Annotated in this window: 41 protein-coding genes, 1 tRNA gene and 2 pseudogenes; 24 read left to right on the top strand and 20 right to left on the bottom strand. The window is 61.7% G+C overall.

The window, feature by feature from the left end; all coding sequences use genetic code 11:
* The first annotated feature begins 253 nt into the window (after positions 1 to 253).
* The 13 genes and pseudogenes from C0R07_RS18670 to C0R07_RS18610 all read left to right on the top strand — a co-directional run bounded on the left by C0R07_RS18670 (position 254) and on the right by C0R07_RS18610 (position 16,704).
* Entirely contained in the window at positions 254 to 967 is a 714-nt protein-coding gene (locus C0R07_RS18670) for a DsbA family protein (RefSeq protein WP_167390412.1), read from the top strand.
* Between the two features lie 100 nt (positions 968 to 1,067).
* The gene (locus C0R07_RS19800; RefSeq protein WP_146027639.1) at positions 1,068 to 1,514 is read left to right on the top strand and encodes a quinone oxidoreductase family protein; all 447 of its coding nucleotides are present in this window, start codon (positions 1,068 to 1,070) and stop codon (positions 1,512 to 1,514) included.
* Positions 1,515 to 1,526: 12 nt separating this feature from the next.
* Positions 1,527 to 1,778 carry a zinc-binding dehydrogenase gene (locus tag C0R07_RS20325; RefSeq protein WP_350469485.1) on the top strand — a complete coding sequence of 84 codons (252 nt, stop codon included), beginning with the start codon at positions 1,527 to 1,529 and terminating at the stop codon, positions 1,776 to 1,778.
* A 614-nt stretch (positions 1,779 to 2,392) separates the two neighbouring features.
* A complete protein-coding gene (locus tag C0R07_RS18655; RefSeq protein ID WP_167390411.1) occupies positions 2,393 to 4,027 on the top strand; it encodes an ArnT family glycosyltransferase in 1,635 nt (544 codons plus the stop codon).
* 163 nt (positions 4,028 to 4,190) lie between these two features.
* A complete protein-coding gene (locus tag C0R07_RS18650) occupies positions 4,191 to 5,906 on the top strand; it encodes a phosphoethanolamine transferase (protein ID WP_102789639.1) in 1,716 nt (571 codons plus the stop codon).
* Positions 5,907 to 6,015: 109 nt separating this feature from the next.
* Entirely contained in the window at positions 6,016 to 6,882 is an 867-nt protein-coding gene (locus C0R07_RS18645) for a TolC family protein (RefSeq protein ID WP_254427896.1), read from the top strand.
* The gene (locus tag C0R07_RS18640) at positions 6,879 to 8,132 is read left to right on the top strand and encodes an efflux RND transporter periplasmic adaptor subunit (RefSeq protein ID WP_102789638.1); all 1,254 of its coding nucleotides are present in this window, start codon (positions 6,879 to 6,881) and stop codon (positions 8,130 to 8,132) included. Before C0R07_RS18645 ends, C0R07_RS18640 begins: the two co-directional genes overlap by 4 nt.
* Before the next feature lie 15 nt (positions 8,133 to 8,147).
* Positions 8,148 to 11,384: an efflux RND transporter permease subunit gene (locus tag C0R07_RS18635; RefSeq protein ID WP_102789637.1), complete on the top strand. Its 3,237-nt coding sequence runs from the start codon at positions 8,148 to 8,150 to the stop codon at positions 11,382 to 11,384.
* 78 nt (positions 11,385 to 11,462) lie between these two features.
* Positions 11,463 to 13,922, top strand: coding sequence for a heavy metal translocating P-type ATPase (locus tag C0R07_RS18630; RefSeq protein ID WP_102789636.1), 2,460 nt, complete (start codon positions 11,463 to 11,465; stop codon positions 13,920 to 13,922).
* A gap of 1 nt (position 13,923) precedes the next feature.
* The gene (locus C0R07_RS18625; RefSeq protein ID WP_080341495.1) at positions 13,924 to 14,661 is read left to right on the top strand and encodes a response regulator transcription factor; all 738 of its coding nucleotides are present in this window, start codon (positions 13,924 to 13,926) and stop codon (positions 14,659 to 14,661) included.
* Positions 14,662 to 14,696: 35 nt separating this feature from the next.
* Positions 14,697 to 15,377: a hypothetical protein gene (locus C0R07_RS18620; protein WP_101098470.1), complete on the top strand. Its 681-nt coding sequence runs from the start codon at positions 14,697 to 14,699 to the stop codon at positions 15,375 to 15,377.
* A 184-nt stretch (positions 15,378 to 15,561) separates the two neighbouring features.
* Positions 15,562 to 15,813: pseudogene (locus tag C0R07_RS18615) on the top strand (transposase); the annotation flags it as partial.
* Positions 15,814 to 15,834: 21 nt separating this feature from the next.
* Entirely contained in the window at positions 15,835 to 16,704 is an 870-nt protein-coding gene (locus tag C0R07_RS18610) for an MBL fold metallo-hydrolase (RefSeq protein WP_232767548.1), read from the top strand.
* 248 nt (positions 16,705 to 16,952) lie between these two features.
* Here C0R07_RS18610 and C0R07_RS20240 read toward each other — a convergent pair whose 3' ends face one another.
* Together C0R07_RS20240 and C0R07_RS20070 are read right to left on the bottom strand one after the other, a co-directional pair.
* Positions 16,953 to 17,084 carry a hypothetical protein gene (locus tag C0R07_RS20240; protein WP_269801247.1) on the bottom strand — a complete coding sequence of 44 codons (132 nt, stop codon included), beginning with the start codon at positions 17,082 to 17,084 and terminating at the stop codon, positions 16,953 to 16,955.
* Positions 17,085 to 17,198: 114 nt separating this feature from the next.
* Positions 17,199 to 18,068, bottom strand: coding sequence for a DNA-binding protein (locus C0R07_RS20070; RefSeq protein ID WP_428991917.1), 870 nt, complete (start codon positions 18,066 to 18,068; stop codon positions 17,199 to 17,201).
* Between C0R07_RS20070 and C0R07_RS20200 the strand changes: the two genes are divergently transcribed.
* The 7 genes from C0R07_RS20200 to C0R07_RS18580 all read left to right on the top strand — a co-directional run bounded on the left by C0R07_RS20200 (position 18,024) and on the right by C0R07_RS18580 (position 25,780).
* Complete coding sequence (locus tag C0R07_RS20200; protein ID WP_254427894.1) at positions 18,024 to 18,560, top strand: hypothetical protein; 537 nt, start codon at positions 18,024 to 18,026, stop codon at positions 18,558 to 18,560. The genes C0R07_RS20070 and C0R07_RS20200 overlap by 45 nt on opposite strands.
* Positions 18,561 to 18,652: 92 nt before the next feature.
* Positions 18,653 to 18,755: transfer RNA gene (locus C0R07_RS18600), tRNA-Ile, on the top strand.
* A 605-nt stretch (positions 18,756 to 19,360) separates the two neighbouring features.
* Positions 19,361 to 19,750: a hypothetical protein gene (locus C0R07_RS18595; protein ID WP_224096875.1), complete on the top strand. Its 390-nt coding sequence runs from the start codon at positions 19,361 to 19,363 to the stop codon at positions 19,748 to 19,750.
* Positions 19,751 to 19,774: 24 nt separating this feature from the next.
* Positions 19,775 to 21,133, top strand: a complete 1,359-nt coding sequence (locus tag C0R07_RS18590) for a TolC family protein (protein WP_224096874.1) — start codon at positions 19,775 to 19,777, stop codon at positions 21,131 to 21,133.
* The gene (locus tag C0R07_RS18585; RefSeq protein ID WP_224096873.1) at positions 21,130 to 22,131 is read left to right on the top strand and encodes an efflux RND transporter periplasmic adaptor subunit; all 1,002 of its coding nucleotides are present in this window, start codon (positions 21,130 to 21,132) and stop codon (positions 22,129 to 22,131) included. Before C0R07_RS18590 ends, C0R07_RS18585 begins: the two co-directional genes overlap by 4 nt.
* On the top strand, positions 22,104 to 22,643 hold the full coding sequence (locus C0R07_RS20320) for a heavy metal-binding domain-containing protein (protein WP_421115963.1): 540 nt from the start codon (positions 22,104 to 22,106) through the stop codon (positions 22,641 to 22,643). Before C0R07_RS18585 ends, C0R07_RS20320 begins: the two co-directional genes overlap by 28 nt.
* The gene (locus C0R07_RS18580; protein ID WP_074058991.1) at positions 22,640 to 25,780 is read left to right on the top strand and encodes an efflux RND transporter permease subunit; all 3,141 of its coding nucleotides are present in this window, start codon (positions 22,640 to 22,642) and stop codon (positions 25,778 to 25,780) included. The genes C0R07_RS20320 and C0R07_RS18580 overlap by 4 nt, the downstream gene beginning before the upstream one ends.
* Before the next feature lie 104 nt (positions 25,781 to 25,884).
* On the opposite strand, the gene C0R07_RS18575 is transcribed toward C0R07_RS18580, so the two are convergent.
* Both C0R07_RS18575 and C0R07_RS18570 read right to left on the bottom strand, forming a co-directional pair.
* Positions 25,885 to 26,715: a DUF4198 domain-containing protein gene (locus C0R07_RS18575; RefSeq protein ID WP_005995738.1), complete on the bottom strand. Its 831-nt coding sequence runs from the start codon at positions 26,713 to 26,715 to the stop codon at positions 25,885 to 25,887.
* Between the two features lie 26 nt (positions 26,716 to 26,741).
* Positions 26,742 to 27,029 (bottom strand): TonB-dependent receptor, encoded by a 288-nt coding sequence (locus C0R07_RS18570; protein ID WP_005413409.1) that lies wholly within the window; start codon positions 27,027 to 27,029, stop codon positions 26,742 to 26,744.
* An 88-nt stretch (positions 27,030 to 27,117) separates the two neighbouring features.
* Here C0R07_RS18570 and C0R07_RS18565 point away from each other — a divergent pair, with 88 nt between their 5' ends.
* Positions 27,118 to 27,306 (top strand): arginase family protein, encoded by a 189-nt coding sequence (locus tag C0R07_RS18565; RefSeq protein ID WP_187756563.1) that lies wholly within the window; start codon positions 27,118 to 27,120, stop codon positions 27,304 to 27,306.
* 29 nt (positions 27,307 to 27,335) lie between these two features.
* On the opposite strand, the gene C0R07_RS18560 is transcribed toward C0R07_RS18565, so the two are convergent.
* The 13 genes from C0R07_RS18560 to C0R07_RS18500 all read right to left on the bottom strand — a co-directional run bounded on the left by C0R07_RS18560 (position 27,336) and on the right by C0R07_RS18500 (position 38,719).
* Positions 27,336 to 27,887: a DUF305 domain-containing protein gene (locus C0R07_RS18560; RefSeq protein ID WP_005995733.1), complete on the bottom strand. Its 552-nt coding sequence runs from the start codon at positions 27,885 to 27,887 to the stop codon at positions 27,336 to 27,338.
* A 74-nt stretch (positions 27,888 to 27,961) separates the two neighbouring features.
* On the bottom strand, positions 27,962 to 28,237 hold the full coding sequence (locus C0R07_RS18555; protein ID WP_102789634.1) for a hypothetical protein: 276 nt from the start codon (positions 28,235 to 28,237) through the stop codon (positions 27,962 to 27,964).
* A 28-nt stretch (positions 28,238 to 28,265) separates the two neighbouring features.
* Positions 28,266 to 30,692: a heavy metal translocating P-type ATPase gene (locus tag C0R07_RS18550; protein ID WP_074058989.1), complete on the bottom strand. Its 2,427-nt coding sequence runs from the start codon at positions 30,690 to 30,692 to the stop codon at positions 28,266 to 28,268.
* A gap of 61 nt (positions 30,693 to 30,753) precedes the next feature.
* Positions 30,754 to 31,683, bottom strand: coding sequence for a copper homeostasis membrane protein CopD (gene copD / locus C0R07_RS18545; protein ID WP_005995728.1), 930 nt, complete (start codon positions 31,681 to 31,683; stop codon positions 30,754 to 30,756).
* Between the two features lie 10 nt (positions 31,684 to 31,693).
* Entirely contained in the window at positions 31,694 to 32,077 is a 384-nt protein-coding gene (gene copC / locus C0R07_RS18540; RefSeq protein ID WP_005413416.1) for a copper homeostasis periplasmic binding protein CopC, read from the bottom strand.
* A gap of 178 nt (positions 32,078 to 32,255) precedes the next feature.
* Positions 32,256 to 32,606, bottom strand: a complete 351-nt coding sequence (locus tag C0R07_RS18535; protein WP_012480213.1) for a four-helix bundle copper-binding protein — start codon at positions 32,604 to 32,606, stop codon at positions 32,256 to 32,258.
* Positions 32,607 to 32,676: 70 nt separating this feature from the next.
* Positions 32,677 to 33,201 carry a DUF411 domain-containing protein gene (locus tag C0R07_RS18530; protein WP_223293215.1) on the bottom strand — a complete coding sequence of 175 codons (525 nt, stop codon included), beginning with the start codon at positions 33,199 to 33,201 and terminating at the stop codon, positions 32,677 to 32,679.
* Positions 33,202 to 33,215: 14 nt separating this feature from the next.
* A complete protein-coding gene (locus tag C0R07_RS18525) occupies positions 33,216 to 33,725 on the bottom strand; it encodes a nuclear transport factor 2 family protein (protein WP_012480215.1) in 510 nt (169 codons plus the stop codon).
* Between the two features lie 19 nt (positions 33,726 to 33,744).
* Positions 33,745 to 34,515, bottom strand: a complete 771-nt coding sequence (locus C0R07_RS18520) for a c-type cytochrome (RefSeq protein ID WP_012480216.1) — start codon at positions 34,513 to 34,515, stop codon at positions 33,745 to 33,747.
* A gap of 12 nt (positions 34,516 to 34,527) precedes the next feature.
* Entirely contained in the window at positions 34,528 to 35,796 is a 1,269-nt protein-coding gene (locus tag C0R07_RS18515; protein WP_005413421.1) for a copper-binding protein CopB, read from the bottom strand.
* Positions 35,793 to 37,661, bottom strand: coding sequence for a copper resistance system multicopper oxidase (locus tag C0R07_RS18510; RefSeq protein WP_012480217.1), 1,869 nt, complete (start codon positions 37,659 to 37,661; stop codon positions 35,793 to 35,795). The genes C0R07_RS18515 and C0R07_RS18510 overlap by 4 nt, the downstream gene beginning before the upstream one ends.
* A 113-nt stretch (positions 37,662 to 37,774) precedes the next feature.
* On the bottom strand, positions 37,775 to 38,194 hold the full coding sequence (gene copL, locus C0R07_RS18505) for a transcriptional regulator CopL (protein WP_074058987.1): 420 nt from the start codon (positions 38,192 to 38,194) through the stop codon (positions 37,775 to 37,777).
* A 174-nt stretch (positions 38,195 to 38,368) separates the two neighbouring features.
* A complete protein-coding gene (locus C0R07_RS18500; RefSeq protein WP_043033515.1) occupies positions 38,369 to 38,719 on the bottom strand; it encodes a helix-turn-helix domain-containing protein in 351 nt (116 codons plus the stop codon).
* 126 nt (positions 38,720 to 38,845) lie between these two features.
* Between C0R07_RS18500 and C0R07_RS18495 the strand changes: the two genes are divergently transcribed.
* Positions 38,846 to 39,604 carry a hypothetical protein gene (locus C0R07_RS18495; RefSeq protein ID WP_223293216.1) on the top strand — a complete coding sequence of 253 codons (759 nt, stop codon included), beginning with the start codon at positions 38,846 to 38,848 and terminating at the stop codon, positions 39,602 to 39,604.
* 20 nt (positions 39,605 to 39,624) lie between these two features.
* On the opposite strand, the gene C0R07_RS18490 is transcribed toward C0R07_RS18495, so the two are convergent.
* A complete protein-coding gene (locus C0R07_RS18490) occupies positions 39,625 to 40,677 on the bottom strand; it encodes a DNA-binding protein (RefSeq protein WP_032961134.1) in 1,053 nt (350 codons plus the stop codon).
* A gap of 362 nt (positions 40,678 to 41,039) precedes the next feature.
* Between C0R07_RS18490 and C0R07_RS18485 the strand changes: the two genes are divergently transcribed.
* Positions 41,040 to 42,647: a peptide chain release factor 3 gene (locus tag C0R07_RS18485; protein ID WP_005413425.1), complete on the top strand. Its 1,608-nt coding sequence runs from the start codon at positions 41,040 to 41,042 to the stop codon at positions 42,645 to 42,647.
* 100 nt (positions 42,648 to 42,747) lie between these two features.
* Positions 42,748 to 42,888, top strand: a pseudogene (locus C0R07_RS20190) (ISL3 family transposase); the annotation flags it as partial.
* A gap of 134 nt (positions 42,889 to 43,022) precedes the next feature.
* Here C0R07_RS20190 and nudE read toward each other — a convergent pair.
* Positions 43,023 to 43,589, bottom strand: a complete 567-nt coding sequence (nudE, locus tag C0R07_RS18475) for an ADP compounds hydrolase NudE (protein ID WP_032966771.1) — start codon at positions 43,587 to 43,589, stop codon at positions 43,023 to 43,025.
* A partial coding sequence (locus C0R07_RS18470; RefSeq protein WP_302476401.1) for a TCP-1/cpn60 chaperonin family protein occupies positions 43,589 to 44,206 on the bottom strand: 618 nt, incomplete at its 5' end. The genes nudE and C0R07_RS18470, both read right to left, overlap by 1 nt.

Below are 44,206 nucleotides of genomic sequence, written 5' to 3'. Positions count from 1 at the left end.
CCCTGGGCGATTCACCTGCGTGCGAAGAATCAGGCCGCCGTATACCGGTGTGCGATGCCTGCACGGTGCACCATGCCCTGACTTCTTCCAATTACATCGGGTCGGTCCTGTCTAGGCGCTTCGCCGGCCTGAAGCAAAAACAAAGGGGGGGCGAGACTGGGAGTACCTTGGACGTCGTAAAACACGCAAACATGTTCGTTCTGGTTGACAGTCTGTCGTTAATGCGGGGTATATGTTCCGATTTAGATCCAATATGGTAGGGCTTGATCCCTCCCCTCCCCTTTCTCTCATGCTGCAAAAAACGCTGCTTTATCTATTCGACCCGTGGTGCGGGTTGTGCTACGCCGCCGCTCCGGCGCTCGACGCGCTGACTAACGACTCCTCTATCGAACTGATGTTATTGCCAAGCGGTCTATTCACAGGCCGTGGTGCTCGCCCGCAGAATCGGGAATGGGCAGAGTACGCGTGGTCTAACGATCAGAGGATTGAAGCACTGACCGGGCAGGTATTCAGCGAGGCGTACCGTCAGCAGGTGTTGCTCGGTCCGCATGGCAGCTTCGATTCGGGTCCGATGACCCGTGCACTGACCTTGGCGCGCGGCCTCGACAGACGCCTGGAGCTACCGCTGCTCCACCACTTCCAGCGGCAGCGGTACATCGACGGCCGGGAGACCAGCAGCGCGAGGGTCGCTGCGGCCATCACGTCCGGCTTCCTTGAGCGGCATGGATACGCTTCTGACCCAGTGGTGTTTGCCGAGCAGCTCAACGCTGACGATGCGCTGGCCCTTTTGGCTTGCGAACGCATCGATGAAACTCAGCGCATGATGGAGAGTGAACAGGTCCGGGGCGTTCTAAAGCTGTATCTCCAGACTGCTGGCCAGCTGCAGCCGGTGAGCTCTGAAGTCCTCTATCAGGGAGCGGATGCCGTTCTCGAAGCCATCGCCGTGATGCGGCAAATGCCTGCATAGATCGATAGCTGATATCGAGCACTTCGGTGCCCCTGTCTCCACTGCCCAGCCCTCTCTCACAGCGGCGCCGTCTACACGGCATTCGCCAACAGGAGTACTTATGAAATCAGTCGTAGCCAGTTCATTCGGCCCTGCGCCCACCATGCACATTGAACAACGGCCAGTACCGTCGCCACGTGAGGGCTACACGTTGGTTCGCATGCACGCTGCTACCGTTAACCCACTTTCAAGCCAGGTCCTCGCGGGTATTGTCGAGCACGCACGCGCACCATTGGTGCTGACTAATGACGGTGCCGGTATTGCTGAACACAGCGGCGCTTTTGAGCCAGGAACACGCGTGGCCATCTACGGCGGTGCCGCACTCGGCGTTACTGAGGATGGCCTGCAGCAGCAGTGGGCATTGGTGCAGGACAAGCGCATCATCCGCCTTCCTGATTCCATCACCCTGGATCAGGGGGCCGCCTTTCCCATCAACTACGTCACCGCCTACCAGGCTTTGACCCGCATTGGACAGGTGAAGGACGGGCAGACAGTGCTGATCTCTTGAGCGTCCGGGTCCGTGGGACACGCACTGATCCAGATGAGCAGAGCGCTGGGAGCCATGCCGAGTGCCGTCGTTTCCTCGGCCGCCGAGGTTGAACGAGCGAAGTGGTCTGGTGCTGAGGTTGTTGTGGATCTGGCCGAAGATGATCTGCGTGCAAGCGTGCTGAGAGGCACCGGCGGGAAAGGTGCAGACCTGGCCTTGGATCCAGTTGGTGGCAAGGTGCTCGGCCGCTCCCGCTCCACCCGCCCGGGCCCGGGCAGAACATGAACAAGCCTCAGCTTGCTGAGAACTATGATGCAAGGTATCTTCCCGGCCACGTCCGTATGGGTCGAAGCAGCACGTGACTTCCCTTGCCATCCACGCCAAGCGCTACGCCTTGGCACTGCTACTTGCAGTGCTGGTAATAGTGCCTGTCGTCGATGCTTCGGTCTGTTTCTCTGAAGAGCAGTCCCATCAGGAAGTAGCAGGGCCAGGCGAGAGGCACTCCGACAAGGCACACCCAGCCTGTGGTCATGGTCATTGCCATCACAGCAGTGCATTCGTGGCGTCTAACGGATTTGCGCCGGGCGAGGCGCCACTGGATGAGGGTGGGCACGTGTTCTACGAGCGGCCCGTGGCGCCCCACACCCCCGACAGGCTGATTAGACCTCCCAGGGCTTGATCGCGACCCAGGCGCTAGGCGCCTGTTCGTCCTTCTGCGATCACCCTTAGCGGATCTTTCCATGATCACATCTTGTTTCTGGGCGCTTTGTGCGTCCGGCCGACGCGTGCCTGCTCGCGCAGTCGCCGAACGGCACCGTGCCGCCTCTAAGAAGGCGGCTTGAATGCCCCTCTCAATATCTACCTACCTCCGAACTCCGCGCGGTCAAGCGGCACTGCTGATGGCAACCGCTACGGTGGTCCTCGGTGCGGGCCTGGGCCTGCGCGACCCTTGGCCTGCCGATGAGCCGAGATTCGCCTTGGTTGCCTCCCAAATGGTGGACAGCGGAAACTGGCTGTTCCCACGCCGCGGTGGAGAGCTGTACGCAGACAAGCCTCCGCTCTTCATGTGGATCCAGGCTGCCCTGCTGCAGCTGACCGGAAATCTCAGGATTGCCTTCCTGCTTCCCTCGGTGCTGTCAGGTATCGCATGTGTGTGGATGACCTACGACCTAGGACGGCGCTTGTGGTCCAAGCAGGCCGGGATCTACGCAGGTTGGGCGCTACTCCTCGCCGTGCAGTTCACTCTGCAGATGAAGCGCGCGCAGATCGATCCCCTGCTGCTTGCATGGGTCACCTTGGCCCACTACGGCCTCATTCGGCACATTGTTCGCGGTCCGGATTGGCGGATGTGGACCGTGGCGTGGTTTGCGGCCGGGTTGGGAGTGATCACCAAGGGCGTGGGAGTGATTGCACTCTTCATGCTGGTTCCAGCCCTGGCGCTGACGTTTTCCAGGAAGATGAGTGCTTCTTGGATAGGTGATCGACGCGCGTGGCTGGGACCCCTGGCCTTGTTGGTCGCGATTGGCATCTGGCTCATTCCGATGCTGATCGCTGTATGGATCCACCCCACCCAAGAGAACCTTGAGTACGCGCGTAACATCCTGTTCCGCCAGACGATCCAGCGTTACGGAAACTCATGGCATCACTTCCAGGCACCGTGGTACTTCCTCGTAGTTATAGCTACGTCGTGGTTGCCAACGATCGCCCTTCTTCCCTGGGCGGGGCCAAGCCTCTACAAAGGGCTTTGTCGCTTTGACGAACGTCTATGGCTTCCGGTCGGCAGCCTCGCCCTGATCGTACTGTTCTTTTCAGTTCCTGCAGGAAAGCGAGACATGTACATCCTCCCCGGCCTGCCGATGCTGTGCTTGGCGCTCGCTGCGTCTCTTCCAGACATTGTCGGAAGAGTCGGAGTACGAAGATTGGCGACCGCGTTTGTCTCGCTCCTGGGTACGGCAACGGCGACCTTGGGGATATGGATGCTCGCTTCCAACCCTCGGTTCGAAGTGAAGCTTCTCACTGAGCGTGGCTCTAGTGAGGACTCGCACTCGATCGCCATCCTGGTCCTCCTCGCCTCGTTGCCCTTGCTGGTTGGTGCGGCTCTCTCACTTTCAGGCAGCGCCTGGAAGGGGCTGCTCACGGGGATGAGTGGTTTTTGGGTCGTCTACGGGTTTGCGGGTCCCAGCGTCCTGAACGAGGCAAGCTCATCCCGGGGGCTCATGGAACAGGTGAGCACACGCATCGGACCTTCGGCGCAACTGGGACTGGTCGGTTGGCGCGAGCAGCAATTGCTCATGTCGCAATCAGCCACGGCGGAGTTCGGCTTCAATCGGCCTGCTAGGCAGCAGCTTGCCACGGCATTGAGTTGGCAGCAGGAGCGCCAGGACGTGCGTTGGCTGCTCATTGAGGGGTCGGTGCTAGAGAACTGCGGTGATCGAAGGCCGGATCCATCCTTGCAGTTTGGAGTAGCCAATCGAAGAACCTGGTGGCTCATTCCGGCTGGAGCTCTATCGACATGCGAAACCTCAATTCGCTAGACCTCGCCGCCGCTTCCGAGTGTCGAGGGCGTCAGGTCCTTTGCACCTGTACTGCCCCTCTGAGCGCCCCTTAAGTAGACCCGCGAGCACAGCGACTTCGGTTTGCACAGCGCCGGCGTACTCGCCATGAGCGCGTCTGCGGGTCCATCAAACGGAAAAACAAATGGACTACTTGAAAAAATGCTTCAGCCGGAGTGATCGGCAAGGCCGAGCTGTCTCAGATCCACTCGGTCGGCTTGGGAGGCATGTCAGGGGACCTCAGCTGGGGATCAGTACTCTGATCATCGTTGTGGCGTTGTACTTCACGTTGTTCCTCAACAACGCCTTCTTTGCAGAGGTCATCGCCAAGAGTGGTGTTGATGGAGCGGCCCGTGCGCTGCTTCTCTTGTCAACGGCAGCGATTCTTACCTCCTTGAACGTACTCTTTCTTGGGTTGTTGTGCACTCGATGGACGGTAAAGCCCGTCGTTTCCTTGCTTCTTGTCGTGTCCGCTGCTGCCGCCTACAACTCAGACAATTACAGCGTCTACTTCGATGCAAGCATGGTGCGAAACGTGCTGAAGACTGACAGCGCAGAGGCTGGCGAGCTGCTGACCTGGGGATTCTTCCTTGCGGTGTTGATGAAAGGCGTGTTTCCAGCCGTCGTGGCATGTACGGTTCGGATCCGGCGTCCCTCCAGTCTGGCGAGCGCCGTACTTGCTAGAGTCCTTCTGCTCGGCGTTTCTGTCGTGGTCATAACTGGCGCGGCCTTCGCCTCGTTCGACAACCTGTCCTCGCTCATGCGTAACCACAAGCCAGTCAGGTACTTGGCAACACCCGGAAACTATCTTGCTTCCATTGCCAAGGTTGTCCGAGAACAGACGCGAGCCGAACGGGGTCCGATTCAGGTGGTCGGTCCGGACGCCAGAATGAAGCCCCATCCACCAGGTGCGAAGCCACACTTTCTGGTCATAGTCGTAGGCGAGACGGTTCGCGCGCAGAACTGGGGACTGAATGGATATAGCCGGCAGACAACGCCACAGCTGGCGGCATCGGACGTTGTCAACTTCTCGGACGTGACTGCCTGCGGGTCAAATACTGAAGTTTCCGTGCCTTGTATGTTCTCGGTGTATGGAAGGCGAGACTACGATCGAGACAAGATCAGGGGCTCAGAGTCGCTGCTTCATGTGCTTGAGCGAGCTGGCATCAAGACGTTATGGCGGGACAACCAGACAGGTTGTAAGGGGGTTTGCGCGGACCTGGCGTTTGAGTCCTTCCGCGTGCCTATCAAGGATGGGTTGTGCGATGGCCAAGCGTGCCGCGATGAGATCATGTTGCGGGGATTGCATGACGCGATCGATGACAATCCGGGTGATGTTGTGGTCGTTCTGCATCAGCTGGGGAACCACGGGCCGAGCTACTACAAGCGATATCCCGAGGTTCTGAGGAGGTTCACGCCTGACTGCCGCAATGCAGATCTGGGCAAGTGCACACGCCAGCAGATCGTCAATGCGTATGACAACGCAGTTCTTGCAACAGATGACTTCTTAGGAAAGGCCATCCGCATGCTTGAGCAGGATCAAAGCCATGACACTGGATTGATCTACGTATCCGACCACGGTGAGTCACTGGGCGAGGCGAACGTCTATCTCCACGGTCTCCCCTATGCCATTGCTCCCGACACTCAGATCAAAGTGCCCATGGTCATGTGGATGTCCGAGGGCATGAAGAGCAGCAACAACCTGGACCTTCAATGTGTCCGGGACCGATCAAAGCGGCCGGCCAGCCACGACAACCTCTTCCATTCTGTACTCGGCCTCATGCAGGTCCGGACGAAGTCGTTGGACGAAAGCCTGAATCTTTTCTCCGGTTGTTCCATCAACTCCGGGTCCACCCCATAACGGGCGACAACGAGCACGCTGCTGGAAGCGCCCAGCAGCGGCTCTTGGGGTCCTAAATTAAGGAAGCAACGCTGCGGAGGCAGGCGCGGCAGGCTTACGGGGTGATCTGATGCGCAGTGACGCAGCCGGGCGCTTGGCGGCAACATATGCCGAAGCAGAGGCTGCGTTGCGCCGTTATGAACTGGCCAGCGAAGCATTGGCGTTGATTGAACAGGACGCTAAGGCCGTGGCTGCGATGGTCAGCGAGGGCCGTGAGCCCAACCTGCGCGGTGTGCAGGCACGGAGCGAGGTCGCCAATGCGAAGGCAAGCCTGGATGAGGCCGAGGCCTACCGGGATGCGGCGCTTGCGCGCCTGGCCGGGGTGTCCTTGGTGGACAGTCCCCTGACCGACATCGGTGAAAGCCTGCTTGACCGCGTGCCCTCTCACCCAGTCGCTATTGAGGCACCCCCGCTTGCCGTTCGCATTGCACAGGCTGAAGCGGAGGCCTCCGGTCGCCTTATAGATGTCGAGCGCAAGCGTGCCTTGCCACAATTGAGTGCGTCCGTGGCTCAGACGCGCTTCCGCCAAGCAGGCGACCAGGCCTACAACGTGGGCATCAGCCTTTCGATCCCCCTATTTGACCGTAACCGCGGTGCGATCCAGGCCGCCTACGCGGAACAACGTGCTGCCGAAGCGGTTCTGGTTGCTCAGAAGAGTGACAGTGAAGCAGCCCGCTTGGGGGCAGTTGCGAGTCTCAAAGCATCCAACAGCCGCGCACGGGCCGCAGATGAGAGCGTACAAGCTGCAGACGAAGCCTATCGGCTGGCCCGCATCGGATTCGAGGCAGGTCGTATATCGCAATTGGAGCTGCGTAGCACGCGATCAACCCTGATCGCTGCTCGTGGCAGTGCTGTGGATGCCCGTCTTAGCCGGGTGGCAGCAGAAATCGACCTCGCCCGCCTTGAAGGGCGCGCACCGTTTGTGGAGGCAAAATGAACAAGTACGGAAACAAAACGCTCATCGGAGCGACGCTGTTGGCTACCTTGCTGATGACCGGCGGGCTGACCGCATGCAGTGGCGGTGCCCAGGAGGATGCTAAATCCAGTGGTGCCCAGGCAGAGAAGCCGGCTGGCAAGGATGACGGTCACGACGATCACACAGCTGACGCTAAGCCGGGCTCCGCCGAGGCGCACAGTGAGGGTGATGGCGATGGCGATCACGGCGAAGAGGAGGCCGAGGAAGGTGTAGTCAAGCTGACCCCTGACCAGATCAAGGCTTCTGGCATCGGCGTGGTGGCTGTCGGGCGCGGCGGTGGCGCATCGACCCGCCTAGCTGGGCGCGTCGAGCCGGCCATCGGGGGGCGTGCTGCGATCGCATCAACGGTCACCGGCCGCGTTGAACGCGTGCTTGTTGCACCTGGTACGGCCGTCAAGAGCAACCAGCCCCTGGTGATCGTTGTCAGTGGAGAAGCCGCGACGTTCAAGGCCGCCGCTACTGCCGCAGCGGCGGAGGCCGAAGCCATCCGCCTGGCCTACGGCCGCGATAAATCCCTTGTCGAGCAAGGCGTAGTGGCACGCCAGGAGCTGGAGGCGTCGCGTGCGCGATCTTTGGCCGCGGATGCTGCCGCTAGTGCTGCACGTGCGCAGGTTGCGGCCAGCGGGTCTCCGGACAGTTCCGGCCGGGTGACCATCTCGAGTCCTGTCGCTGGCTTGGTTGGCAACGTCCAAGTGACGCCCGGTGGCGTCGTCTCAGCTGGGACGCTTGTTGCGGAGGTTTCCAATCCCGACATGAATGAACTCGTATTCACTGCACCGCCAGCACTGGCCACTCTCGCGGTGCCCGGAATGAAGCTGGAAGTGACTGGCCCGGGCGGAAGCTTCGAAGCTGAGGTCATTGCCGCCGCTGCGAATGTGATGCAGCAGGGCGGCACTGCGACCATTCGCGCCAAACCAATTTCGGAGAAGTTGCCACCGGCCGGCTCCCCCGTTTCGGCCGTCATCATCGCCGATGGCGCCGCCGGAGGCATGAGCGTGCCGGCAGATGCGGTCCAAAGCGTTGATGGCAGAAGTGTTGTCTTCGTTGCCGTCGAGGGTGGTTTCAAGGCAACGCCGGTACTCGCTGGCCGTCGTGCAGGTAATCGAATCGAAATCCTTAGCGGCCTGACGGGTAGTGAGCGCCTCGTAGGCGCCAATGCCTTCCTGCTCAAGGCCGAACTGGCCAAGGGTGAAGCCGAGCACGGCCACTAAGGGAACTCATACACCATGTTCAAGATCATCATTGAAGCAGCGGTCAAGTTCCGCTGGCTCGTGGTGTTTCTGGCTGCATTGATTGCCTGCTTTGGCTTGTTCCAACTGAGCAAGCTGCCAGTCGATGCTGTACCAGATATCACCAACCGCCAAGTTCAGATCAATACCATCGCACCTGCCCTTACTCCGGAGCAGATTGAGCGCCAGGTTACCTATCCTCTGGAAACGGCCTTGGCCGGAATCCCGGGTCTGAACACCACTCGTTCCCTGTCACGCAATGGCTTCTCTCAGGTCACGGCGATCTTTACTGATCAGACCGACATCTATTTCGCCCGCCAGCAGGTGGCAGAGCGGATGCGGGAGGCTGCCGGAGATCTGCCCGAGGGCGTGTCCCCCATGCTCTCCCCGGTTACAACCGGGCTGGGCGAGGTTCTCATGTGGACGGTGGACTTCAAGCCATTTGACCCCAAGAAGCTAGCCAAGCCCGGCCAGGCTGGCTGGCAAGAAGGTGAGGTTTACCTGACACCAGAGGGCGATCGACTTGGAACCGCCCAGGAGCGCGCAACGTACCTGCGTACTGTCCAGGACTGGATCATCGCACCACAGATGCGCTCCAGCCCCGGCCTGGCCGGTGTTGATACCGTAGGTGGCTACGTCAAGGAATACGGCATCTACCCCGACAGCGCTCGACTGGCGGCATACAACCTGGGTCTGGCCGATTTGGTCCAAGCTCTGGAACGCTCCAACGTCCAGGCTGGTGCCGGTTTCGTCCAGCGTGCGGGCGAAGGACTGGTCGTTCGGGCCGACGGCCTTGCCCTGACGACCGACGACCTGGCTCAGTCGCCGGTTGCCACCAAGGACGGCGTGGTGATCCGGGTGGCCGATGTTGCCGAGGTCGGGATGGGGCGCGCCCCACGGCTTGGTGCAGCTAGCCGAAACGGTCATGAGGCAGTACTGGGCACGGCACTCATGATCGCTGGCGGCAACAGCCGCACCGTCGCTCAAGCTGCTGCTGAGCGTCTGGCACAGGTCAATGAATCCCTACCCGCCGAGATCTTCGCAGAGCCAGTGCTGGACCGTAGTGTGCTGGTTAACTCCACTGTCAAGACTGTCGCCAAGAACCTAACCGAAGGTGCCCTGCTGGTCGTCGTTGTGCTGTTCCTGCTGCTAGGCAACCTGCGTGCGGCAGCCATCACCGCCTTGGTTATTCCGCTGTCGTTCCTGTTCGCTGTTATCGGCATGAACAAGTTCGGTATCAGCGGCAACCTGATGAGCTTGGGAGCGCTGGACTTCGGCATCCTTGTAGATGGCGCGGTAATTGTGATCGAGTCCACCCTGCTGATGCTTGGGAAGAGGCGTGCCGAACTTGGCCGACCCCTCAATGCAATGGAGCGACTGCGTGTGGCCGCCGACTCGGCGAGGAAGATGGCGCGTCCTGCAGCGTTCGGCCAGGTGATCATCCTGTTGGTCTTCGCACCGATCCTTACGTTGGAAGGTGTGGAAGGCAAGACCTTCCACCCGATGGCCGCCACCTTCCTGCTCGCCCTCGTTGGCGCGTTCATCTTCTCCTTTACCTTCGTACCGGCGATGGCTGCCCTGCTGGTCAGGGAACCCAAGCTCCATGCGAATAAGGAGGGACACGAGGGCGACCAGGACGAAGAACATGAGACAGCAATCATCCGCGTCCTGCGCGGCCGTATTGAACCGGCGATCCAAGCGGCGATTCGTAGGCCCAAGGCAGTGTTCGCTAGCGCCCTTTTGATGCTCGGGATGGGCGTGGTCGGCTTTACGATGCTGGGTCGAGAGTTCATGCCAACCCTTGATGAGGGAAACCTCGCCATGCAGGCATTGCGTGTGCCATCGACGTCGCTTGAGCAATCGTTGGCTATGCAGTTGGCGCTGGAGAAGGCTATTGCTGCTGAACCAGAGGTCGTGACGGTCTTCTCGCGGACCGGTACCGCAGAAGCAGCTATCGACCCCATGCCGACCAACATCTCCGACAGTGTGATCGTACTTAAGCCAAGAAAGGAGTGGCCAGACTCTTCCCTGAGCAAGGAGGATCTGATTGCGAGGTTTGAAAAGATCGCCGCCTCGCAGATAGGCAACAGCTTTGAATTCAGCCAGCCCATCGAGCTGCGCTTCAATGAGCTGATCTCAGGTGTACGTACGGACTTGGCCGTCATGATCTACGGCGACAACTTCGAGCAACTGCAAGCTGTTGCCGACCAGATCGCGCTGAAGCTAAGAAACGTTCAGGGCTCGGCAGATGTCCGTGTTGAGCAGATTTCCGGCCTACCCACCCTCAATGTGGCGATCGATCATCTTGCAGCTGCGCAGTATGGCCTCACGGCGGCGGACGTAAGCGACGCGCTTTCAACCGGTATTGGCGGCGCCGCGGCAGGCAAGATCTTCGAGGGTGACCGCCGGTTCGATGTTGTTGTTCGCCTCAGCGACGACGCACGCAATGACCCCGATCAGCTCGCATCGCTGCCGATTGCAACGCCTACTGGGGGCATCGTCCCGCTCTCCTCTGTCGCACGCATCGAGATCAGCGAGGGGCCGAACCAGATCAGTCGAAACAACGGAAGCCGCCGTGTCGTGGTGCAGGCAAATGTTCGCGGTCGTGACTTGGGCGGGTTTGTGGGAGAGGCCCAGGCGGCGGTGAAGGACGTACAGCTTCCACCGGGCGCGCACATGACGTGGGGCGGTCAGTTCGAGAACTTGCAGCGGGCTGAAAAGCGACTCATGACAGTTGTTCCGATTGTCTTCCTGCTGATCGGCAGCCTCCTGTTCATGGCATTGGGCAGTGCAAAGGAGGCGGGTTTGGTGTTCACCTGCGTCCCGCTTGCCCTAGTTGGCGGAATTCTCGCATTGCTGGTGCGTGGTATGCCGTTCTCGGTATCGGCCGCTGTCGGATTCATCGCTGTATCGGGTGTTGCGACGCTGAACGGATTGGTGCTCATGCAAGCCATCAGAGAGAGGCTTGATGCTGGTGACAGTCCACTGATCGCGGCAATGAACGGCGCCGGCAGCCGAATTCGCGCTGTCGTGACCACCGCGCTGGTGGCGATCGTCGGCTTCATTCCTATGGCCATTGCCAGTGGGTCTGGCGCTGAGGTGCAGAAGCCTCTCGCGACGGTGGTCATTGGCGGCCTGTTGACCGCCACAGTGCTCACACTGCTTGTGCTGCCGACATTTGCGGGCCGTTTGTCCAAGCCAGATCCCAAAGGGCAACCGGAAACTGCCCACTGATTGATGGAATGTTTGGGTCCGGCAGCGCATCTGCCTGCCGGACTTCCCGATCCATTTTTATGACGTTGGAGGGAACACATGAACCTGACCACAGAAATCGAACTGCCGCTACTACTCCCAGGCGTCGCTCGCGACGACAGCTGCGTGCAGAGGCTGGTCGATGGCCTTGAGGAAATGAACGGAGTATCGCGCGTGCACGCGTGCGAGGGTGGCGAGGGAGCTCTCGGAATGCTCTGCATTCATTACAACCCCGAGATCGTCTCGCTTCAGCGAGTGCGAGAGGTGGCGGCATCCATGGGCGTTGAGTTGGGTGATCGGTATGGCCACCTTTTCTTGGAGCTTGGTTCGGCCGTTCACGCACGAAAGGCAAGGACAATTGCGGCGCAAGTGCAGGCCGTACCAGGCGTCATTGAAGCCACCACCAGCCCAGCTGGCGGCATAAGTATCGAGTACGAGAGAGCCAAGACAGGCGAGGCGGAGCTGAGAGCGAAGCTTGACGCGCTGGGTGTAGCGCAAGAGCCACCGAGTCCGAGGGGAGATTTGAAGGATCAGCGCGAAGGACACGATCACAAGGACGGACAGGACCCCGGTCATTCCCACGGGGGCCTCCTGGGTGGCAATAGTGAGCTGATCTTCTCACTTGCTTGCGGCCTGCTCCTGATCGTGGGATTTGCGATTGAAAAGCTTGGGTTGACCCAAACGCCCTGGATTCCCACAGCGTTTTACGTAGCAGCCTACGTCTTTGGCGGCTGGTTCACGCTTGGCGAGGCGATCGGGAATATCAAGCTAAAGCGCTTTGAGATCGATACGCTGATGCTGGTTGCAGCGGCAGGCGCAGCCGCGCTCGGCGCATGGGCCGAAGGCGCTTTGCTTCTGTTCCTCTTCAGTCTCGGTCACGCCCTTGAACATTACGCGATGGGCCGGGCGAAGCGTGCGATCGAAGCTCTCGCCAAGCTTGCCCCTGAGACCGCCAAGGTACTGAGGGATGGACGGGTGGTTGAAGTCCGGGTTGAAGCCTTGATACCTGGAGACGTCGTGGTCGTACGTCCCAATGACCGGATGCCGGCGGACGGATTCGTTATCAAAGGGGCTAGCAGCGTTGACCAAGCCCCTGTCACCGGGGAAAGCATCCCGGTCGATAAGCTGGCAGTCAGTGACCCTGCCCTGGCACGGGTTCGGTCTGATTCGGTGGCAATGGAGTCACGTGTTTTCGCCGGCACTATCAATGGCTCTGGCGCCTTGGAGGTTGAAGTCACGCGTAGATCAGGGGAATCCGCCCTCGCTCGCGTCGTCAAGATGGTAAGTGAGGCTGAGACGAGGAAGTCGCCCACGCAGCGCTTTACGGACAAGTTCGAGAGAGTGTTCGTTCCTGCGGTATTGATTCTGGCTGCACTCCTTCTCTTCTCCTGGGTTGTGGTTGATGAGCCATTCCGTGACAGCTTCTATCGTGCTATGGCAGTTTTGGTAGCAGCGAGCCCCTGCGCACTGGCCATAGCCACGCCAAGTGCTGTTCTGGCGGGGATCGCAAGAGCCGCACGTGGTGGTGTACTCATCAAAGGTGGAGCGCCGCTCGAAGAGTTAGGAATGATCCGCGCCATCGCGTTTGACAAGACCGGAACGCTCACCCAAGGCAAGCCGCGCATCACCGATATCAAGGTCATGCAGGGGGCAACGGAGAAAGAGTTGCTCCAAATTGCGGTGGCCGTAGAGGCCCTCAGTGACCACCCGTTAGCTGCAGCCATCGTTCGCGACGGGAGCGCTCGACTGGGCGACATCCAGGTGACGGGCGCGACGGATCTTACGAACTTTGCGGGGAGCGGCGTTCAGGCAAAAGTGAACGGCATCAGCGCCTGGATCGGAAAAGCAGAGATGTTCGGTAACGGTAGCATTGGAGCTCTCACCACTGACGCGCAGTCTGCTATCGATGTACTGCGCGAAGCTGGGAGAACGACCATGGCGGTTCGCCTGGGCGACCGGGACCTGGGCATCATCGGGCTGATGGACACGCCGCGCCCAGAGGCACGTGAGGCATTGGAAAAGTTACGGAGCTTGGGCATCCAGCGGATGATCATGATCTCCGGTGACCATCAGACTGTTGCCCAAGCTGTAGCAAGGGACGTCGGTTTGGACGAGGCATGGGGCAATCTCATGCCCGACGATAAGGTAAAGGCGATCCGTCAATTAAAAGAGACGGAGCGGGTGGCGATGGTGGGCGACGGCGTAAATGACGCACCTGCAATGGCCAGTGCAAGTGTGGGTATTGCGATGGGAGCGGCCTCTTCCGATGTCGCGCTGGAGACTGCTGATGTTGCCCTCATGTCCGAGGACCTGAAACAGGTTGCCTTCGCTGTGGAGCTCAGTCGTCGCACCCGAGGGGTGATCCGTCAGAACGTCTATGTCAGCCTTGGCGTTGTCGCACTGCTCGTTCCAGCCACAATCATGGGTCTTGGCATTGGTCCCGCCGTAGCCGTGCACGAGGGCTCGACGTTGCTGGTGGTGTTCAATGCCCTTCGGCTTCTCGGCTACCGTCAGTCCTGACATGCGCCTTCTTGTCATTGACCGTGATCTCCGGGTTGCCAAGGCGATTTTCGAGTATTTCGAGTGCAGGGGGCATCAGCTCGATGCTGCGGGAGACGGCGTCACAGGGCTGCACCTTGCAGTGTCTAATACCTATGACGCAGTCGTCTTGGATTGGACGTTGCCGCGTATCGAAGGCCCTGATCTGATCAGCAAGCTGCGGTCTGAGCATGGTGTATCGGTACCAGTTCTGATGCTTACTGAGAGGCGGGAGCTGTCCGATAAAATTCGTGCCTTCCGTTCTGGGGCGGATGACTATGTAACCAAGCCATTTGACATCCCGGAATTGGAAGTCCGGCTTCAGGCGATAGTGAACCGCGCCCAAGGGCGTCCGGCCACCAGACGGCTGACAGTCGGTGGCCTTACTCTCGATCTGGCAACGTTGATAGCGACCAGGGAAGGAAGGCAGCTGCGGCTCTACCCTGGATCCCGAAAGTTGCTACAAGTTCTGATGCGGGCGAGCCCTTCGGCTGTGAGTCGCCAAGAGCTGGAGCACGCTTTATGGGGGGACGATCCGCCAGATCGGGACCTGCTCCGATCTCATATGTCCGCCCTCAGACGAAGCGTTGATGGGGGGTTCGACGAGAGGTTGATACATACGCTGCCACGCTTTGGCTATCGATTGGGGGCCGAGATGATCGTTTCGGGCTCGCCAAGAAGAGCCTGCACGTCGGATGTAGCAGCTCTATGCGAAAAGTAAGCCAAGCTGTATGGCCTATCGTGTCGTTCCTTGCGATGGCCACCTGGGGCGTGGTGGCTATGGAGCCTTTCGCGCCGGGACCGGAGGAGAGGATGCTCTGGATCCCAGCCTGTATCACGCTATCCAGCATGGCCGCAATGACGGTGGCTAGCCTTATTCAGGACATGTTTGCATTAGCCCGAAGAAGTTGGGGGCAGTTCCTGAGGAGATATCCCAGCGTGTGCCTTGAGGCACTGGTCTTGTTGGCGGCTCCATTCCTTCTTTACACGCAGCAGTCTGGTTGCCAGCTTCTGTGCCCCGCATTAACGGCAAGCCTTTTACTGATTCTTCTGTCGGCTGTAGAAACGCTTTCCACCTCGGTTGTCTTCAGGGTTCGCACTTCGCCGACGTCGTTGATAATGCTGGCGCATTCCGGTGCAGGCATGTTTGCGACGTATATGTTTACCAAGGGGCTGAAGGTTACCTCGCCCATTAGTCATTTCTGGTTCTTTGGCTCCGTCCTTATGAGTGGCGTGCTGTCTTTTCTCATTGCTCGGTTCTGGACCAACCTGCTCAGAGGTGCGACGGTGGGGTATTCAACTGTAGTTGAAAGGATCATTAGGACCTTCAGCGCGGAACCGTCTGCTGCCCAGTGGATTACAAGGCATGTGGTGACAGGGGGTAGGAAGCAGAAGGCAGCGAAAGGCCGATGCAGAACCATAAAACGCAAAAAGTAGCCAGACGTACGTCTCATCTGACGGCGTAACGGATGGCTCTCGTGAGGGCCGTTTAGCCGCCTGAGCCTTTTTTCTGCTTTCATCAACTGCGACCAATTATCATGGGCACAAAGGTTCTCATTGGACCGGCCAAGATTTCGTAGACATCTCAGAGCCATAAGCAATGGAAGCCAGAGAGGTGTCTATGGCGAGCAAGCAGTACACGGATGAGTTCAATGCCGAAGCGGTCAAGCAGGTTACCCAAAGGGGCTTTGCTGTAGCCGAGGTTGCCAAGCGGCTGGGGGTCTCATCCCACAGCCTTTACCAATGGCTCCGCAAGGCCAAGAGCGAGGCCTTGGCGGGCACACCAGAGGGGTCGATGTTGCCCACGCCCAAGGACTCAGCCGAGGTGCGTCGGTTGAAGGCCGAGGTGAAACGTCTGACTGAGGAGCGCGATCACTCCAATTAGAGAAGACATATGAAAATGCTGTCCCTTACACTTGGCACGCTTTCGGCGCTAGGCCTCCAGAGCAACGCAGATGCTGCAGGCGTCTCGGGCGCGACGACGTCGTTCCAGCAGATACGCAATGCCACGGCTAAGATTACGTATGGCGAAACCGTATTGCTGGTGGACCCTATGCTGGCCTCTAAAGGCGCCTATCCAGGCTTCCCGGAAACGTATCGCAATGAATTGCGCAACCCGACCGTCGAACTTCCCTTCGACACCGGTCAGGTGCTCAAGGGAGTGGATGCGGTGCTTGTGACACATACCCACTTGGATCATTGGGATCCCGCCGCTGAGTCGCTGATTCCGAAGCAGATGCCCGTATTCGTCCAAAACGAAGTTGACGCTAAGCTGCTGAGGGATAAGGGTTTCAAAGACGTCCGGATCCTGCGTCCGCGCGAAATTTTTGGCGGAGTGGCTATCTCCCGCACTGTGACTCAGCACGGCTCGGATTCAATGTACGCGATTGAGTCGCTGGCGAAGAGACTTGGCAGTGTTATGGGTTTGGTCTTTGAAAAGGCTGGTTCACCAACGATCTACCTTGCTGCTGATACCGTCTGGACGAATGAAGTACAGGATACGATCAATCGCTATAAACCGGATGTTATCGTCCTCAACACTGGCGATGCTCGCATCACGGGTTTTGATACGGGGATCATCATGAGTTCTGGGGATACACTTAGGGCGCACACGCTCGCCCCTAATGCGAAGATTGTGTCCGTGCATATGGATGCCGTGAACCACGCGACTGTCTCCCGCGCCGACCTGCGGCAGTACGTTATCGAAAATTCGCTCCAAGGCAGCGTCTTGATTCCTGAAGATGGTGAAACGCTCAAGTTTTGACCCCGCCACCTCTGGCGATGATGCGTTAGCGTTGGCCGCTGCAGCTGGATGGATCCTCTGCGTATGGGGCAGGGCGATAGCTTTGATTTTGCGCCGGCTCGAAGAAATAAGGCCGGCCACGGGATCAAGCTACTGCACATCTCGATAAATTCGGTAGACCAGCGGCGACCTCTAACGCAGGGGATGAGCTGAATGCTCAACGTGAGTATTGGCACATCATCGCCAAAGCCGGCCAGCGAATGGCATGCCTACTTGATCCAGATCCGGGCGCCGCCCTCCAGCTCAACGCAGTCGGGAGTCTCGACGGCATCGACCAGCGTGATCCATTTGAAGAGCTGCAATTCGACGCTGGGGATCCTGTTCACCTGGGCGTTGCTCATCATGGATCAGGTACCTCACGGGTCTATTGCGGCGAGTGGGATCCGGGGCAGGACTGCACCCTGCCCCGCTTGCGGATGATCGGGCTGGCCTAGCTAATCGCACCGGTCATCGGCCTACCCCGAGCGCGCCTTTCGGACCGGTTTTGCCTTGGTTCGCGCGGGCGCTGCCGGCGGTGTGAGTGCAGCGCGCACTTGCTCGGGCAGATCGCCCAAGCGCTCAAGCTGGCTGGCATAGGCGCTTGCCAGCGCGCTCTGGATGTCCCGGTCGCGCAGTGCCTGGGCGGTGGTCTGTTCAGCCTGCTGGCGGGCCGCGCTTAGGTTGCTGAGCTCACGCTGGTGCTGAAGGGATTGCGCGGTGACGCTGTGCTGGAGCTGCTGCAGCGCCTGGCGTGCCCGGTCCACCTCGGTCAGTGCGCGGTCTTCGGTGGCGCGGAGATGCGCCAGCAGCTCATCGCGCTCGGCGGTGTGCTGGTCGGCCTTCTGCGCCAGCTCGGCGCGCAGCGCGGCCACCTGTTCCTCCAGGAGTTCGTTGCGCGTGGAAGTGCCGTCGCGTTGGCGGCGCAGGTCGTCGCGCTCGTCGTGCAGCTGGCGCAACTGTTCGCGCAGGGCGGCGGCGCTGGTCTCAGCCGTACGGGCCTCGTGCTGGGCTTGAGTCAGCCGCTCCAGCGCTTGGGTGCGCTCATGCGCCAGCACGTCCTGCTGGCTGGCCACGGCGGCCTGCGCCGCGTGCAAATCGGCGCGTTCGCCAACCACCAAGGCCTGCGCGTGGTCGGCGGCGGCCTCTAGGGCGGCGGCCCAGCAGCGCTGCGCCAACGCGTCCACCTCCGTCGGCACGTCCGGGCGGCCCTGCTCGCGGGCGCGCTGCCGCAGGCGTGCGCCGACGCTGGCCCACCAGCTGTCCAAGTGACGGGTCACGGTATTGGGTGAACCGGTGCCCAGGTGGGCGCGGATGCGTTCCACCGTGGGGCGATCGCCTCCGGCGATGAGGTCGTCGGCGGCCTGATGGACGGTGGAGACCGCCTTTTCTACGCTGAGCGAGCCAGCCTGCCCGAGGCTCCCACCGACTTCGTTCGTCAGAGCGTCTACCCGCTGCTCGACCGCGGCGACGCAGCCCTGCCGGATGCCGTCCTGACTACCGAGCTGCGCGCCTTCCTCAGCGAGACCGACGCGCTGGCGGTGATGGCGGATTTCCCGAACGATCTCCAGCTGCTGCGGTATGCACTGGATGGTTTTGAGCTACCCGATGACCAGGTTGCCGCATGCGGACCCCGGCCGGCCCCGGTCATGACATGCATGTCGAAGGAAGGCCTTCCTGGGCTGCTGGTCGAGGACTGGTTCGCAGCCCATCCGGAACATAGGGCCAGGCGCCACCATGCGTTGGTGGACGCGCAGGCCTTGCGGATGGCCTGGCTGGTGGCGACCGGCCGGATCTCTGCTCCGGCGTGGGCCCACTCCTACCGCCGCGCCCGGGGATAGCGGCATAGCGTCCATCCCCGGTATGCTTGCCCCATGAACCGCCTGAGCCAGCTCGACCCTCGAATACCGGCGTGATCGCATCGATCGATCACGCCCCTGTTGCTCATGTTGGTCAGAGGGCCGGCCTTATACCCCGGTGAGAGCACGCGCCAGATAAGCGCGTACACGTCGGTTCGATTCCGACCAGGGGCACCACCGTCAACGACGGAAAAATGCTTCTACTTGAGGGTCGGCAGGGATTCGTGAGAAAAACAGCCGAATCGGCTCTATCGCCATGATTCAACGAGGAAACACCCCTCGACGTCAACAGTTCGTGGATTACAGAGCTAGGCTTGATCGAACCAGAAGTCGCGTGACAGAGGCATTGCGGAAGTACTGCTCAGGCACGCGTGCCCTTCTTGAATATTGGATTCAAGAGTTTCCACGCTCCTGACCCAACGGAAACCCTCAACAAGAAGGCTCCGACAGTCGCCTGACCCATTGCAGTAGTTCCTAGTGCGGGATCGTCCGTCCAGCGTCGACGTCGGCCAAACCCTCGCGGGTCTGCCGATCCTTCTCCTCCTCGGTCAATTCCGGTATGTGATCGCCGCCGTGCTCCCTTCTGAGGCCGACACGCCAGCCGCCCCGGCCGCATCCCCCTGCTGCGGCGGATGCCACCGCTGAGTCCGCGCGATGGCTTGATCGTGATCAATGCCAGTCGGCCCCAAGAGGGCTAGACTGGCAATTATGAGAGCTCGCACGTCCCCTGCCCTGATCTGCCCAGCGTCCGCAGGCGCTGCTTCGGGCGTGCGGGAGCTGTCATGGTGAAGCTGCTGAGGCGATGGCGGCGACCCCGTCCTCGTGCCCGACTGGCATGGCTGGGACTGTGGGCGCTGCTGCTGCAACAACTGGCGCTGGTGGCCTACGCCTGTCCGCTGGAATCGGTGGATGCTGGACAAGCGACCCTGATGGTCGGTTGCGAAGAGATGTCCGCGCCGGATCCCGATGCTCCGGCGTTGTGCGACCAGCATTGCCAGCGCGATCACATCGCCACGGCCGATGCGAAGGCCCCTCAAGTGCCTTACCAGCCCGCGCTGGCCGCCTCCGCGCTCGTGCAGGCTCTGTTGCCACCGGTACACGCACGTTCTATCGGGATGTTCCGGTGTGCGTGTCCGATCCGCCCCCCCTGCAGCGCTTCTGTAGCCTGCTGATTTAAGCCCCTCCTGGATTGACCCGTGCTCGTGCTGCTTGTGTTGCAGCACGCTCGTTGTCGTTTGTCCGGAGGTCTTATGGAGATGTCCTTCTTTCTGCGTGCAAGACGCAGGATGGCGTGCGGGGTGTTGTTTGCCCTGGCGCTCAGTGGTCCTGTGGTGGCGGCACCGCCCGCTATCCCGATCAGCTATCCCGAAGCACTACAACAAGCGCTTGCTAACGCCCCTACCCTGCAGGTGCGCCGATCCCAGATCGATGCAAGTACCGAAGAAGCCGCGCGTGCCGGCGCGTTGCCCGATCCACGTCTGATCGTGGGGCTGGCGAACTGGCCCGTCAGCGGACCCGATGCCTTCAGTCTGCGGGCAGACGAGATGACCACCCAGCAAGTCGGGCTGATGCAGGAGTTTCCTGCCCGTGCGAAACGACGTGCCGAGCAAGCGCTGGCTCAAGCGACGCTGGCACAAGCGCGCTCACTGTCGATGGTCGAACAGCAGATGGTGGTCCAAGCGGCCGCGCAGGCCTGGATCGAGCTGCGGAGTACGCAGCAAGCCGTAGATGCGTTGGAAGGTTTGCGCGAGCCGGCGCGCATAGCCGAGCGTGCGGCGCGTGCTCGCTTGGCAGGTGGCACGGCCGGGGCCAGTGACGTGCTTGCCGCCCAGGCCGTCCTACTGCAGTTGGACAATCGCCTGGAGCAGGTACATGCGGAGCACGCCGCGGCGCAGGCCGGCCTGGCGCGGTGGTTGGGTATTGCACCAGAGGCGATCTTGGCCAGTGGTACGGCGCCGGATTTTTCGCAGTTGCCATTGGAGCCCACCCAACTGCTGGCCAACCTGGACCAGCACACACCACTACTGGGCTGGGAGGCACGCCAGAGCTTAGCCCAGGCCCAGGTGGATGCGGCCGTGGCCGAAACCCGCCCGGATTGGAGTGTGGAGCTCACCTACGGACGTCGCGAGCGCGCACTCGACGGCATGGCGCGCAGCGACATGCTCATGGTGGAAGTGGGCGTGGGCCTGCCGCTGTTCCAGAAGAACCGCCAAGCACGAGGCATCGTGGCACGACGGGCTGAGCTGGAGGCGGTGTCCGCAGAGCGCGATGAGGCCCGGCGCATCCAAGCCGAGTCGGTGCAACGCGCGATGGCGCGATGGCGCGGGTTAACCGGCCAGTTGGAGCGTCAGAACACGCAGAGCCTGCCTTTGGCGCGCGATCGCGCACGCACGGCGTTGGCCGCCTACGGCGCCGGTGCCGACCTGCAGCCGTGGCTGGAAGCGCGGCGCGATGAGATCGAATTGCAACTGGAGAACGCCCGTCTGCTGGGCGAACAGGGCCGTGCCTGGGCGGCACTGGCCTATCTGCTGCCCCATGAGGAGAACACGCCATGACCCCGACCAAGACGCGTCTCACACAGCTCGCCGTGGCCCTCGGGTTGCTGGCGCTCGGCTTTGCCAGCGGCTACGCCTGGATGACTCGAACCTCTGATTCCACCCCGCCCACCGGCACGAGCGGCGCAGGTCAAGCGCGCAAGGTGTTGTACTGGTACGACCCCATGGCGCCGGAGCAGCGATTCGACAAGCCGGGCAAATCTCCGTTCATGGATATGAAGTTGCTGCCCAAATACGCAGATGAGGCCATGGGCGGCGGAACGCAGATCAATCCGCGCCTGCAGCAGAACGTGGGCATACGCACTCAGGAAGTGACGGTAGAGTCACTAGGGACTGCTGTACGCGTGCCGGGCACACTGACGAGGGATCTGACCCAGGAAACCGTGGTCAGTGCGCGCACGGAAGGCTTGATCACCCACGTGCAGGTAAAGGCGCCGTTTACCGAGGTTCGTCGTGGTCAAGCGCTGGCCACCGTGCAGGCCCCGGCATGGAACGCGGCCATCGCCGAAGCACATACCCTGAGCCAAGCTCAGTCCGCGAGCGCGCGTGAGCTACAGGGTGCCGCGCAACAACGGTTGCGTTCGTTGGGTGTTCCTTCTGGCGCCTCGGCCAGAAGTGGCGTCGTGCTTGGCGCAGACCACAGTGGTGTCGTGACCGAGATCCTGGCACGCGAGGGGCAGACGGTGATACCCGGTACGCCACTGTTCAAGATCAATGGGCTGGACACGCTGTGGCTGGAGGCCTCGGTGCCCCAGGCAGCGCTGGGCACCTTGCGGCTGGGGACCTCAGTGCAGGCCACGGTCAATGCATGGCCGGCAGAGCGCTTTGGCGGACAGATCCAGGCGTTGCTTCCCCAGGTCGACATGGCTAGTCGCACGCAGCGGGCGCGAATTGTGCTGCGCAACCCGCAGCGTCGGCTGGTGCCGGGCATGTTCGCCGAGGTTCTGGTGCAGCCCGATGCGAGCAGGCCTTGCCAGTCGTTCCCACGGAGGCGCTGATTGCCACCGGGCGGGACAGCCGGGTCATCGTGCAGGATCCGGACGGGAGCTTCCGGCCAGTGCGGGTGAGTGCCGGACGTAGCGTGCAAGGGCGCACGCAGATCGTGGCAGGCTTGGCCGGTGGTGAACGCGTGGTGGTCTCGGGTCAGTTCCTGCTCGACTCTGAAGCCAATCTCTCCGGTGCGTTGGAGCGCCTGGGCGCTGCACAACCTACAAGCCCTGCCAGCGCATCAGGTGTACACGAGCGCCATGACGCCGGGCACGACGCACGCACTGTCGTGCCGTCACCGTCCAGACAGCCTGCGCCTGTCGCGCCAGAGACCTCCACCTCCACGCCGCCACGCTGCCCGGTGCAGTACTGGTATGACCCGATGGTGCCGGAGAAGCATTTCGACAAGCCGGGCAAGTCACCGTTCATGGATATGCAGTTGGTACCCAAGTTCGGCTCCGCCGCAGCCGCTGATTGCCAGGCAAGCGCCGTCATGTCCGAAGCGATGGAGGGCACGCCATGATCGCGCGCCTGATCCATGCTTGCATCGCCAATCGCGTGCTGGTGCTGGTTGCCGCCGCGCTGCTGGCGGTGGTCGGCATCTGGTCGATAAAGAACACGCCGCTGGATGCGCTGCCGGACCTGTCGGATACCCAAGTCATCATCCGCACGCAATGGGCTGGGCAAACCCCGCGTATCATCGAAGACCAAGTCACCTACCCGTTGGCCACCACGATGTTGTCCGTGCCGGGCGTGAAAGCGGTACGCGGCTTCTCCTTCTTCGGTGATTCGTTCGTCTACATCCTGTTTGACGATGCCACTGATCTGTACTGGGCTCGCTCTCGAGTGCTCGAGTACTTGAGCCAGGTGCGCGATCGACTTCCGCCGAATGTGAATCCGGCGCTGGGTCCTGATGCGACAGGGCTGGGCTGGATCTACCAGTACGCCTTGGTGGATCGGACCGGTCAACGTGATGTGGGGCAGCTGCGTGCGTTGCAGGACTGGTTTCTTCGTTATGAGCTAAAAACCGTGCCGGACGTGGCTGAAGTAGCCAGTGTGGGCGGTGCGGTGCGCGCCTGGCAGATCCAGCCGGATCCGCAGGCGTTGGCGGCCCGTGGACTGACGGTGGCCGAGCTCATCGAGGCGGTGGATGCGGCCAACGGCGCTACCGGGGGCTCCGTGATCGAACAAGGCGAAGCCGAACTGATGGTGCGTAGCGAAGGCTACCTGCGCACACAGGAGGCGTTCGAACAGGTGCCGGTAACCGGCAACGACGGCATCCCCGTCTTGCTCGGCGAGGTGGCCACGATCAGTCGCGGGCCGGTCTTCCGTCGTGGTATCGCAGAGTCGGATGGTCAAGGTGAGGTGGCCGGCGGCGTGATCGTCCTGCGGACCGGCAAGGATGCCTTGGGGGCCATTCGGAACGTCAAAGCGCGACTGCAGGCGTTGCAATCCAGCTTGCCCGAAGGCGTGGAAGTGGTGGCGGTGTACGACCGCTCCGAGCTAATCCAGGATGCGGTACGCAACCTCACCCATAAGCTTGGTGAAGAGTTCCTGGTCGTAGCGCTGGTATGCCTGCTGTTCCTGTGGCACCTACGCTCGGCGTTGGTGGCCGTCATCACCCTACCCTTGGGTATCCTAGCGGCCTTCATCGTGATGCACGCCCAGGGGATCTCCGCCAACTTGCTGTCGTTAGGAGGCATCGCCATCGCCATTGGTGCGATGGTCGATGCAGCGGTGGTGATGATCGAAAATGCACACAAGCATCTGGAGCACTGGCGGGAGGAGCACGGTCGGGAACCCCAGGGTGAGGAGCGCTGGCAGTTGATGGCCCGCTCGGCGGCCGAGGTCGGACCGGCCCTGTTCGCGAGCTTGCTGGTCATCACCCTATCCTTCGTGCCGGTTTTTGCCCTGCAGGCGCAGGAAGGGCGTTTATTCTCGCCCTTGGCCTACACCAAGACCTACGCGATGGCCGCCGCAGCAGGGTTGTCGGTGACCTTGATCCCCGTGCTGATGGGCTACCTGATCCGCGGCCACATCCGGCCGGAACAACAGAACCCCATAAATCGCATCCTGATCGCCGGATACCGGCCCATTCTGTTGTGGGTCCTCAAACATCCCGGTGTCACCTTGCTGCTCAGTGGCCTGCTGCTGGTGCTCACCTTGATCCCCTTTAGCCGGTTGGGCAGTGAATTCATGCCACCCTTGGAAGAAGGCAGCCTGCTGTACATGCCCACTGCGTTGCCAGGCCTGTCAGCCGACAAGGCGCGCCAGTTGCTTCAGCTCTCAGGACGGATGATCAAAACCGTACCGGAGGTCGAGCACGTGTTCGGCAAGGCCGGCCGTGCCGAAAGTGCGACCGATCCGGCACCTATGGAAATGTTTGAGACCACCGTGACCTTCAAGCCGCGGGATCAATGGCGCCCGGGCATGACCCTTCAGAAGCTACGCCAAGAGTTGGACGCCGCGGTCAAGATTCCCGGTCTAACCAATCTATGGGTACCGCCCATTCGCAATCGCATCGATATGTTGGCCACCGGCATCAAAAGCCCGATTGGGATCAAGGTCTCCGGACCAGATGTGGAGCAGATCGAGCGCCTGAGCCAGCAGATCGAGCAGGTGGCCAAGACTGTGCCCGGCGTGAGTTCGGCACTGGCCGAACGCGTCACCGGCGGGCGCTATGTCGATGTACAGGTGCGCCCGGAAATCGCTGCGCGTTATGGATTCACTCAAGGCCAACTCCAGCAACTGATTGCCACGGTCGTTGGCGGCGATCCAATCGGGGAAACGATCGAGGGGCGCGAGCGCTATCCCATCGTCTTGCGCTACCCCCGTGGCCAGCGCGACTCATTGCAGGCCTTGCAGGATCTGCCGCTGATCGCGCCAGGCGGTGTGCAACTGACCTTGAGCCAGGTGGCGGAGCTGTCAATCAGCCCAGGCCCGCCGATGCTCAAGAGCGATAACGGCCGGTTGGTGGGCTACATCTACGTCGATGTGGCCGATCGCGACTTAGGATCGGTGGTCCAGGACCTGCAAGCCGCGATGCAGACCCAGGTGAGTTTGCCTGCCGGCTATGGTCTGGCCTGGTCGGGGCAGTACGAGTATCTGCAACGGGCATTGGCACGCCTGCAATGGGTGGTGCCCGCGGCGTTGGCGATCATCTTCCTGGTCATCTGGATGGTGTTTCGCCGGCTCAGCGATGTATCCATCATCCTGCTCAGCTTGCCCTTGGCGTTGGTGGGCGGTTTCTGGTTGATCTGGGGGCTGGGCCATGCGATTTCGGTAGCCAGCATGATCGGATTCATCGCCCTGGGTGGCGTTGCGGCTGAGTTCGGCGTCATCATGTTGCTGTACCTGCGTCATGCTTGGGAGCAGCGCTTGGCCAGCGGTGCGCCGGAAGATGTGTCTACCCTGCAAGAGGCTATCTACGAAGGTGCCGTGCAGCGGGTGCGCCCGAAGGCGATGACGGTAGCCGTCATCCTGGCCGGGTTGTTTCCGCTGTTCGTTGGTGCCGGTGCCGGCTCGGAGGTCATGCAACGTATCGCCGCGCCGATGCTGGGTGGCATGCTCACCGCACCGGTGCTCTCTATGGTGGTGATTCCCGCAGCGTTCTATCTGGTGCGGCGACGTGGATTGCGCGCGGCGCGGGGCGACCAATGAGAGACAGACTGAGCACCTGAGGTCCGTCCCCACAAAAAGACGCGAGTCATGGAAGAAGTCATGACTGGCGTCAAAGGGGAGAGTACCGCCTACGTGCCTACTTGTCAGTGCCCGGCGTGCGGGGAAATCTCAAAGCTCAGCGACGCCCGATCCGACACAAAATCCAAAGCCTTTTGTGTAGAGGGCACCATGTGATTGGTGTGGATGTACCAGGTCTTGGCGGTGGTCACCTGGAAACTGGCTTGGCCTTGGGCATCGGTGCGCAGGAGCGTAGCGCTACCGTGCCCGCCCTTGACCGGTGCATCAGCACGATGACCGACGTACACGCGTAGGTTGGGCACTGGCGTGCCCTGCTGCAGCACTTGGAACGACAGCTGTTCGCCGACCTTCACGCTTCCAGGATTGCGGGTCAAGCGGATCTCCAACGGATAGCCCAGCGAGGCAGCGAAGTCGTCGGTCAGTTTCGTGCCCACCTGTCCAATGGCACGGGCATGCTTGGTATAGCTATAGGTGACCCCTTTGGGGAACTTGCTTGCGTCATAGGTGGCCAGCGTATCGGGCAAGTCTTCCAGCTCCAGGTACTTGCCGAACTCGCTGGCCGTACGTGTGCTGGTGGAAGCCATCGTCGAGACACCCAGCAGATAGGTGCCCTCGCCCGCCGGATGGACGGTGAGCTGGCTTTGCTTGCCGATCTCTTTCCAACTGGCCAGGTCCGGGGCGGCCTTGGCACCGTCCTGGCTCAGCGAAACGTCCTGTAGACGCGCTCGGGTGACTGCGCCAGCACTTTCATCGAAGGTGCCGTTGTTCACCAAGGCGGTGTTCGCCTCGCCCGCTGCGGTGCCAGGCTTGGAGAAAGCGACAAACAGGTCGTGCGCACCGGCACTGCCGGCCACAGCGAACAGCAGTAGTGTGGCGGATAGTTGCGTGTTTCTCATGATGTGTAGCTCCTCGTGATCGTGGCTTACCAGTGGTAACCAAAGCGGACATTCCAGCGACGACCCAGCAAGTCGTACGTCATGGTGTCGGTGTCGGTGTTGGGGTTGTTCTTCACGAACGGCGCCTTCTTATCGAGCACTTTTTCAACGCCGGCGGAGATATCCCATTTCTTCTTGATGCCGTAGCTCAGTTGCAGGCTGTGGTACACCACGCTGGACACATGCGAGCCGATCGTGTCGGGCACGGCGATGATGTCGTCCGCGCTGCCGATGTACTGCGCCGAATAGACGCCGGTCCAACGGTTCTTGCCCATACGCAGTGAGCCCAAGCCACGCCACTGGGTGTAGCTACCCAAGCCGCTGGTGATCTTGCCGGCGTACTCAATGGTGGTGGCCCCGGGCGTGAGCGCCCCCAACCCACGCGGGGTGAGTCTGGAGGTCCTGGAAGCCCTGCTGGATCTGGTCATGGCCTCGGGCAAGGTACGTGTGGTCGACGTGGCGGAACTGTGTCCGCCCCTGGATCCGGATCAAGCCACCGCACGTGTGGCCGCGCGTTTGATCCACCGAATGGTCAGTGCGCAGGCTCAGTGAAGTGATATCGGCTGGCAAAAGGCAGTGAGCTAACGGGAACGCTCAGCCAGCAACTGCTTCATTTGCGCGATCTCCTGTGTCTGCGAGGTAATAATGTCCTGGCAGAGCTTCACCAACTCAGGATCCTTCAGACGATTCTCCTCACACATCAGGATGGCGCCAGCGTGGTGGGGAATCATCGAACGGATGAACTGCTTGTCAGTGACCGCTGCTTGAGTGCGAATGCCCCACCAGCAGAACAGCATGAACGCCACCGTCAGACCAGCCAGAATCAGATTGCGTCGGCGATCGGGGTACATGCTGGACATTAGCCACAGCTCGATCAGCAGCATGGGAGCGGCCATCAGGCCCGCCATGTAGAACTGGTTGACGTTGTTATAGACGTTAGCCCACTGATCGACCATTGCGTACATCAATGCGTACATGGCCACGAAAGACAGGCCCATCATCAACAACAGGCGGCCGTAATGGCCTTGATGCCCTTGTTGTGCCTGGTGGGCAGGTTGGTGTGAGGCGTGCGGTTTTGCGTGCTGGGACTGCGGGTCTTGCGCGTTTTCGTGCGTACCGTGCGAAGAGGACATAACAATCTCCGTGGGAATGGCAGAACGGCGGAAGAACCCGGGAACTGTTGGAACAGCTCCCGGGCTGAGAACACTTACATACCCTTGCCGGCAGCGAATTCCTGCGGGCTCAGCTTGCCGTCTTTGTTGCTATCGAGCATGCCAAAGTGCGGCGCCAGCTTGTGCTTGGCCAGTTCTTCCTTGGACAGCGAGCCGTCCTTGTTGGCATCGAGCTTGGTGAAATCGGCATCGGCCGCCGCCGGCTTGTGCTGACCGTAGTCGGTGGTGGGCGTGGTGGTCTGGCCGCCGGCGAAGGCCGCGCCCGCCATCAGGAACAAGGCCATCATCGAGAGGGAGGCATAACGCTTCATTGCAGTACTCCTTGTGGGATATGAGCCATCAGTGACAGGAATGGCCGCGCGCAGGCTCATCGGCGCGGTCAGGGTGGGGGGTGGCAACAACGGTGGAGCCGGACAAACGCAGGGCATTGGCGACCACCGAAACCGAGCTCACGCTCATGGCGAGCGCCGCGACCATCGGACTCAGTAGGATCCCGAACGCGGGGTAGAGCACCCCGGCCGCGAGCGGAACCCCGAGCGCGTTGTAGACGAACGCGAAGGTGAGGTTCTGCTTCATGTTGGCCACGGTGGCCTGAGAGATCTTCCGGGCGCGCAGGATGCCGCGCAGGTCGCCCTTGACCAGGGTGATCTGCGCGCTCGACATCGCGACGTCGGTGCCAGTACCCATGGCAATGCCGACGTCGGCGGCGGCCAGCGCCGGCGCGTCGTTGATGCCGTCGCCCGCCATCGCCACCCGCCGGCCTTCGCGCTTGAGGCGCTGCACCAGTTCGGCCTTGTCCTCGGGGCGGACCTCGCCATGCACTTCGTCCAGGCCCAACTCTGTGGCCACAGCCCGTGCGGTGGTGAGCCCGTCGCCGGTGGCCATGATGATGCGCAGCCCGGCGGCGTGCAGCTCATTGATGGCGGCCGCGGCCGACGCCTTGATCGGGTCTGCGACCGCGATCAGACCCGCCAGGCGACCGTCCACGGCGAGGAACATGGCGCTCGCACCCTCGCGGCGCAGACGCTCGGCGACGTCGACATGCGCACCGGGATCGGCGCCCAGATCATCCATGAGGGCGGTATTGCCCAGCGCAAGCGCGCGACCGGCGACGGTTCCGCGCACACCCATGCCGGTCACCGAGTCGAAGTCCTCCACGCGGTCGAACTCGAAGTTCCGGCGTCGGGCCTCGGCCACGATGGCATCGGCCAGCGGATGCTCGCTGCCCTGGTCCAGGCTGGCCGCCAGGTGCAGCACCTGGTCGGCGTCGAAGCCCTCGAAGGCCACGACTTCCTTGAACGCGGGGCGTCCTTCGGTGAGGGTGCCGGTCTTGTCGACGATGAGGGTATCGATGCGGCGCATGTGCTCGATGGCCTCGGCATCGCGGAACAACACGCCCACCTGTGCCGCCTTGCCGGTGGCGACCATGATCGACATCGGCGTGGCCAGACCCAGCGCGCAGGGGCAGGCGATGATCAACACCGAAACCGCGTTCAGGATGGCAAAGGTCCAGGCCGGCTCCGGGCCGAAGAAGCCCCAGATGAAGAAGGTGGCCACCGCGATCGCCAGGACCGCGAGCACGAACCAGTAGGCGACGGTATCGGCCATCCGCTGCATCGGCGCGCGAGCGCGCTGCGCCTGCGCGACCAGCTGCACGATCTGCGACAGCACAGTGTCGGAACCCACCTTGGCGGCGCGGATCACCAGCGCGCCGGTGCCGTTCTGGGTCGCGCCGATGACCTGATCGCCAGTGGTTTTCTCGACCGGGATCGGCTCGCCGGTGAGCATCGACTCGTCGACCCTGGAGCGGCCTTCCACCACTTCGCCATCCACCGGCAACTTTTCGCCGGGTCGCACGCGCAGGTGGTCGCCGACATGCACGTGGGTTAGCGGGATGTCTTCCTCGGTGCCGTCGGCATTGACCCGCCGGGCTTCCTTGGGCGCCAGACCAAGCAGGCCCTTGATTGCCGCGGACGTTTTCGAACGCGCTCGTAGCTCCAGCATCTGGCCGAGCAGCGTCAGCGACACGATCACCGCCGCCGCCTCGTAATACACGCCGATGCGCCCATGTTCGGTAAACGACGGTGGGAACAAGCCGGGTGCCAGCGTGGCGACCAGGCTGTAGCCAAAGGCGGCCGCAACGCCAATCCCGATGAGGGTGAACATGTTCGGGCTGCGGTTGCGGATCGACTGCACGCAGCGCTCGAAGAACGGCCAGCCGGCCCACAGCACGACTGGTGTGGTCAAGACCAGCTCGACCCAGGTCTGCACGTCGATCGACAACGGCAGGATCTGCACGTCGCCCAGCACGACACGCGGGAGGTACTGGCCGAACATGGCCAGCACGAGCGTCACCACAGTCAGCGGAAGCGTCCACCAGAACCGGCGCGAGAAGTCGCGAAGTTCCGGATTGTCATCGTCCTCCAGGCTCGGCATTTCCGGCTCCAGCGCCATGCCGCAGAAGGGACAGTTGCCTGGACCTTGTTGCCGGACTTCCGGGTGCATCGGGCAGGTGTAGATGGCGCCGGGCTGTGCCACCTCGGGTTCGTCCTGGGGCGTCAGATAGCGCTCCGGATCGGCCACGAACTTCGCGCGGCATCGCTCCGAGCAGAAGTGGAAAGGTGTGTCGGCGTGGGTCGCATGATGCTGCGTCGTGGCGGGATCGACCTGCATGCCACAGACCGGATCGGTGACCCGTCCATCCGCAGCCTCGACAGGGGCTGCGCCTGCAGAATGGTGATGGTCATGGGACGACGGTGAGTTCATGCCGATGCTCGCTTTAGTGGGGATGGACTGCCAAGGCAGTGTGCCATTGCGGGTTACACAGCTATTCGGGGCTGAGCGTCCCGAGCACTGAAACAACAATCAGGATCAAGATGGCCAGCGCGGCCTCAGCCGTAACACTCTGCCGCAAAGCCCGCACCTCCTGCGCGGGATCTCCGCTGGTCAGCGCTCGTTCCAAGCGCGGCACCAGCGTCCATCGGTGCAGCGCTCCCAAACCCAGCATTCCAGCGAACAGGGCCAGTTTGAACAGCAGCAACTTCCCGTAGGTGCTCTGGAACAGGGCCGAAAACGACCACGCGGTGAGATCCCCGTAGTGCGCGATGCCGGACACGATGAGCGCACCAACGAAGATCGTTCCCAGCGTCGAAAAACCATGCAGAAAGTCATGCGTTGATCGCAGACGCCCGCTGCCGTTCGTCTCTTTGCCGCGCAGCAGCATGGCAAGGAACATCAGGACCGCTGCGATCCAGCCGCCTGCCGCGAGAAGATGGACGATGCCTGCAGCAAGCCGGACCGCGCCTGCCAAGCCCTCGCCAGCGGCGGCGTGGCCGTTCCATGCCAGCGAAGCGAGTGCGCCGCCCGCCAGCATCGCCCCCAGCGGGAAGGCGGTCTCCACCTTCCCGCGGCGACGATGCCATCCGAGCACGAACATCAGGGCGACCAGCAGCGCGCCTCTCGCCATGGCTGCCCGGCCCGCGGACGTCTCGAGCAGATACCAGCCAAGCGATCCGCGATCAACCTCGGCAAGCGGCATTCCCATGATGCCCGCGGTCTTGAAGACGACATCGAGCCCGGTGAGCACGAGACCGGCTACGGCACCCGCCAATAGAACGCCCATGAGTGACCACCCGGCCAAGGCGTCGGCGAGTGCCGATCGACGCGACCCGTACCAACCGAAGAGTGGAACCCCGAAAAGAACCATGATGACAAGGTATTCCAAGAATCTCAGTGCATAAGCCGACAGGTCGAACATTCGCGACTCCTCAGCGCACCGTGAAGCTGAAGCTGCCCGGCATGGGGTGGTTGTCACCACCGACGGCGCGGTATTCCACGGTATAGACGCCCGGAGCCAGCGGTCCAGGCAACTTGGCACGCAGGGTCTTGCCGTTGTTGACGATCTCGGTCGTGAAATTCTCGATCGGCATGGTGGAACTGCCGTGCTTCATGAGCAACTTGAGACGCGACGCCCGCGGAATCAATGTCTCGTTGAACACGAGATCGATCTGGCCTGGCGAGGCCACCACCGCATTTGCCGCCGGTGTGGACTGCTGCAGCGCGGCGTGGGCGTGCGCGACCTGCAGCGAAAACTGCCCGGCCGCGATTGCGAGGACGAGCGCGAAGGAGCGAATGACGTTGGACGACTTCATATGGATAAATCCTCATTGGAATGTGATGCAAAGCCCGTTCGGGAGGGGCCGCGCTGTGTTCGATGCGACAAGCGTTAGATGTCGGACTGTCACCGAAACCACGATTTGTCGGATTTTCTTGATACTTCCGCTTTCGCGAGACGAGGATCCCACCGGCTCAGGCGGGATCCTCGACGCATTACGCTGCCATGGCGCTGCAGCTTTCCGCGCAGCGGCGACAAACTTCGGCGCAGCGCGTCATCTCAGGGTCGTTCATGGCGTCGCATGCATCGGCGCACTGGCGGCAGATCTCCGCGCAGGCACCGCAAACCACGTCGTGAACGCTGGCACCGCGCAGCATCGCGTCGGCACTGGTTGCGCAGGTATCGGCACACGTCGCCAACAGGGCGATATGCTCCGGGGCCGCGTGAACACCTCCTTTGGTCAGGCAGTAGTTGATCGTCTCCAGGCAGATCGCATGGCATTGCGTGCAGTTGTCGATGCACTCGTTCATGGCCTGGGGCCGGTGTGCTGCGGAATGGTGAGTCATGTAGTTCTCCTTCTTCCTCGCGGGCGAGAATCGGCGCGCCCGCAACACCGTCCCCTGTTGCTGCGACGGATCAGTGCTGTGCGAACGGTTCAGTGGTTCCGTCGCGATGGATCAGCTCGACCGTGAACGGCTGCTGGCGTCCCTCCGGGACCTCCATGCCCGGAGAACCAAGCGGCATCCCTGGGAGGACCAGGCCGCGTGCGTTCGGCTTTTCTTCGAGGAGACGCTTGATGTCCGCGGCCGGAACGTGGCCTTCGATGACGTATCCGCCGATCTCGGCCGTGTGGCAGGAGCCCTTTGCATAGGGGACACCCAACCGCTCCTTGACCAGACCCAGGTCATCCATGTCGTGCACATCCACGGTGAATCCCGCCTTCTGCACGTGGTCGATCCAGACACCGCAGCACCCGCAGGTCGGGGTCTTGTGGACGGTCATGCGTGGCAGGGCTGCTGGAGTCGCGTCGGCTGATGGGACGACAACCTGTGCGGAGGGCGAGGTTGTGGGTTGCGCGGATGAAGCATCCTGGGTGCAAGCACCCAGACCAGCCACGGCAAGGACCACAAAAGTCAGACGGTGCAATGTGAGCGTAGTCATTTCAATCTCTCGACTCAGCGCTTGGTCCGCGAGGACCAGTGGATGTGGACGATCCGCCAGCCGTCCGCGGTCTCCTTCAGCACCATCGTCTCGGCGCTCTGGACGGTCAGTGGCTGGCCGTCCTTCTGGGCATGCAACTCGCTTTCGGTTCCGACCCACGCGAACTCGCCGGCGGCTCGTGCGCGCTGACGGAGCAGCTGGCGATGGGCGCCCTTGAGGAACGCCGCATCGCTGACTGCGTGATGGCCCATGTATTCCTCGCGGCTGCGTTCGGCGCCCCCGGACTCGAGGATGAGAACGTCGGCAGCGAGCAGGGCTTCGACCGTGGCCAGATCGCCGCTAGACAGGGCCCTGTTGAAACGCTCCGCTACGGCGACCGCGGCCTCTGCAGTGACTGGGACGTCGACGTCCGCAGATGCCGCGGCAGCGGGGTGATGTGCGTGCGGCTGTGTCGCCTGCGCCATTGCGGGGGACACGACGGCCAGTGCCAGTGCGAGGGTGAACGAGATTGCTGTTGCGTTCATTGCGTGGGCTCCAAGGAGATCAATGGGTGTGCGCATGGCCGTCATCGGCCACGGGCGTGTGTGGTGCAGGGTGCGACTCCACCTTGCCGTCGGGATGGCCGTGGCTCACCAACCCGACTTCCGTGTCGCTGGGTGTCGGGCCGTGGTGATCGTCGTCCACGCCCGGCGGGTGCGCATGCGGCATGGAGTTGTTGCCCGGCTCGAATAAGGCAGGGTGATCCTCGGCCTTTTCGTCGTCATGGTGGCCTTGCGTCTCGCCGCCGCCATGCGAATGGCCCTCGCTGCTGTCGACAAGTTCCTTGTACGCAGTCGCGTCCAGCGTGGGCAACTTCTGCAGGAAGGCCGACATGTTCCATATGAACTCATCGTCCATGCTGCCGCCCCAAGCGGGCATGCCGCTGGCCTTGATGCCGTGCTTGATCACCCAGAACGCCTCAGCTGGAGCGACCGGCTGTTTGCTTAGGTTCGGTGGCGCGGGGTACAGGCCCTTGCTCATCTCGGTGGCCGCCGCGTCTGGTGAAAGATGGCAGGTCACGCACATGGCGTTGTAGTTGCCCGCACCCTGGCGGATACGCTCAGGATCATCAAGGTTCGTGGGTAGCTGAAGCTTGGCGGCGCGCACCTCAATGGAACGCTCGCGCGCCGTTTCAAGTAGCGCATACACCGGGCGACTATGCGGATCGTCGGCGGCCACGTTGTACACGCCCAGAGAGACCGTGGCGGTTGCGACCACCGCAACCAATGCCACGCCGGCACCGAGCCATACCCACATCTTTTTGTTGGATTTCATTGTCAGTTCCCCTTAGAACCAGGTACGAAGGCCGATGACCAAGCGCGTGTCTTCAAAGGACTCGCCATGCTCGCGTCGCATGTCTGCGGTATTGCCAAACGCGCGCTCGTACACCACGCCGATGTAGGGAGCGAACTTTCGGGTGAACTCATAGCGAAGTCGTAGCCCCGCCTCAGCGGCACTCAGACCCGAACCTATCCCGCGCAATGGATCGTTCTTGCCATAGGCGGTGACTTCCACCAGCGGCTGCAAGATCAGCCGGTTGGTTAGCAGCAATTCGTACTCGGCCTCGACATTGGCGGCAGTCTGGCCCCCTTCGCCGAGATAGGCTGTGGCGGACACTTCGAACTTCATCGGCGCCAAGCCCTGTACACCGATAGCGGCGAAGTTCTGCGATGCCCCAGGCTTGAAGTCATGACGCACACCGGCCACCACATCCCACCACGTGGAGATACTGCGGCCGTAAAGCACTTCCAGATCAGCCGACTCGGTCTGACCATCCGTGCGTTCGCCTTCACTGCGGAGCCAGACGCGATTGAGGTCCGTACCGATCCAGCCCTGGCCCTCCCAGCCCAGCCCGGTGCCCGGATCGGCATCCCAGGTTTCCAGGCGATTGAGCAGCACGTAGCTCTTGATCGAGTTGTCATGCACCGGATGCGCGTGTTCCGGCGCGATGGCCGCCTTGCGATCCGCGTCCGTCACCGCGGGAATCGGGGTGCGCGGCTGCGTTGGCGCTGCAGGCCCGTGTCCCATCTGACTGTGGTCCATGCCCTCCATCGATTGCATTCCCGCTTCTGGTGTAGCGGGCGCGGGCGAATCATGGCCCATCTGCGAATGGTCCATCCCCTGCATCGCAGGCGTGGCCGTGCCGGAGGTGTCGGCTGCAGCGGGCTGTGCCATCTGACTGTGATCCATGCCCTGCATCGACTGCGCCTGCGCTGTGGGCGCCGCAGGTGTGCTCGCGGGCGAGCCGTGCCCCATCTGCGAATGGTCCATGCCCTGCATGGCAGGCTCGGCTGCGTTAGCCTGCGGCTCGGCGTGGCCCATCGCCGCATGATCGATCGTCGCTTCGCTCGTCTTGGCCGGTGTTGCAGGCTTTTGGGCTGGCGCAGGTTTTGATGTCGGCGCCTGATGTGCAGAGTGATCCTGAGTCTGGGTCTGCGCGCCCTGCTCCATCTGCATGGAGCCGTGCTGCATAGATTGGGCGCTGGCCGCATTGGCCAGGGCCAGCGAGATAGCCGTCAGCGCAGTCAGGGTGGTATCGCGTCTATTGATGTTCATTCGTCGACCCTCACCGTGCGCATCATTCCGGCTTCCATGTGATAAAGCAGGTGGCAATGGAACGCCCAGCTGCCCAACGCATCGGCACGCACGCGATACGTGCGTCGGCTACCTGGCGGCATATCCACCGTGTGCTTGCGCACCATGAAGTTGCCGTTGTCGTCCTCCACGTCACTCCACATGCCGTGCAAATGGATGGGATGGGTCATCATCGTGTCGTTAACCAATACGATGCGCATACGCTCGCCGTAGTTCAGCCGCAGCGGCTCGACATCGGAAAACTTCTGACCGTTGAAGCCCCAGGAGAATTTCTCCATGTGTCCGGTCAGATGCAGCTCGATCTCGCGACCGGGGTCGCGTCCGTCAGGGTCTTCAAAGGTGCTCTTGAGCATGGAATACGTCAGCACATGACGGCCGTTATCGCGCAGGCCATTGCCCGGATCATCCAAGCGCGAACTCACGCTCATGGCTTGGTTGTCCAACAGGGGATTGTTGGTCTCGCTAGCAGGGTGTGATTGCATGCCCCCGTGCTGCATGCCTGCCATGGCACCATCGCCGGCGGCGGGCATCGCATGGCCTGCATGGGCCGAGGTCGCGTTACCGCTGACAGGTGGGGTCATGCCAGGCATGCCCATGGCCGCACCACAGCCGCCTTCCATGCCCTTGCTGCCGCCAGACATATCCATCGACCCATGATCCATGCCCATGTCTGCCATCGTCAGCAGCGGCCGGGGATCCACAGACGGAACGGGCGCGCGTAATCCTTCGCGCACAGCGAGCGTGCCGCTGATGTAGCCGGTGCGACCGGAGTCTTGGGCAAAGATGGTGAATGCGTCCTGCCCGGAGGGCTCCACGATCACATCGAAGGTTTCTGCTACCGCGATGCGGAACTCGTCGACGGAAACCGGATGGACATACAAGCCATCTGCCGCCACCACGGTCATCTTCAGCCCCGGAATACGCACATCGAAGTACGTCATGGCAGAGCCATTGATGAAACGCAGGCGCACCTTCTCGCCACTGCGGAACAAACCGGTCCAGTTGCCCAGTGAGGTCGTGCCGTTCATCAGGTAGGTGTAGGTGTTGGCGTTGACGTCGGACAGGTCCGTGGGCGTCATCCGCATCACGCCCCACATCTTGCGATCTTCCAACGTGGCCGACAGGCCGTTGCGCTTCACATCGCGCGCAAAATCGCCGACCGTGCGCTTGTAGTAATTGTCATGGCCCGGCATCTTCTTCAAACGATCGAACAGGGCCGTCGGGTCCAGGTCTGTCCAATCGCTCAGCATCACGACGTAGTCGCGATCGAAACTGAAGGGCTCCGGCTCCAATGGGTCGATGACGATCGGGCCATAGAGCCCGGCTTGTTCCTGGAACCCTGAGTGGCTGTGGTACCAGTAGGTTCCGCCCTGATGCAGGGTGAACCGGTAGTGGTAGGTCTCACCACGTCCGATACCGTCAAAGCTCAGACCCGGCACGCCGTCCATGTTGGCCGGCAAAATGATGCCGTGCCAATGGATGGAGGTGTCCGCGCCATGGATGGAGTTAGCGGGCAATGCATTAGAGACGCGCAAGTTGACCGTGGTGCCTTCCCGCCACCGCAGCAACGGCGCCGGAACGGACCCGTTGACCGTGATCGCGGTGCGGGTCTTGCCGGTGAAGTTCATCGGCGTCTCGCCAATGGTCAGGTCAAACTCAGTGCCCGATAGTACGTTGGGTTGTCCCGGCCCCTTGAGCGCCCAACTGGCTTTGGGCCAGAAACCTAATCCTGCGACTGCGCCTCCCAAGGCCAAGCCTTGGACAAATCGCCGCCGCGAAGGCAGCAGCGGTCCACCGCGTGGACCACGAAAATCATCATGCGACATGAAAATGCTCCAAGCGTCGTGTTGCCACCGGCGGGCGGTGGTACAGAGCGGGCGGCTGGCCTAAACAGGCATGCAAGCCACACCAACGGCGCCATTGCGGCGCCTAGGGACGCTTAGCCGATCGGTGGTCGGATCAGATGAGGCAAGGCAGGTGCCGCATGCCCTAGGGGCAGCGGCATGACATCCAGGCCCAAGGCCAGTTGCACCGAAACATGCAGGCGCGCAGGAAGTGCGCTCGCGCAAGCGTGTACGCAGGCGCACCGGCACGCAGAAGACTTGCAACAGTCGGGACCGGCATGGTCGCCATGCCCAGTGCCAGCCTTTTCAATCGATGTGGCATCGGGATGATGCTCAGCACTGTGATCGGCGAAGCAGTCTTCGTCGACTTGCACCGCGGCAGCCACTTCGCTGGCCTGCTCTTCCATGACCGGGTTCATACTGACGGACGCAAACGCCGACCACGCGCCGTTAAGCACGAGCATGGCGATCAGGAACAGTCGCAGTAGAAGTGAGGAGGCTGACACGGGCGACATGGTATATCACTTTAGACAAGGCGCGTGTGTATCGGTCGTGAACAAAATCTCAAGTAAGCCTGAGATGTCGCGACTTGTCAGTCGCACTAGCCGCGGACACTGCAGCTCCCTCCAGAAGCGCCCAAAGGGCGGGTTGAGGCGAAGAGTTGCCCATAGGGCGAGCGCTTGTTCGGTTTACTTCTCGGGCGTGGCCTCGATCAGCTTCACCAACTCGCGCTTCTGCTGCTTGCTTAGCGAGCCCCAGCGCAGGAGCAACTTGGCCAGCAGATCATCGTCGGTGTAAAGGAAGGCGGCGGGGATCCCCAACGCTTGGGCCAACCGCTCAGCAATCTCCAGCATGGGCTCGTGCTTGCCACGCTCGTACTGGTTGATTCGGGGGCTGGCCACGTGAGGATCCAGACCGGCCCGGATGCCCAACTCCTTCTGCGACAAACCCGTGTGCAGGCGGGCTTGTTTGAGGCGTCGAGCGAAGGTCGGTGTTGAGTCGACGGACAAAGTCACGCGCGCACCCCATGGAGACCCCATAAGGATGGCGGATGTACCCTGCCTTGCATACTAAGATATTCTTAGCTTTGAGGCAACCGGCGACACCGGTAGCGCCCCCCCTCCCCCCCCCAGGAGCCACGCCGCTCCCTCATCCCCGGAAACCGCATGCCCGGAACCTCGTCAATGACGCCATCTGGGGTCGCCAGCATCGAGGAGTTGGGCCTTCGTGGCACCCTTTTCCTAGCCGCACTGTTAGCCGCGCAGCTACGACGCATACCGGTGGCGCCCACACGCCGCTCCACCTTGCTGGTGCTGGACACGCTGCGAGACTTGGCCTTGATCCAAGTTCCCTGGCCAGCGGATCGATGGCAGATCCGCCCCGATGCCGAGGTCACGCCCATCGAAGATCTGCAATGGGCTTTCGCCTGGTCTACCCACGAGCGCAGGCACCTGCTCCCGGTGCTGGAAGACCAACTCGGCGATATGGCACACGATGTAGACTTGGCGGACGCGAAACTGGAGCTGTGGGATGAACTTGCACTCTGGGAGACCGAGCAGTTTCTGGAGCAGCAATTGCTCAAACATCACTTCGACCCAGGCTGGGCACGTGATGTGGGGTTCGTCTTTCAATCCGGACCGCGGGGCTTGCCGATCGCGCGGTGGCGTTACTGCTGCTGGGCGGCGGTACGCCAAGGTGCCTCGGTGGCGATGCGTCTTGGCGTGCACGACAGCGCCCATGTGCGGGAAGCCATCTTTCAGGAGGTCCAGAAGCGCCTGCGCTACCTGATGACCAGTTCGCCCGAGCAAGGCATGTTCAAGCCCTATCATTTGGCACCGGAGTCCTCAGTAGCCAAACTGTTTGTAGATTGGGTCGTCCCTATGGAATGGGCGTACTGGACAGGTGAGCGCCACCCCAGCCGCTAGCAGACAAACGAGCAGCCTCGTCAGTCGGCTCCCCCATCTTGCGCATGGCCGCGCCGAGTTTTCTTCACCGCATTTTGTGCTGGCGTCAGTTGATTCAGTAGAGGCTCTAGCGCTTCAAGACGTGCATTGGCACGCAACGCATCGGCTTCAGCGCTCTCGCGGCGCTCACGCTCCCGCGCAAGGGTGTCTTGAACTTGAGCTAGCTCGTTGCGCATGGTATCCAAGGTCTTGGCGTCAGTCTTCCAGCGCTCCTGCAGTGCCAAATAGTCCGTCGCGGTCTGGCGCAACGCCACGACCTCGCTGTGTTGGCCTTCGTGGGCCTGTCGTAGCTGGGCAAGCTCACGCTCAATCCGCCCGTGGCGCTCCAGCCATTGACCATTGTCGCGGTTCAGCACCAACAGCTCCTGATTCTTCGCGCCCAAGGCTTCATTGGCCTGACGTAAGGCTACTTGCAGCTCTTGGACCTGATGCTCGTGACGGCGAAGCTCTTGCTCACGCTGCTCTTTGGTTGAAGTGCGGTAGTGCTCAAGCGCTTCCCGGGCATGGGCATGCTTGTCCTCCAGAGAACGCGTATGCGCCTCATGATCAGCCAGCCGCACCGTCATGCCAGCGATGCGCTCGTTCAACTGGGCGATTTCCGCGATCCTGTCACCTAGATTCTGTTGAAGGAGGGCGTGAGCAGCTTGCTCTTGGTGCAGGCTTGCTTCGGTGCGCTGCAGCCGACTGCTCAAGGCGGCAGCCTCCTCTTGGGCACCGGAAAGCGCCTGTTGCCGACTGTGGAGCTCAGCCTGATGGCGCTCACGCTCCTGGGTGAGGATGGCCTCTGCTTCCTCCTGGAGCCGCGAGGCCAAGCGCGCAACCAAGTCCTGCAAAGCATCACTAACGGCTACCGTCCTCGCCGGACCGCCGCCTTCCTCTCCTTCCAGTTCACGCAAGTAGCGGTGGATCGTGGTCTTGGAGCCCGTGTTGCCCAAGGCCACTCGCACCGCGTCGACTGACGGCTTCTTGCCTTGGGCCAGCAGCGCGTCGCGCGCCTTCTGGACGTCACTCTTATAGAGTCCTGCGCGCGCCATCGTGCCACCCCACTTTATTTCGTAATGTATTACATACCATGTAATTACATACTATTAAAGCAGGTAGACGACCGCTCGTCGGCGAAAATAGTTATACGGGATAATATTGAATTATCCCGCCTGATCGTCTTTTTGCTCCAGATTTCACCGGTGGCACGTACGAAACGGTCCGAGAGGAGACGCCCCTGCAGACGCCTATGGCACCTCTATCGACCAGGCCATCCAGAGGGGCCTCGTGCTGGGTTAAAATTGAGCGCGAATGGCCCATTCTTCTCCCACGACCACGCCAATGCCGCCCTAGACCCAGCCTGGGCCTAGATCGTCAAGACGTGGTTACAGCGCACAGCGCTTGAGGGAGTCTTATGCCGACCCATACCGCGGAGGCCGCGCGCCGCCGCACGTTTGCCATCATTTCGCACCCGGATGCCGGGAAAACCACCCTGACCGAGAAGTTTCTGTTGTTTGGCGGCGCCATTCGCCAGGCCGGTAGCGTCAAGTCCCGGAAGTCAGCCAAGCACGCCACGTCCGACTGGATGACGCTGGAGAAGGAACGCGGCATTTCGGTCACCTCGTCGGTGATGCAGTTCCCCTACGATGGCCGCATCGTCAACCTGCTCGATACGCCGGGGCATGCCGACTTCTCCGAGGACACCTACCGTGTGCTGACCGCGGTCGATTCGGCGCTGATGGTCATCGACTGCGCCAAGGGCGTGGAAGAGCGCACGATCAAGCTGATGGAGGTCTGTCGGCTGCGGGACACGCCGATCATGACCTTCATCAACAAGCTCGACCGCGAAGGCAAGTCGCCGGTCGAACTGCTGGACGAGGTCGAGCGCGTCCTCGACATCCCCTGCGCACCGATCACCTGGCCGATCGGCATGGGATCGAGGCTCAAGGGCGTGATCCATCTGATGACCGGCGAGGTCCACCTGTTCGAAACTGGCAAGAACTTCACGCGACAGGATTCGACGATCTTCCCATCCATAGAGGATCCTGCACTGGTCAAGCGCGTCGGAGCGCAGCTCCTCGATGAGGTCCGGGAGGAGCTGGCCCTGGTTCAGGGCGCGTCTCATCCCTTCGATCGCGAACTGTATTTGGCAGGTCTGCAGACTCCGGTATTCTTCGGCTCGGCGGTGAACAACTTTGGTGTCCAGTTGCTGCTCGACTTCTTCGTCACGCATGCGCCGGCACCCAAGCCACGCGACGCATCCCTGAGGAAGGTTTCGCCAGAGGAGCCGGCTTTCAGTGGCTTCGTGTTCAAGATCCAGGCCAATATGGATCCATTGCATCGCGACCGCGTCGCCTTCCTGCGCGTGTGCTCCGGCAGCTATCAGCACGGCATCAAGGCACTCCATGTCCGCACGGGCAAGGAGATGCGGCTTGGCGATGCCTTGACGTTCATGGCGTCCGAGCGTGAGTTGGCCGAGCACGCCTACCCGGGCGACGTCATTGGCATTCATAACCACGGCACGATCGCCATCGCCGACACGTTCACCGTCGGCGATCCGTTGCAGTTCACCGGCATACCGAGCTTTGCCCCCGAGCTGTTCCGGCGCATCCGCCTGCGGGACCCGTTGCGTCTCAAGCATTTGCAAAAGGGTCTGACCCAGTTGTCTGAAGAGGGAGCCACGCAGTTTTTCCGGCCACTGTTGTCCAACGACCTGATCCTCGGGGCAATCGGAACCCTGCAGTTCGAGGTGGTGGCCTATCGGTTAAAGGACGAGTACGGCGTGGAAGCGAGTTTCGAACCGGTCCAGATCCACACTGCGCGCTGGATCCAGGCTGAGAGCGATTCCGATCTCGAAGAGTTCCGTGAGAAGGCGGCAACCCATCTTGCGCTCGATGCTTCCGGAGCCCTGGTCTACCTGGCACCCAGTCGCGTCAACCTGCAGATGGCGCAGGAACGTGCACCGAAGATTTGCTTCACAGCCACACGCGAGCACTCCCAAGCCGTGGGTCGCGCGGACTAGGGGTTGTCCGTGTAAAAATGGTTCTTTGCGGATTACCGTGGAGCCTCGGCTGACCAACGGTGCCCTTGAGGCCTGATTTCCTAGATTCGAGGATGCAGCCATGCTGGACCGGAAGACGATCGAAAAGCTGGATGGCCGGGAAGGCTATCGGGTAGAGCGCGTGGCGTGGCCTGAGGATGACAGCCGGACCGTCACGATCTACCTCAAGCCATCGGCGCGGACGATGTACTGCGAGCACTGCGACACTCCCAAGCCGTGGGTCGCGTGCAGCGCAGGGGAAACCATCACGTTCATGAACCCCTCACCTCCGGTCGAATCGGCAATTGATCGGCGCGGACGTCGACCGCGTGCTCGATAGGCATTGATGCCGGACGTCTAACCCCCACGCTCCCGCATCACCTCGCGCACGATGAACAGCGACGCGATCGAGCACGCTTCAGAGCAGTCCTCGCGCAGGGCCAATTCGTGGAGGCGATCGAGCTGCCAAGGGACCACCTCGAGCTCTTCGGGTTCGTCCCCCGGCAAGCGCTCCGGGTACAGGTCCTCCGCCAGTACCAGATGGATGGCGTTGCTCATGTAGGTGGGGGCCAAGGTCAGTGGCCGCAGATAGCGCATAACCTTGGCGCCCATTCCGACCTCTTCCTTCAGCTCGCGATTGGCGGCCTCGAGAATCGACTCGCCGGGGTCCATACGTCCCTTGGGCAGGCCAAGTTCGTATCGATGGGTGCCCACCGCGTACTCGCGAATCAAAAGTACCGTGTGCGGATCGGGCATCGCGGCGATGATGACGCTTCCAGGTGAGCGGGTGTGGAGCCGCTCGTAGAGCCGTCGCTCCCCGTTCGCGAATTCGAGATGCACCTGTTCCAGGCAATACGGGCCGAGCTCGGTCGCATCAGCCCGATGGATGACCGGTAGGCGCAGGATCGTGTTGAGGCGGGACATCAGCCGTCTTCCGATTGCACCGCGCCCGGCGGTTCTGCTTCGGCAATCGCGACGCCGCTGCTGAGGAACATGCGGGCAGCAGCGGCCGCATTCTCCAAGGCCAAGCGGGTGACCTTGGTCGGATCGAGGATGCCGAACGCGACCATGTCGCCGTATTCGCCGGTCTGGGCGTTGTAGCCGAAATTGCCGCTGCCTTCCTTGACTTTGTTGACCACGACCGATGGCTCTTCACCGGCGTTGGCGACGATCTCGCGCAGCGGTGCTTCCATCGCGCGCAGGGCGATCTGGATGCCGTGGTTCTGGTCTTCGTTGGCGCCCTTCAGGCCTGCAATCGCGGCCTTGGCGCGCAGCAGCGCGACGCCGCCGCCCGGGACGATGCCTTCTTCCACCGCCGCACGCGTGGCGTGCAGGGCGTCTTCGACGCGGGCCTTCTTTGCCTTCATCTCGATCTCGGTCGACGCACCGACCTTGATCACCGCCACGCCGCCGGCCAGCTTGGCAACGCGCTCCTGCAGCTTCTCGCGGTCGTAATCCGACGAGGTGTCTTCGATCTGGGTCTTGATCTGGGTGACACGCGATTCGATGTTGGCCTTCTCGCCGGCGCCATCGATGATCGT

The sequence above is a fragment of the Stenotrophomonas bentonitica genome (genome assembly GCF_002887735.1).
GTDB classification, from domain to species: Bacteria; Pseudomonadota; Gammaproteobacteria; order Xanthomonadales; family Xanthomonadaceae; genus Stenotrophomonas; species Stenotrophomonas bentonitica_A.
The sequence above is the reverse complement of the archived record's forward strand: the minus strand, read 5'-3'. Positions and strand labels throughout refer to the sequence as shown.

What these genes read in the sequence shown, in the direction of transcription:
- C0R07_RS18670 (WP_167390412.1), top strand. Translation starts at nt 254, where the DNA reads ATGGTAGGGCTTGATCCCTCCCCTCCCCTTTCTCTCATGCTGCAAAAA.
- C0R07_RS19800 (WP_146027639.1), top strand. Translation starts at nt 1,068, where the DNA reads ATGAAATCAGTCGTAGCCAGTTCATTCGGCCCTGCGCCCACCATGCAC.
- C0R07_RS18655 (WP_167390411.1), top strand. Translation starts at nt 2,393, where the DNA reads ATGGCAACCGCTACGGTGGTCCTCGGTGCGGGCCTGGGCCTGCGCGAC.
- C0R07_RS18650 (WP_102789639.1), top strand. Translation starts at nt 4,191, where the DNA reads ATGGACTACTTGAAAAAATGCTTCAGCCGGAGTGATCGGCAAGGCCGA.
- C0R07_RS18645 (WP_254427896.1), top strand. Translation starts at nt 6,016, where the DNA reads ATGCGCAGTGACGCAGCCGGGCGCTTGGCGGCAACATATGCCGAAGCA.
- C0R07_RS18640 (WP_102789638.1), top strand. Translation starts at nt 6,879, where the DNA reads ATGAACAAGTACGGAAACAAAACGCTCATCGGAGCGACGCTGTTGGCT.
- C0R07_RS18635 (WP_102789637.1), top strand. Translation starts at nt 8,148, where the DNA reads ATGTTCAAGATCATCATTGAAGCAGCGGTCAAGTTCCGCTGGCTCGTG.
- C0R07_RS18630 (WP_102789636.1), top strand. Translation starts at nt 11,463, where the DNA reads ATGAACCTGACCACAGAAATCGAACTGCCGCTACTACTCCCAGGCGTC.
- C0R07_RS18625 (WP_080341495.1), top strand. Translation starts at nt 13,924, where the DNA reads ATGCGCCTTCTTGTCATTGACCGTGATCTCCGGGTTGCCAAGGCGATT.
- C0R07_RS18620 (WP_101098470.1), top strand. Translation starts at nt 14,697, where the DNA reads ATGGCCACCTGGGGCGTGGTGGCTATGGAGCCTTTCGCGCCGGGACCG.
- C0R07_RS18610 (WP_232767548.1), top strand. Translation starts at nt 15,835, where the DNA reads ATGAAAATGCTGTCCCTTACACTTGGCACGCTTTCGGCGCTAGGCCTC.
- C0R07_RS20240 (WP_269801247.1), bottom strand. Translation starts at nt 17,084, where the DNA reads ATGAGCAACGCCCAGGTGAACAGGATCCCCAGCGTCGAATTGCAGCTC.
- C0R07_RS18595 (WP_224096875.1), top strand. Translation starts at nt 19,361, where the DNA reads ATGGTGAAGCTGCTGAGGCGATGGCGGCGACCCCGTCCTCGTGCCCGA.
- C0R07_RS18585 (WP_224096873.1), top strand. Translation starts at nt 21,130, where the DNA reads ATGACCCCGACCAAGACGCGTCTCACACAGCTCGCCGTGGCCCTCGGG.
- C0R07_RS18580 (WP_074058991.1), top strand. Translation starts at nt 22,640, where the DNA reads ATGATCGCGCGCCTGATCCATGCTTGCATCGCCAATCGCGTGCTGGTG.
- C0R07_RS18575 (WP_005995738.1), bottom strand. Translation starts at nt 26,715, where the DNA reads ATGAGAAACACGCAACTATCCGCCACACTACTGCTGTTCGCTGTGGCC.
- C0R07_RS18570 (WP_005413409.1), bottom strand. Translation starts at nt 27,029, where the DNA reads ATGGGCAAGAACCGTTGGACCGGCGTCTATTCGGCGCAGTACATCGGC.
- C0R07_RS18560 (WP_005995733.1), bottom strand. Translation starts at nt 27,887, where the DNA reads ATGTCCTCTTCGCACGGTACGCACGAAAACGCGCAAGACCCGCAGTCC.
- C0R07_RS18555 (WP_102789634.1), bottom strand. Translation starts at nt 28,237, where the DNA reads ATGAAGCGTTATGCCTCCCTCTCGATGATGGCCTTGTTCCTGATGGCG.
- C0R07_RS18550 (WP_074058989.1), bottom strand. Translation starts at nt 30,692, where the DNA reads ATGAACTCACCGTCGTCCCATGACCATCACCATTCTGCAGGCGCAGCC.
- copD (WP_005995728.1), bottom strand. Translation starts at nt 31,683, where the DNA reads ATGTTCGACCTGTCGGCTTATGCACTGAGATTCTTGGAATACCTTGTC.
- copC (WP_005413416.1), bottom strand. Translation starts at nt 32,077, where the DNA reads ATGAAGTCGTCCAACGTCATTCGCTCCTTCGCGCTCGTCCTCGCAATC.
- C0R07_RS18535 (WP_012480213.1), bottom strand. Translation starts at nt 32,606, where the DNA reads ATGACTCACCATTCCGCAGCACACCGGCCCCAGGCCATGAACGAGTGC.
- C0R07_RS18530 (WP_223293215.1), bottom strand. Translation starts at nt 33,201, where the DNA reads ATGACTACGCTCACATTGCACCGTCTGACTTTTGTGGTCCTTGCCGTG.
- C0R07_RS18525 (WP_012480215.1), bottom strand. Translation starts at nt 33,725, where the DNA reads ATGAACGCAACAGCAATCTCGTTCACCCTCGCACTGGCACTGGCCGTC.
- C0R07_RS18520 (WP_012480216.1), bottom strand. Translation starts at nt 34,515, where the DNA reads ATGAAATCCAACAAAAAGATGTGGGTATGGCTCGGTGCCGGCGTGGCA.
- C0R07_RS18515 (WP_005413421.1), bottom strand. Translation starts at nt 35,796, where the DNA reads ATGAACATCAATAGACGCGATACCACCCTGACTGCGCTGACGGCTATC.
- C0R07_RS18510 (WP_012480217.1), bottom strand. Translation starts at nt 37,661, where the DNA reads ATGTCGCATGATGATTTTCGTGGTCCACGCGGTGGACCGCTGCTGCCT.
- copL (WP_074058987.1), bottom strand. Translation starts at nt 38,194, where the DNA reads ATGTCGCCCGTGTCAGCCTCCTCACTTCTACTGCGACTGTTCCTGATC.
- C0R07_RS18500 (WP_043033515.1), bottom strand. Translation starts at nt 38,719, where the DNA reads ATGGGGTCTCCATGGGGTGCGCGCGTGACTTTGTCCGTCGACTCAACA.
- C0R07_RS18495 (WP_223293216.1), top strand. Translation starts at nt 38,846, where the DNA reads ATGCCCGGAACCTCGTCAATGACGCCATCTGGGGTCGCCAGCATCGAG.
- C0R07_RS18490 (WP_032961134.1), bottom strand. Translation starts at nt 40,677, where the DNA reads ATGGCGCGCGCAGGACTCTATAAGAGTGACGTCCAGAAGGCGCGCGAC.
- C0R07_RS18485 (WP_005413425.1), top strand. Translation starts at nt 41,040, where the DNA reads ATGCCGACCCATACCGCGGAGGCCGCGCGCCGCCGCACGTTTGCCATC.
- nudE (WP_032966771.1), bottom strand. Translation starts at nt 43,589, where the DNA reads ATGTCCCGCCTCAACACGATCCTGCGCCTACCGGTCATCCATCGGGCT.